Origin of the sequence: Pseudomonas grimontii (assembly GCF_007858185.1) — a bacterium.
Classification (GTDB): domain Bacteria; phylum Pseudomonadota; class Gammaproteobacteria; order Pseudomonadales; family Pseudomonadaceae; genus Aquipseudomonas; species Aquipseudomonas grimontii.
In genome coordinates this window covers 1-47,985 of sequence record NZ_VFES01000037.1, presented here as the reverse complement: position 1 = coordinate 47,985, position 47,985 = coordinate 1, and the positions used below count along the sequence as shown (strand labels likewise).

At 57.0% G+C, this 47,985-nt stretch carries 46 protein-coding genes, 1 tRNA gene and 1 pseudogene; 21 read left to right on the top strand and 27 right to left on the bottom strand.

What is annotated here, in order from left to right; translation table 11 throughout:
• Positions 1-317 precede the first annotated feature (317 nt).
• A complete protein-coding gene (locus FIV39_RS31675) occupies positions 318-1,316 on the bottom strand; it encodes an ABC transporter substrate-binding protein (protein ID WP_090401138.1) in 999 nt (332 codons plus the stop codon).
• Positions 1,317-1,604: 288 nt separating this feature from the next.
• Here FIV39_RS31675 and FIV39_RS31670 point away from each other — a divergent pair, with 288 nt between their 5' ends.
• The 3 genes from FIV39_RS31670 (at position 1,605) to FIV39_RS31660 (ending at position 4,459) form a co-directional block, all read left to right on the top strand.
• Entirely contained in the window at positions 1,605-3,197 is a 1,593-nt protein-coding gene (locus FIV39_RS31670; protein ID WP_090401139.1) for an ABC transporter permease, read from the top strand.
• Positions 3,194-4,009: an ABC transporter ATP-binding protein gene (locus FIV39_RS31665; RefSeq protein WP_090401140.1), complete on the top strand. Its 816-nt coding sequence runs from the start codon at positions 3,194-3,196 to the stop codon at positions 4,007-4,009. The genes FIV39_RS31670 and FIV39_RS31665 overlap by 4 nt, the downstream gene beginning before the upstream one ends.
• A 135-nt stretch (positions 4,010-4,144) precedes the next feature.
• Positions 4,145-4,459, top strand: a complete 315-nt coding sequence (locus tag FIV39_RS31660) for a hypothetical protein (protein WP_090401141.1) — start codon at positions 4,145-4,147, stop codon at positions 4,457-4,459.
• Positions 4,460-4,462: 3 nt separating this feature from the next.
• Here FIV39_RS31660 and FIV39_RS31655 read toward each other — a convergent pair whose 3' ends face one another.
• Positions 4,463-5,539 carry a fatty acid desaturase gene (locus FIV39_RS31655; protein WP_090401142.1) on the bottom strand — a complete coding sequence of 359 codons (1,077 nt, stop codon included), beginning with the start codon at positions 5,537-5,539 and terminating at the stop codon, positions 4,463-4,465.
• A gap of 101 nt (positions 5,540-5,640) precedes the next feature.
• Here FIV39_RS31655 and FIV39_RS31650 point away from each other — a divergent pair, with 101 nt between their 5' ends.
• Complete coding sequence (locus tag FIV39_RS31650) at positions 5,641-6,645, top strand: AraC family transcriptional regulator (protein WP_090401143.1); 1,005 nt, start codon at positions 5,641-5,643, stop codon at positions 6,643-6,645.
• Between the two features lie 127 nt (positions 6,646-6,772).
• On the opposite strand, the gene FIV39_RS31645 is transcribed toward FIV39_RS31650, so the two are convergent.
• Positions 6,773-7,138 carry a response regulator gene (locus tag FIV39_RS31645; RefSeq protein ID WP_090401144.1) on the bottom strand — a complete coding sequence of 122 codons (366 nt, stop codon included), beginning with the start codon at positions 7,136-7,138 and terminating at the stop codon, positions 6,773-6,775.
• A 38-nt stretch (positions 7,139-7,176) separates the two neighbouring features.
• On the bottom strand, positions 7,177-7,863 hold the full coding sequence (locus FIV39_RS31640) for a Crp/Fnr family transcriptional regulator (RefSeq protein ID WP_090401145.1): 687 nt from the start codon (positions 7,861-7,863) through the stop codon (positions 7,177-7,179).
• An 83-nt stretch (positions 7,864-7,946) separates the two neighbouring features.
• Here FIV39_RS31640 and FIV39_RS31635 point away from each other — a divergent pair, with 83 nt between their 5' ends.
• Positions 7,947-8,474: an Mpo1 family 2-hydroxy fatty acid dioxygenase gene (locus FIV39_RS31635; protein ID WP_090401146.1), complete on the top strand. Its 528-nt coding sequence runs from the start codon at positions 7,947-7,949 to the stop codon at positions 8,472-8,474.
• Positions 8,475-8,597: 123 nt separating this feature from the next.
• On the opposite strand, the gene FIV39_RS31630 is transcribed toward FIV39_RS31635, so the two are convergent.
• The 6 genes from FIV39_RS31630 to dibA all read right to left on the bottom strand — a co-directional run bounded on the left by FIV39_RS31630 (position 8,598) and on the right by dibA (position 15,091).
• Positions 8,598-9,578: a sulfate/molybdate ABC transporter ATP-binding protein gene (locus FIV39_RS31630; protein ID WP_090401147.1), complete on the bottom strand. Its 981-nt coding sequence runs from the start codon at positions 9,576-9,578 to the stop codon at positions 8,598-8,600.
• Positions 9,579-9,581: 3 nt separating this feature from the next.
• The gene (cysW, locus tag FIV39_RS31625) at positions 9,582-10,454 is read right to left on the bottom strand and encodes a sulfate ABC transporter permease subunit CysW (RefSeq protein WP_090401148.1); all 873 of its coding nucleotides are present in this window, start codon (positions 10,452-10,454) and stop codon (positions 9,582-9,584) included.
• A 13-nt stretch (positions 10,455-10,467) separates the two neighbouring features.
• Complete coding sequence (gene cysT / locus FIV39_RS31620; RefSeq protein ID WP_027607868.1) at positions 10,468-11,286, bottom strand: sulfate ABC transporter permease subunit CysT; 819 nt, start codon at positions 11,284-11,286, stop codon at positions 10,468-10,470.
• A 76-nt stretch (positions 11,287-11,362) separates the two neighbouring features.
• Positions 11,363-12,373, bottom strand: a complete 1,011-nt coding sequence (locus FIV39_RS31615) for a sulfate ABC transporter substrate-binding protein (RefSeq protein WP_090401149.1) — start codon at positions 12,371-12,373, stop codon at positions 11,363-11,365.
• Between the two features lie 65 nt (positions 12,374-12,438).
• A complete protein-coding gene (oscA, locus tag FIV39_RS31610) occupies positions 12,439-12,621 on the bottom strand; it encodes a sulfur starvation response protein OscA (RefSeq protein ID WP_003170956.1) in 183 nt (60 codons plus the stop codon).
• A 556-nt stretch (positions 12,622-13,177) separates the two neighbouring features.
• Complete coding sequence (gene dibA / locus FIV39_RS31605) at positions 13,178-15,091, bottom strand: phosphodiesterase DibA (protein WP_090401150.1); 1,914 nt, start codon at positions 15,089-15,091, stop codon at positions 13,178-13,180.
• A 166-nt stretch (positions 15,092-15,257) separates the two neighbouring features.
• Here dibA and desA point away from each other — a divergent pair, with 166 nt between their 5' ends.
• Positions 15,258-16,442 (top strand): delta-9 fatty acid desaturase DesA, encoded by a 1,185-nt coding sequence (desA, locus tag FIV39_RS31600; protein WP_090401151.1) that lies wholly within the window; start codon positions 15,258-15,260, stop codon positions 16,440-16,442.
• A gap of 188 nt (positions 16,443-16,630) precedes the next feature.
• Positions 16,631-17,632: a sensor domain-containing diguanylate cyclase gene (locus FIV39_RS31595; RefSeq protein ID WP_090401152.1), complete on the top strand. Its 1,002-nt coding sequence runs from the start codon at positions 16,631-16,633 to the stop codon at positions 17,630-17,632.
• A 107-nt stretch (positions 17,633-17,739) separates the two neighbouring features.
• Here FIV39_RS31595 and gabT read toward each other — a convergent pair whose 3' ends face one another.
• Positions 17,740-19,017 (bottom strand): 4-aminobutyrate--2-oxoglutarate transaminase, encoded by a 1,278-nt coding sequence (gene gabT / locus FIV39_RS31590; protein ID WP_090401153.1) that lies wholly within the window; start codon positions 19,015-19,017, stop codon positions 17,740-17,742.
• Here gabT and FIV39_RS33660 point away from each other — a divergent pair.
• Entirely contained in the window at positions 19,010-19,132 is a 123-nt protein-coding gene (locus tag FIV39_RS33660; protein WP_256097758.1) for a hypothetical protein, read from the top strand. The genes gabT and FIV39_RS33660 overlap by 8 nt on opposite strands.
• Positions 19,133-19,199: 67 nt before the next feature.
• Here the strand turns inward: FIV39_RS33660 and gabD are convergent, their stop codons facing one another.
• Positions 19,200-20,642 (bottom strand): NADP-dependent succinate-semialdehyde dehydrogenase, encoded by a 1,443-nt coding sequence (gabD, locus tag FIV39_RS31585; protein WP_065948543.1) that lies wholly within the window; start codon positions 20,640-20,642, stop codon positions 19,200-19,202.
• Between the two features lie 370 nt (positions 20,643-21,012).
• On the opposite strand from gabD, the gene FIV39_RS31580 reads away from it, so the two are divergent.
• The 10 genes from FIV39_RS31580 (at position 21,013) to FIV39_RS31535 (ending at position 29,066) form a co-directional block, all read left to right on the top strand.
• Positions 21,013-21,089, top strand: a tRNA-Arg gene (locus FIV39_RS31580).
• A gap of 167 nt (positions 21,090-21,256) precedes the next feature.
• Entirely contained in the window at positions 21,257-22,492 is a 1,236-nt protein-coding gene (locus FIV39_RS31575; protein WP_090401154.1) for a tyrosine-type recombinase/integrase, read from the top strand.
• Between the two features lie 490 nt (positions 22,493-22,982).
• The gene (locus tag FIV39_RS31570) at positions 22,983-23,231 is read left to right on the top strand and encodes a helix-turn-helix domain-containing protein (protein ID WP_090401155.1); all 249 of its coding nucleotides are present in this window, start codon (positions 22,983-22,985) and stop codon (positions 23,229-23,231) included.
• Positions 23,232-23,350: 119 nt separating this feature from the next.
• A complete protein-coding gene (locus FIV39_RS31565) occupies positions 23,351-23,584 on the top strand; it encodes a helix-turn-helix transcriptional regulator (RefSeq protein WP_047279826.1) in 234 nt (77 codons plus the stop codon).
• A complete protein-coding gene (locus FIV39_RS31560) occupies positions 23,581-23,886 on the top strand; it encodes a hypothetical protein (RefSeq protein ID WP_090401156.1) in 306 nt (101 codons plus the stop codon). Before FIV39_RS31565 ends, FIV39_RS31560 begins: the two co-directional genes overlap by 4 nt.
• 527 nt (positions 23,887-24,413) lie before the next feature.
• Positions 24,414-24,698, top strand: coding sequence for a hypothetical protein (locus FIV39_RS31555; protein ID WP_090401157.1), 285 nt, complete (start codon positions 24,414-24,416; stop codon positions 24,696-24,698).
• Positions 24,695-24,967, top strand: coding sequence for a DUF3077 domain-containing protein (locus FIV39_RS31550; protein WP_090401158.1), 273 nt, complete (start codon positions 24,695-24,697; stop codon positions 24,965-24,967). Before FIV39_RS31555 ends, FIV39_RS31550 begins: the two co-directional genes overlap by 4 nt.
• The gene (locus tag FIV39_RS31545; RefSeq protein ID WP_090401159.1) at positions 24,964-27,852 is read left to right on the top strand and encodes a DUF927 domain-containing protein; all 2,889 of its coding nucleotides are present in this window, start codon (positions 24,964-24,966) and stop codon (positions 27,850-27,852) included. The genes FIV39_RS31550 and FIV39_RS31545 overlap by 4 nt, the downstream gene beginning before the upstream one ends.
• 98 nt (positions 27,853-27,950) lie before the next feature.
• On the top strand, positions 27,951-28,793 hold the full coding sequence (locus tag FIV39_RS31540) for a coiled-coil domain-containing protein (RefSeq protein WP_090401160.1): 843 nt from the start codon (positions 27,951-27,953) through the stop codon (positions 28,791-28,793).
• Between the two features lie 63 nt (positions 28,794-28,856).
• Positions 28,857-29,066, top strand: coding sequence for a hypothetical protein (locus FIV39_RS31535; protein WP_090401161.1), 210 nt, complete (start codon positions 28,857-28,859; stop codon positions 29,064-29,066).
• Positions 29,067-29,454: 388 nt separating this feature from the next.
• On the opposite strand, the gene FIV39_RS31530 is transcribed toward FIV39_RS31535, so the two are convergent.
• The 7 genes from FIV39_RS31530 to FIV39_RS31495 form a co-directional block, all read right to left on the bottom strand.
• Positions 29,455-30,786 carry a hypothetical protein gene (locus tag FIV39_RS31530; protein WP_146371694.1) on the bottom strand — a complete coding sequence of 444 codons (1,332 nt, stop codon included), beginning with the start codon at positions 30,784-30,786 and terminating at the stop codon, positions 29,455-29,457.
• Positions 30,787-31,508: 722 nt separating this feature from the next.
• Positions 31,509-31,727 carry a hypothetical protein gene (locus FIV39_RS31520; protein ID WP_090401163.1) on the bottom strand — a complete coding sequence of 73 codons (219 nt, stop codon included), beginning with the start codon at positions 31,725-31,727 and terminating at the stop codon, positions 31,509-31,511.
• A gap of 163 nt (positions 31,728-31,890) precedes the next feature.
• Positions 31,891-32,625 carry a hypothetical protein gene (locus FIV39_RS31515; protein WP_143513835.1) on the bottom strand — a complete coding sequence of 245 codons (735 nt, stop codon included), beginning with the start codon at positions 32,623-32,625 and terminating at the stop codon, positions 31,891-31,893.
• Between the two features lie 5 nt (positions 32,626-32,630).
• On the bottom strand, positions 32,631-33,587 hold the full coding sequence (locus tag FIV39_RS31510; RefSeq protein WP_143513836.1) for a hypothetical protein: 957 nt from the start codon (positions 33,585-33,587) through the stop codon (positions 32,631-32,633).
• A 383-nt stretch (positions 33,588-33,970) separates the two neighbouring features.
• Complete coding sequence (locus FIV39_RS31505) at positions 33,971-34,924, bottom strand: retron St85 family RNA-directed DNA polymerase (RefSeq protein ID WP_090401165.1); 954 nt, start codon at positions 34,922-34,924, stop codon at positions 33,971-33,973.
• Positions 34,921-35,868 (bottom strand): retron St85 family effector protein, encoded by a 948-nt coding sequence (locus tag FIV39_RS31500; RefSeq protein ID WP_143513837.1) that lies wholly within the window; start codon positions 35,866-35,868, stop codon positions 34,921-34,923. Before FIV39_RS31500 ends, FIV39_RS31505 begins: the two co-directional genes overlap by 4 nt.
• A 482-nt stretch (positions 35,869-36,350) precedes the next feature.
• The gene (locus tag FIV39_RS31495; protein WP_090401167.1) at positions 36,351-36,665 is read right to left on the bottom strand and encodes a hypothetical protein; all 315 of its coding nucleotides are present in this window, start codon (positions 36,663-36,665) and stop codon (positions 36,351-36,353) included.
• A 691-nt stretch (positions 36,666-37,356) separates the two neighbouring features.
• Here FIV39_RS31495 and FIV39_RS31490 point away from each other — a divergent pair.
• A complete protein-coding gene (locus FIV39_RS31490; protein ID WP_143513838.1) occupies positions 37,357-38,061 on the top strand; it encodes a hypothetical protein in 705 nt (234 codons plus the stop codon).
• A 488-nt stretch (positions 38,062-38,549) separates the two neighbouring features.
• Here the strand turns inward: FIV39_RS31490 and FIV39_RS31485 are convergent, their stop codons facing one another.
• The 7 genes and pseudogenes from FIV39_RS31485 to FIV39_RS31455 all read right to left on the bottom strand — a co-directional run bounded on the left by FIV39_RS31485 (position 38,550) and on the right by FIV39_RS31455 (position 44,417).
• Positions 38,550-38,969, bottom strand: coding sequence for a hypothetical protein (locus FIV39_RS31485; protein ID WP_090401169.1), 420 nt, complete (start codon positions 38,967-38,969; stop codon positions 38,550-38,552).
• Positions 38,970-39,246: 277 nt separating this feature from the next.
• Positions 39,247-40,017: a hypothetical protein gene (locus FIV39_RS31480; RefSeq protein ID WP_090401170.1), complete on the bottom strand. Its 771-nt coding sequence runs from the start codon at positions 40,015-40,017 to the stop codon at positions 39,247-39,249.
• Between the two features lie 13 nt (positions 40,018-40,030).
• The gene (locus FIV39_RS31475) at positions 40,031-40,846 is read right to left on the bottom strand and encodes an acid phosphatase (RefSeq protein ID WP_090401171.1); all 816 of its coding nucleotides are present in this window, start codon (positions 40,844-40,846) and stop codon (positions 40,031-40,033) included.
• Between the two features lie 14 nt (positions 40,847-40,860).
• Positions 40,861-41,703: a MipA/OmpV family protein gene (locus FIV39_RS31470; protein ID WP_090401172.1), complete on the bottom strand. Its 843-nt coding sequence runs from the start codon at positions 41,701-41,703 to the stop codon at positions 40,861-40,863.
• A 72-nt stretch (positions 41,704-41,775) separates the two neighbouring features.
• Positions 41,776-42,810 (bottom strand): DUF1254 domain-containing protein, encoded by a 1,035-nt coding sequence (locus FIV39_RS31465; protein ID WP_090401173.1) that lies wholly within the window; start codon positions 42,808-42,810, stop codon positions 41,776-41,778.
• A 193-nt stretch (positions 42,811-43,003) separates the two neighbouring features.
• Positions 43,004-43,271: pseudogene (locus FIV39_RS33655) on the bottom strand (DUF1254 domain-containing protein); the annotation flags it as partial.
• Between the two features lie 162 nt (positions 43,272-43,433).
• Positions 43,434-44,417 (bottom strand): helix-turn-helix domain-containing protein, encoded by a 984-nt coding sequence (locus FIV39_RS31455; protein WP_090401174.1) that lies wholly within the window; start codon positions 44,415-44,417, stop codon positions 43,434-43,436.
• Between the two features lie 206 nt (positions 44,418-44,623).
• Between FIV39_RS31455 and FIV39_RS31450 the strand changes: the two genes are divergently transcribed.
• On the top strand, positions 44,624-45,400 hold the full coding sequence (locus FIV39_RS31450; RefSeq protein ID WP_090401175.1) for a helix-turn-helix domain-containing protein: 777 nt from the start codon (positions 44,624-44,626) through the stop codon (positions 45,398-45,400).
• 103 nt (positions 45,401-45,503) lie between these two features.
• On the top strand, positions 45,504-46,409 hold the full coding sequence (yddG, locus tag FIV39_RS31445) for an aromatic amino acid exporter YddG (RefSeq protein WP_090401176.1): 906 nt from the start codon (positions 45,504-45,506) through the stop codon (positions 46,407-46,409).
• Between the two features lie 106 nt (positions 46,410-46,515).
• Here the strand turns inward: yddG and FIV39_RS31440 are convergent, their stop codons facing one another.
• Positions 46,516-47,580, bottom strand: coding sequence for a 2,3-butanediol dehydrogenase (locus FIV39_RS31440; RefSeq protein ID WP_244176463.1), 1,065 nt, complete (start codon positions 47,578-47,580; stop codon positions 46,516-46,518).
• Between the last annotated feature and the right edge of the window lie 405 nt (positions 47,581-47,985).

Genomic DNA, 47,985 nt, shown 5'->3' with positions numbered 1-47,985 from the left:
GAGCCCGATCTACGTTACAGGCTAAAAGCCTAAGCAGCTGTGCGGCTTCCAAGTCCCTCCCTCGATGATCAGTCGAGAACTATTACTCCTGACGGAGCGATAGTCGAGATACAAGCAGCTGTCGAGCCCCGGCGAGGCTGCGTCGGCCGCGACTCGAGCTTGAATCGGCAGCGCGTCTGACGCAGCCTCGCTTGCGCTCGGCAGCTGCTACGGGGGGGCCTTGATGGGGGTTGGATAAGACGGTATCTACGCAGAAGGCTCGCTCAAGTTGTGTAGATACCCATGCCCCGATGGCGATAGCCCAGTCACCACCCGACTCAAAGCCCCGCCGCCAGATTCGGCGCCACCCAGTCACTCACCTGGAACGACTTGCGAATCAGCTTCTCCTTGGAAGCCAGGTCCACCGCGCCCTGCAATTTAGCCAGGAACACCGGGTCCAGGGTCGACGGAAAAATTTTGCTGAGGGTCTGGTCTTTCAAGTCATTGGTGAGGATCACCGGCGGGTAGCTGGCCAGCCCGGACACCAGCGCAATGTAGGCCTGCTTGTTGTTGTCATCGGTCAACCATTGCACCGCCTGCTGCTGGGCCTTGAGCAACTTGGCGACGGCGTCGGGGTGCTGGTCGACAAACTGTTTGCTGCCCACCAGCACCGCCTGGATGCTGCCGGCGCCGCCGAGGTCCTTGGTGGTCAGCGGAATTTCAGCCAGCCCCTTGGCTTGCAACGCCGTCAGGTTCGAACCGCCCCAGGTGGCGTCGATCTGCTTGGCAGCCAACGCGGCATTGGCGGCGTTGTAGTCCAGGCTGATGACTTTGAGGTCCTTCTCACTCAAGCCCTGGCTGGCCAAGGCACTGTCGAACGACAGCTGGCTTGCGGTACCACGGAACACCGCAACGCGCTTGCCCTTGAGGTCCTGCAAGGTCTTGATGCCTGAGCCCGGCACCACGCCGAGATACTGCTTGATGTCCCGCGCGGTGGCGCTGAGCAAGCGTGTCTCCAGGCCATTGGAGCGACCGATGATCGCCGCCAGGTCGCCCAGGTATGCCAGGTCCACCTGCCCGTTGGCGAAGGCTTCATTGATCACCGGGCCGGCGCCCTTGAAGTAATTCCACTGGATCTTGATGCCTTGGTCGGCAAAGGCTTTTTCGAAGATCTGCTGATCGCGCAGCACGTCCGTTATGCCGCCACCACTGTGCTGGCTGCCTGCGCTGAGGTCGGGCACGGCGATGCGGATTTCCTTGAGGTCGGCAGCCTGCACCAGGCCTGCCAGCGCGGTGCCTGCGACCAGGGTGATCAGACGTTTGAAGGGCAGTTTCATAAGCGCAGCTCCTTGTGGGCGAGGGTCGCCTGGGGAGCAGAAAGTAGGCACAGGCGGATAAAAACTTTAAATACTATAAATTCACAATTTAATAGCTTTTAGATCTATGCAAGTGAAAACGCCGGGCCCAGAGGACTATGCATAAACAGCATCGAAAATATTCTTCGAATGCATTGGATGCGTGCCGGGCAGAAGCTTTAAATGATTTTTCTTATCCCCCAATCATCTTGATTGCGTTTTTATAAGATCAAAAACACATAACGCCATCGGCGACAACGGAGGTCCTCCATGGCCCGAATTTCACTTTTGAGCCTCCCGCTCGCGGCCCCCGGCGCCGCGCCACGCTGGCCGCTGCGCAGTGAACGCCTGCTGCCATGGTTGCTGCCGGTGACGCTGTTTGCGCTGTGGTGGCTGGCCAGCCGCAATCACTGGATGAGCGAGCAGATCCTGCCGCCACCGTCCCTGGTGTGGAGCAGCGCGGTGGAGCTGGCCGGCGGTGAGTTGTGGAGCCACCTGGCAATCAGCCTGCAACGCCTGTTCTGGGGCCTGCTGGCGGGTATTGGCGCCGGAGCGCTGCTGGGCGCGTTGCTGGGTTTCAGTGCGCGCGCCGAGCGCCTGGTGTTTCCGACGTTCAGCGCTCTGTCGCAAGTACCGACGCTGGCCTGGATTCCACTGTTCATGGTGTTCTTCGGCATTGGTGAAACCCTGAAACTGGTGGTACTGGTGAAGGCGATCGTGGTGCCCGTGACCCTGCATACCCTGGTGGGCGTGCGCGACGCCCAACCCCATTTGCGTGAAGCCGCCCGCGTGTTGCGCCTGCCCACGCACCTGTTGATCCGTCGCCTGATCCTGCCCGCCGCGCTGCCGGCATTCATGGCCGGTGTGCGCCTGGCTCTGGCGGCCGGCTGGACCTCGCTGCTGGCGGTGGAGTTGCTGGCCTCCAGCGAAGGCATCGGCTACCTGATGGTGTGGGCGCGCCAGCTGTTCATGCTCGATATCGTCTTCGTGTGCATCGTGGTCATCGGCGTATTCGGCGTGGTGATGGACCGGGGCATTGGCTGGCTGGACCGCAAATGGGTGCACTGGCCCCATCCGGCCACGGCGCAGATTCGTCGCGGGCCGCGCTATCAAGGCTGGCAGCGCCTGCAACCGTGGTTGCTGCCGCTGTTGTTGCTGGCGTTGTGGCAGGTCGCGACACAACAAGGCTGGGTAAACCCGAACATTCTGGTCAGCCCGTGGGTGGTGCTGCACACCACCGTCGCCGGCGTCGTGGATGGCAACCTCAGCGGTGCACTGGGCACCAGCCTGGGGCGAAGCCTGGGCGGGTTGATACTCGGTGGCGGCCTTGGCTTTGCCATGGGACTGTGGCTGGGACTGTCACGGCGCAGTGAGCGGGTACTCGGACCGACCCTGGCCGCCTTGCGCCAGATCGCGATTTTCGCCTGGGTGCCGCTGCTCACCGCCTGGTTTGGCCTGGGTGAATTGGCCAAGTGGGTGTTTATCGCCCTCGCCGCCTTCTTCCCGTTGTTTATCGCCACCCAACGCAGCGTGCTGAATCTGTCGCCGCAGCTCAACGAAGCGGCGCAGGTGCTGCGTTTGAATCTGTTCCAACGGTTACGACGCCTGGTACTGCCAGGCGCCGCAGCCGGCATTTTCGCCGGCCTGCGCCTGAGCCTGATCTACGCCTGGCTGGGCACCATCGGTGCGGAATATTTCATGCCGTCCAACGGCGGTATCGGCAGCCTGATGATCGGCGCCCAACAACTGCTGCGCATGGACCTGATCATGAGCGGCATGCTCCTGGTCGGTCTCACCGGCGCGGCCCTCAACCTGATCGGCCAGCGCATCGAAATCCGCGCCACCCGCTGGAGACACGCATGAACGCACCTATCGTCAGCTTCAACCATGTGGGCAAGACCTTTGACGTCGACGGCTTCGAGCTGGAAGCCATCCGCGAATTCAACCTGGAGATTGCCGAAGGCGAATTCGTCGCGATTGTCGGTTCCAGCGGCTGCGGCAAATCCACCCTGCTGCGCCTGCTGGTGGGGCTGGATACGCAGTTTCGCGGCGAGATCCGCGTCGACGGCAAAGCGGTCAGCGGCATCGGCGGCGAACGCGGCATCGTGTTCCAGGAACACCGTTTGTTCCCCTGGCTGACTGTGGCGGAAAACATCGGCCTGGGCCTGGTCAACGAGCCGTTGAGCGACGCCGAGCGAACCCGGCGCATCGCTGACTTTATCGAACTGGTCGGCCTCACCGACTTCACCCGTGCCTATCCGCACCAGCTGTCCGGCGGCATGGCGCAACGGGTGGCGATTGCCCGTGGCCTGGTGGCCAGCCCGCGCATCCTGCTGCTGGACGAACCGTTTGGCGCCCTCGACGCCCTGACCCGCCAGCAGATGCAGGACGAACTCCTGGCGATCCGCGCCCGCGCCAAAATCACCACGGTATTGGTGACCCACGATGTGGAGGAAGCGATCTTCCTCGCCGACCGCGTGGTGGTGATGGAGCCCCGGCCGGGGCGGATCAAGCAGGTGGTCGAGATTGCCCTGCCCCACCCGCGCCAACGCAGCAGTTTCGAATTCCACCAGCTGCGTGAGGAACTGCTGCACGAACTGACCAGCGACGGCCATTACCAGCCGCCCGCGCGCGAACAGATCCGCGACCTGCCCCTGGCCTTTATTGCCTGCTAGAGAGAGATCGCCTTCGGACAGGGCGACATCACCTCTTACAACCCCAGCATTGCGACAAGTGAGCAAGGCGTCTTAGATGCGGGCTCGTTGTATCGACCCATGTCTTTTCAGCCCCATTACTCAGGAAGAGTACGCATGACTGTAGCGCCCCATTTCATAGCCTGCATGGCCCTGTCCTTGCTGCCAATCGCTGTACAGGCCGCGCCCAACGTGGCTCCGGTTGAACATCCACTCATTGAGGTGGTGAATAAAACCAAGACCCCCTTGGATATTATTCAAGGAAAATGGATAACCGTCGTCCTGCCGGGACAGAGCCAGCAGGTTGAAGACTCCAAAACCCAGCCTTTGACGATTGCCACTAAAACGCGCGATGCGGCAATCCGATTTGTAACGCTTTCGTACGCCAAAGGCTGTAAAGCACAAACCTGTCTGCTGATTTCCGGAGAATAACCGTTACACCGGCGCAGTCTGGCTTTGCGACTGCGCTTGCGCCTGCTCCCCGCGCTCAAGCCGATTGGCCCGCGCAAACGTACCGAAATCATTGAACCGCACGCCCATCTGGGCCATGACCTTATGCGCCACCTTGGCCGTCATCTGGCGGATGTAGAACGGCTCCTTCACCACAAAATGGTGAATCCCGTGGGTGCTGCCGAAGTTGAAGCAGAACGCCTGCAACGGCCACATCCACCACGGGTTCAACACTTGGGTTTGCTGGATCACATTGCCCAGCTCCACATCACCGTAGTAGTGCATGTTGGAGCTGACAAAGTGCAGGCAAAAGGTGCGCAGCACGTTGGGGCCGATGATCACCACGGCGGCGATGTCGATCACCTGCATCATCTGCAAGGTGCCGGTAGACCACTCGATCGGCGTGCCCAGCAGGCCGGCGATGCCGTTGGCGGCATGGAAACCGAGGAAGATGTACCACGCGCCCCAATGCAGCAGCGCCAGGGGTGCGTAGACCAGCAGCGAGCGCTTGAGGATCTTGAGTTTGTGGTCCCAGGTCTTGGCGCGCAGCATGCGGATAAACGCCGACATCACGTTATCGCCCACCATCAGCAACCGCGCCAAGCCCCAGGGCTCGCCGTTGGTGATCGCACGTTCTTCCATATCGGTCTCGGTGCCGGAGACCTTGTGGTGATTGAGGTGCAGATGCCGACGGATCCACGGGTTGATGGTGCTCGGCCGCGCCAGCCAGACCAGGCCCATCATCAGGTTGTGGGGCACGCGCTGCTTGCGAAAGTACATGCTGTGGATCAGGTCGTGTTCCAGCTCGTGGGTCAGTGAAGCCAGGAACGCATTGAGCAGCAGGCAGGCCCACCAAGCCATATGACCGGTGATATAGAGCGCCGCCGAGCCCATCATGCCCAGCAAGGCAAAGGCCAGGATGCCCGCGCCCAGGGCATCCTGATGCAGCAACCACGGGTGCTGCCGACGCAAGCGCACGCCTTCGGCGAGCACCACCTCACGGATATGCGCCGAACGCTGTTGCGCGTTCATCTGCTGGGGACTTGCAGAAGTACCGTCCATGCTCCCATCCTCTTATTCATTGATGGTTACATCCTGCACCAGGGCTTCCCGCAGGACGCTAGCCCCACACGCCAACCTGTTGACCGCAAGCGCCAATCGCCATGACCGAACCGACTTCCCTCGCCAGCTGGACCCGCGCCCTGCGCAAGCAGCTCGATGCCCTGGGCCTCGACAGCGCCGCGCTGTGCGCGCAGGCCGGGCTCGACCCGCAGCAGATGGACGACCCCAACGCGCGCTACCCGCTGTCGGCCACCACGCGCTTGTGGGAACTGGCGGTGCAGGCCAGCGGCGATCCGGCGATTGGGTTGCGGGTGTCGCGGTTTGTCAGCCCGACCACCTTTCATGCGCTGGGTTATGCGTTGGTGGCGAGCGGCAGCCTGCGCGAGGTATTCGAGCGCATCGTGCGTTATCACCAGGTGGTCAGCGATGCCCTGACACTGGAGCTTAGCGGCGATGGCGAGCACTACCGCTTTCGCCTGCTGCAACCGCCAGGCAGCCCGGCACCGGCGCTGGAAGCCATCGATGCGTTTGCCGCGATCTATGTGCGCACGTGCCGCAACCGCCTGGGCCGCGACTATGCGCCGTTGGCGGTCTACCTGCGGCGCCCGGAACCCGTCGACCCCAAGCCGTGGCACACGGTGTTCCGCGCACCGGTGTTTTTTGGCGCCGAGGAAGACCGCCTCGAATTCGCCGCCAGCGATTTCGACAGCCACCTGGACGACGCCAACCCGGAACTGGCCGAACACAACGAAACCGTGCTCAAACGCACCCTCGCCCAACTGCAACCGCTGACCTGGGAGCGCAAGGTGCGCGCGGCCATCGAGGCGCAACTGCCCGATGGCGAGCCGAGTGCCGAGCGGATTGCCCAGGCGCTGCACTTGAGTTTGCGCAGTTTGCAACGGCATCTGGCGGATGAGGGGTGTCGGTTTGATGCGTTGCTCAATGAATGCCGGGAGAATCTGGCGTTGTTGCACCTGCGGGATCCGCAGTGCTCATTGGCGGAGATCAGTCATCTGCTCGGGTTTGCTGATACCAGCAGCTTTAATCGTGCGTTCAAGCGCTGGACAGGGATGACGCCGGGGCAGTTTCGGGATGGGTTGCGGTAGGTGGATGCGTGGGGAGGCTGAAGGCCTCATCGGGTTCAAGCCCCCTCCCACAGGGGAGCGCATTGCAAATGTGGGAGGGGGCTTGCCCCCGATGGCAATCTTTCAGGCACTACAGTTACGGGATCAATCAGCGGCCCCGATCCCGCCGCAACAGTTTCTTCACCCGCATCACCAACACCTTGGCCTCAAACGGCTTGAGCAGGTAATCATCTTCATGCAGCTCCAAGCCACGCAGGCGATCTTCAATCCCGCCCGGCGTGGTCAGGAACAACACCGGCGTCTCACCCTTCTGCCGGATGGCCTGCTGCAGCTTCCAGGCATTCAGCCCCGGCAGCATCACGTCCAACACCACCAGGTCGTACTCGGCGCTTTCGACAAAGCGCTGCGCCGCCATGCCGTTGGCCGCGACTTCCACGGTGTAACCGGCCTCGCTCAAGCCCTGGGCCATCCGCTGCGCCTCTTCGGATTCATGTTCCACTAACAGCACGCGCATAACACACCTCGATTGATCAGGTTTGCAGGCTAACACCCTCAGGTGTGCGCCGCCTCTCGTAGCCGCTGTGCGTCGAGGATTTCGATCTCGCCGTAGCCGAGGCGCACGATGCCCTGGGCTTGCAGGTCCTTGAGCAAGGCATTGGTGGTCTGGCGCGACAGGCTCAACATCGCCGCCAGGTCTTCCTGGGGCAGTTGCAGCACGCGCTTTGACAGTTCCATGTCGCCGTAACCCTCAACGATCATCAACAGCCGGTGGGCCAGGCGAACCGAAGCGGGCATCAGGCTGAGCTGCTCGAGGCCGATAAAACTCAGGCGCAGCTTCTGGCTCATCAGCAACGCCAGGTCGCGCCAGTACCGAGGGGATTCCTCGAGGATCTTCAGCAGCGCCTGCTGCGGCACCTGCACCAGCGTGCACGGCCCCGTGGCGCAGGCGTCATGGGTGCGCGGCAAGCCGTCGAACAGGCAGATCTCGCCGAACCAATAGGGCGCCCCCACCAGGCTCAACAGCGCTTCCTTGCCGTGCTCATTCACCGCACTGACACGCAACGTACCGTCGAGTACCGCATACAAGCCACAGGGCGGATCGCCGCGCTTGAACAGGTATTGTCCCGCCGTCAGCTGCCGCAGCCGCGCATGGGCCAGCAGACTATGCTGGAACGGTACGGGCAGGTGACTGAACCAGTGACCGACGGCCAACCGGGAGTGCCATTGCGTCGCATCCATGAGAACTCCGAAGATTGTCGCCCAACTGACAGTTAGTCGCAGGCTGACAGGGCATGATCAAACATCCTACAGGAGGAACAACAATGAAAAGCCTCGTCGACCATCTCAGTCAATACGCCGCCTACCACCGCGACCCACGCAATATCGCCAGCCACTTCATCGGCATCCCGCTGATTGTGGTCGCCGTGGCCGTGCTGCTGTCACGCCCCGAATGGGCCGTGGGCGGGCTATGGATTTCACCCGCCGTGGTTGTCGCGCTGTTTTCGGCGTGGTTTTACCTGCGCCTGGAATTGGCCCTGGGCGCGCTGATGACGGTGTTGATGGGCTTGTCGGTATGGGCCGGGCATGAGCTGGCGGCGCAGAGCACGATGGTGTGGCTCAGCAGCGGCGTCGGCCTGTTTGTGGTGGGCTGGGTGATTCAGTTTGTCGGGCATTACTACGAAGGCAAGAAGCCCGCGTTTGTGGATGACGTGTCGGGGTTGATTGTGGGGCCGTTGTTTGTGGTGGCGGAGGTGGCGTTTTTGCTGGGGTTGCGGCAGGGCCTCAAGCAACAGATTGAGGAGCGCTCGGGACCGGTGGTTCGCCGCGATCTGAAGCCGAGACAGGTCTGAATGTGGGAGGGGGCTTGCTCCCGATGGCGGTGGGTCAGTGAAATATTTATCAACTGACCCACCGCCATCGGGAGCAAGCCCCCTCCCACATTGACCCCATTTCACAGTGGGTATTGCGGGTTTTCAGGCTTTTTGCCAGACCTTGGGCTTGAAGAACAAGGTCTCGCCCCGCGCCAAACCGGTCAAGCTGTCGTGGTCTTTCACCACTTCGGCTTCGATCAGGTCCGTCTGGCCTTCGACCTTCAAGGTCACCCGCGTGGTCGCGCCCAACGGGCGAATATCACGCACTTCAGCCGCGTGGTGGTCTTCGAGTTCATGACGCGACAGCGACACTTCGTGGGGGCGGAACAGCACGTGCTGGTCTTCACCCAGGTGCAGGCGGTTGGAGTCGCCGAGGAAGTGATAGACGAAATCGCTGGCCGGGTTTTCGTAGACGTCCCCCGGTGAGCCGATCTGCTCGATCACGCCCTTGTTCATCACCACGATGCGGTCGGCGACTTCCATGGCCTCTTCCTGGTCGTGGGTCACGAACACCGACGTCAGGTTGATGTCTTCGTGCAGGCGTGCCAGCCAGCGGCGCAGCTCTTTACGCACCTTGGCGTCGAGGGCACCGAAGGGTTCATCCAGCAGCAGCACTTTCGGCTCGACCGCCAGGGCGCGGGCCAGGGCGATACGCTGGCGCTGGCCACCGGAGAGTTGTTCCGGGTAACGGTCGGCCAGCCAATCCAGCTGCACCATGTTCAGCAGTTCGTGGACCTTGGCCGCAATCTGGCTTTCGTTCGGGCGCTGTTTTTTCGGCTTCATGCGCAGGCCGAAAGCGACGTTGTCGAACACGGTCATGTGGCGAAACAGCGCGTAGTGCTGGAACACAAAACCGACGTTGCGATCGCGCACGTCGTGGCCGGAGACGTCTTCACCGTGGAACACGATACTGCCGTCATCCGGGGTTTCCAGGCCTGCGATGATGCGCAGCAAGGTGGTCTTGCCGCAGCCGGAGGGCCCAAGCAACGCCACCAGCTCGCCACTCTGGATGTCCAGATTGATGCTGTTCAGGGCCTTGAAGGCGTTGAAGTTCTTGCTGACATTACGGACTTCGATCGACATGACTTATTCCTCAGCCGCAGCGGCGCGCAGGCGATTAATACGGTTCTCGCTCCACTGCTTGAGCAGCAGGATGAAGAGCGCCAGGATCAGCAGCAGACTCGCCACCGCAAAGGCGGCGACGTGGTTGTATTCGTTGTAGAGAATCTCGACGTGCAGCGGCAAGGTGTTGGTCACGCCGCGAATATGGCCGGACACCACCGACACCGCGCCGAACTCACCCATGGCCCGCGCGGTACACAGCACCACGCCGTAGATCAGGCCCCACTTGATGTTCGGCACGGTGACATGCCAGAACATCTGCCAGCCATTGGCGCCCAGCAGGCGCGCGGCTTCTTCTTCCTGGGTGCCCTGCTCCTGCATCAGCGGGATCAGTTCACGGGCGACGAACGGCACGGTGACGAAGATGGTCGCGAGCACGATGCCGGGCAAGGCGAACACGATCTGGATGTCATGCTCCTGCAACCACGGGCCAAACAGGCCCTGGGCACCGAACATCAGCACGTAGACCAAGCCTGCGATGACCGGGGAGACCGAGAACGGCAGGTCGATCAGCGTGACCAGGATGCTCTTGCCACGGAACGAGTACTTGCTCACGCACCAGGCGGCGCTGACGCCGAACACCAGGTTGAGCGGCACCGAGATCAGCACGGCGATCACCGTGAGTTTCAGCGCGGACAACGCGTCCGGTTCAAGGATCGCGGTGAAAAACGCACCGAGGCCGTTCTTCAAGCCCTGGGACACCACGATAAACAGCGGCAGCAACAGGAACAGGAAGAACACCAGCCAACCCAGGCTGATCAGGATGCGCCGGGAAACAGCGCTGCCACGGCGGGCGGCGTTGGCCGAGGATGCAGCGGAAATAGACGATTGGGACATGTTCCGCGCCTCCTTATGGACGTTCGATGCGCCGCTGCAACAAGTTGATCAGCAGCAGCAAAACAAAGGAAACCACCAACATCAGCACGCCAATGGAGGTGGCGCCGCGGTAGTCGTATTGGTCGAGCTTGACCATGATAAGCAGCGGCAGGATCTCGGTTTTCATCGGCATGTTGCCAGCGATGAAAATCACCGAGCCGTACTCACCGACGCCACGGGCAAACGCCAGGGCGAAACCGGTCAGCCAGGCGGGCAGCAGCGCGGGGACGAGGATGTAGCGGAACACCTGCAACGGCTTGGCGCCCAGGCAGGCAGCGGCTTCTTCGATTTCCCGGGGGATGTCGGCGAGTACCGGCTGCACCGTGCGCACCACGAACGGCAGGGTCACGAAGGTCAGCGCCAGGGTGATGCCCAACGGGCTGTAGGCGATCTTGAAGCCCAGGTCGGCGGCGAACTGGCCCACCAGGCCGGTCGGCGTGTACAGCGCAGTCAGGGCAATACCGGCCACGGCGGTGGGCAGCGCGAACGGCAGGTCGATCATCGCATCGATGATCTTGCGGCCGGGGAAGGTGTAGCGCACCAGCACCCAGGCCAGCAGCGTGCCGATCACGCCATTGATCAGGGCGGCGTACAGCGCGGTGCTGAAGCTCAGTTTCAACGCCGCCAGCACACGGGGTGCGGAGATGATGTTCCAGAACTGATCCCAGGTGAGTTGAGCGGCGTGTACAAACATCGCCGCGAGGGGGATGAGTACGATCAGGCTGAGGTACACCACGGTGTAGCCCAGCGTCAGCCCGAAGCCGGGTATGACGGGGGAAATACGACGCGACATAAGAGTCCTTGGTTAGCGGAACTGACACACAAAACCCGCAGGTGAATGCGGGCTCCGTGGGTGTGTATTTCTCGGCTTACTGCGCCGTGTAGATCTGGTCGAACACGCCGCCGTCGTTAAAGAATTTCGGTTGGGCAGTCTTCCAGCCGCCGAAGTCTTTGTCGATAGTCACCAGGTCCAGTTTCGGGAACTGCTGGGCGTATTTTTCGGCCACTTTTGCATCGCGTGGGCGGTAGAAATTCTTCGCCGCAATCTCCTGGCCAGCCGGGCTGTACAGGTGCTTGAGGTATTCAGTGGCGATCTCGGTGTTGCCCTTTTTCTCGGCGTTCTTGTCGACCACGGCCACTGGCGGCTCCGCAAGGATCGACAGGGACGGCACGACGATGTCGAACTTGTCGGCGCCGCCGTCTTCTTTCAGCGCCAGGAAGGCTTCGTTTTCCCAGGCCAGCAACACGTCGCCCTGACCGTTGTTGACGAAGGTGATGGTCGAACCGCGCGCGCCGGTGTCGAGGATCGGCACGTGCTTGAACAGCTCTTTCACGTATTCCTGGGCCTTGGCTTCGCTGCCACCGGATTTCAGGCCGTAGGCCCAGGCGGCAAGGAAGTTCCAGCGCGCACCGCCGGAGGTTTTCGGGTTAGGTGTGATCACCGACACGTCTTTCTTGATCAGGTCGCCCCAATCCTTGATGCCTTTAGGGTTGCCCTTGCGCACCAGGAACACGATGGTGGAGGTGTACGGGGTGCTGGCGTCCGGCAGGCGGGTCTGCCAGTTCTCCGGCAGGGTCTTGCCCAGCTTGGCGATTTCGTCGATGTCACCGGCCAGGGCCAGGGTCACCACGTCGGCACGCAGGCCGTCGATCACCGCCCGGCCTTGCTTGCCCGAACCACCGTGGGATTGCTGGATCTTGACGTTGTCGCCGGGGTGGGACTGTTTCCAGAAGTGGGTGAATTCAGCGTTGTAGTCCTGGTACAGCTCACGGGTAGGGTCGTACGAGACGTTGAGCAACTCGTAGTCCTTGGCAACGGCGGAACCGGCAAACACGGCGCTGGCCAGGGCGGCCAGGGCATAACGGCGAATCGACGACATAGAAGCTCCTGAAATTCTGGGGTGTTGGCTTTTTCTTATAGTTGCGGGTCTATCGCCGTTCTTGCTCAGCTCGGTTTGTTACCCGGGTTCTGCAGACGGAATTTTTCCTTGCGTTCGATCTGTACCACTTGAGCGTTGTGCACAGTGATTTCCACCGCGCCAAACCGCAGATCGCGCAAGGCGCTCTGGATCTCACGCAAAATGGCTGCTTCGTCCTGGCCGTCGACGCTACGTAGAGATGCGCTCATGGTCTCGCTCCTGAAATGAATAGTGCCTCGCAGTGGCGGCACTGCTTGCGGCGTAGGGCGATAGTAGATAAGCGCGGATATTCTTAAAAATACTATTTAAGAATGTTTATATAACCAAAAAGAATTTTCTGGCAGGACGCGGGGTTGCGAGGGAGTTTTGTGTTCGGGCGCTGAAATTAAGCCTTGCGAAGTTCCAACTGTGGGAGGGGGCTTACCCCGATGGCGGTCTGTCAGGTACCCATGTTCTGCCTGATACACCGCTATCGGGGCATAGGTATCTACACAACTTTTCAGACCCTGACAAATCTCCCTATGGCGAGCGGGCTTGTCGAATCGTCGCACCGCCCGCGTTGGGCTGCGAAGCAGCCCCAAAACCAGCCTCTACAGAGTGTCTGATACACCGCATTCTTCCTTACAGGGGCTGCTACGCGGCCCAACGCGGGACAAGCCCGCTCGCCACAGGTGCCCTATCTGCTGGGTGTTCAGCGTGGGGCCAACGTTGTGTAGATACCTATGGCTATCGGGGGCAAGCCCCCTCCCACATTTTGAATGCATTTCAAGGCTGGAGAGTGGGGGCGCGGTTCCAATCAATCTCGTCCGCCGGCATTGGCCGCCCAAACCAATACCCCTGCCCCATATCGCAGCCTTGCTCCAACAAAAACCGCGCCTGCTCCACTTGCTCGATCCCCTCGGCATGCACCTGCATGCTCATGCTCTTCGCCAGGGCGATTACCACGCGCACGATGGCGGCATCATCTTCGTCCCACGGCAGCCCGGCGACAAAGCCCTGGTCGATCTTGAGTTTCTGCACCGGCAGGCGCTTGAGGCGCAGCAGCGAGGAATAGCCGGTGCCGAAGTCATCGATGGCCAGGCGCAAGCCCAGTTCGCGCAGGCGGTGCAGCTGTTCCAGGGCCACTTCAGGGTCATCCATCACTGCGCTTTCGGTGACTTCCAGCTCCAGGAAGGCGGGGTCCAGGCCGGTATCGTGCAGCACCTGCGCGACTTGATCGTAGAGTTCGCGCCGGGCAAACAGGCGGCTGGATACATTGATTGCGATAAAGCTCAGCGGCACGCCGTCGGCCAGCCATTGGCACATCTGCCGGCAGGCCTGGTCCATCACCCACCCGTCGATATCGGCAATCAAGCCGGTGCGTTCGGCGATGGGGATGAAATCACCCGGCGGCACCAGGCCACGCTCGGGGTGTTGCCAGCGCACCAGCGCTTCGACGCCGATCAGGCGGCTGGTGTGCAAGTCATGCACCGGCTGGTAGTAGACGCGCAGTTCCTGCTGTTCGAGGGCGCGGCGTAGTTCGCTGGCGATTTCCACACGGTTCTGCGCGTGGGCGGTGAGTTCTTCGGTATACAGCGCGTAGCCTTCGCGGCCCACGCTTTTGGCCTTGAAGAGCGCGGAATCGGCGTTGCGCAGCAACTGCTCGGCGCTCAGGGCGTCATTGGGGAACAGGCTGATGCCGATGCTGGCGCTGATAAACAGTTGATGGCCGTCAAAGATGAACGGCTGCTTCATCACATCCAGCATGCGCTGCGCCAAAGCCGCCGCCTGCACCACCTGTGAGCAATTTTCCGCGAGCACCGCGAACTCATCCCCGCCCAGGCGCGCCAGGGTGACGCCGGGGCCGAACAACGCCTTGAGCCGCTCGCCCACCAGCTTGAGCAACTGGTCGCCAACGTTATGGCCAAGGCTGTCGTTGATGATCTTGAAGTGGTCCAGGTCCAGCAACAGCAGGCCGCAGCCGCGCTTGTGCAGTTGCGCCGAGGCCAGCGCCTGTTCGGCGCGGTCGGTGAACAGCAAGCGGTTAGGCAGGTCGGTGAGCGGGTCGTGGTGAGCCAGGTGCGCCAACTCGTGCTCGGAATCCTTGATGGCGCTGATGTCGGAAAACACTGCAACGTAATGGCTGATATGGCCCAGGTCATCGTGAATCACACGAATGGTTTGCCACTGTGGATAAATCTCACCGCTTTTGCGCCGGTTCCAGATTTCACCGCTCCATTCACCGCTGTGTTCCAGGGTCTGGAACATCTGTTGATAGAAATTCGACGAATGGCGACCGGACTTGAACAGGCTCGGCTGCCGGCCCAAGACGTCTTCGCGCTGGTAGCCGGTGATTTCCATGAAGGCCCGGTTCACATGCACGATCAGGCCCTTGGCGTCAGTCACCAACACCCCTTCGCGGGTGCAATCGAACACGGCAGCAGCCTGGCGCAGGCGCTCGCGGTTCTCTTTCAAGGGTTGCTGTTGCTGGTGGACCCGGGCAGAGCGGGCACAGATCAGGTAGATCAACAAGGCACTGACCGCAACCCACACATAGCCGCGCACCTGTAACCACTGGTGCAGGTCGGTCGGGTTATCGAGAAACTCGATCAATACCCGATGAGTGAGACCGATCCAGGCACTCGAAGCCAGCAGGTATACCAGCCCCGCATACAGGGCGCTTCGGCATGAAAAGAGCATATGTTCAGTAATCCTTACTTAAAATGCAGAATCGTCCTACAAAGACTGGGGATTATAGGATATGTAACATCTCGTAAGTCTTATCTGAAAGGGCCGCTGGTTTTCTCTGTAGGCTTAGTGATAATGCGTGAGCTGTTCTTTTCTTTATCTGAGGGCCATACAGCCTATGTGGTACAACGGTTTTCTTGACTTGTCGGCCTGGCAACTGGTGGCAGTCACCCTGTTGATGACCCACGTGACCATCGTTGCGGTCACGGTTTATCTGCACCGCTATTCAGCCCATCGCTCCCTGGAGCTCAATGCCGGCCTGAAACACTTCTTCCGCTTCTGGCTGTGGCTGACCACGGCACAGAACACCCGCGAGTGGACCGCCATCCACCGCAAGCACCACGCCAAGTGCGAAACCGTCGACGACCCGCACAGCCCGGTGATCAAGGGCCTGTCCACCGTATTGCGCAAAGGCGCCGAGCTGTACCGCGCCGAGGCCGAAAATCCCGAGACCCTGCGCATCTACGGCAAGAACTGCCCGGACGACTGGATCGAGCGCAAAATCTACACCCCTTACCCGCTGCTGGGTGTCGCGATCATGGGCGTGATCGACCTGCTGCTGTTCGGCACCATCGGCATCACCATCTGGGCGATCCAGATGATGTGGATCCCGTTCTGGGCCGCCGGCGTGATCAACGGCCTGGGCCATGCGGTGGGCTATCGCAATTTCGAATGCCGTGACGCGGCGACCAACCTGGTGCCGTGGGGCATCATCGTCGGCGGCGAAGAGCTGCACAACAACCACCACACCTACCCCAACTCGGCCAAGCTGTCGGTGAAGAAGTGGGAATTCGACCTGGGTTGGGCGTGGATCAAAGTGTTCAGTTACCTGCGCCTGGCCAAGGTCCAGCGTGTGGCACCGATTGCCCACCGCGTGGAAGGCAAGGGCCACCTGGACATGGACACCGCCATGGCGATCCTCAACAACCGTTTCCAGATCATGGCCCAGTACCGCAAGTTGGTGATCGGACCGCTGGTCAAGCAGGAGCTGGAAAAAGTCGATCACTCGGTGCGCCACCAGTTCCACCGCGCCAAACGCCTGCTGTCGCGGGAAACCAGCTTGCTGGATGACCGTCACCACCTGCGTATCCAGAGCATGCTGGAACACAGCCAGGCGTTGAAAGTGATCTACGAAAAACGCCTGGCGCTGCAGCAGATCTGGCTCAAGACCAGCTCGAATGGCCACGATATGCTCGCTGCCATCAAGGAGTGGGTACACGAGGCCGAGGCCAGCGGCATCCAGTCCCTGCGGGATTTTGCCCACCAATTGAAGACCTATTCGCTGCGTCCTGCATCCGTCTGACAACATGGCGGGAGGGCCTTCCCTCCCGCCCACCAGCTTTTTGGCGCCATTTCTCGGACACCGTCAATCGCTCCTATTGACGGAACTTCACTGCAATTCGCCTCTCTCAATGAACACTTCGCCATCATGGTGGCCCCTTGTAGTGACCGCTGCTCGACCTTGCGGCGCGCCCAGAGAGAGTTGTGCCGATGGTTCTCGAAAAGCCCTTCACCAGCGACATCCCCACCGCTGACCCTCCGCGTCCGGCTGCGGCAGCAACCCTGCTGGCGCTGGTCCATGCCCAGGGCGAAGTCGAACGGCTGAGCGAACGCGAACAATTACTGAGCTCGTTGCTGGTCAGTGTGAATGCCGTGCTCTGGGCCATCGATTGGCAGACCCGCCGCGTGCTTTACGTAAGCCCGGCATACGAGCGGATTTTTGGTCGCTCTGCCGGCCTGCTGCTGGCCGACCACCGCGAATGGCGCAACAGCATCCACCCCGAAGACCTCGACTACGCCGAACACAGCCTGGCGCGCGTGCTGGAGCAAGGTGCCGTGGAGGACCGCGAGTACCGCATCATCACCGCCGACGGGCAGATCCGCTGGCTGAGCGACAAATGCTACATCAACCAGCAGGTCGAACCCGGCGAGCCGGTGATCGTCGTCGGCATGGCCGAGGACATCACTGAAAAAAAACAGATGGAACTGGAGCTGCACCGTCTCGCCACCACCGACGTGCTGACCCAGAGCAGCAACCGCCGACACTTCTTCGAATGCGCCAACCAGGCCTTCGACAGCGCCTGCGCCCAAGGCGCGCCGCTGGCCTTCCTGCTGCTGGACATCGATGACTTCAAGGACGTCAACGACACCTACGGCCACCTGGAGGGCGACCAGGTGCTGCGGCGTATCGCCGAGAGCGGTCGCGGGGTACTGCGCCGAGGCGACCTGTTCGGGCGCATTGGCGGCGAAGAGTTCGCCGCCGTACTGCCGGGTTGCGCGCCTGAGATGGCGTTGCAGGTGGCCGAGCGCCTGGGCAAGGAGATCCAGGCGCTGAGTTTCAGCTTCGAAGGCCAGGCGTTCAGCGTCACCATCAGCCAGGGCCTGGCCAGCCTGACCGAGGAAGACTCAACCCTGGACAGCCTGTTCGCCCGCGCCGATGCCGCTATGTACGAGGCCAAGCGCCAGGGCAAGAACCGCGTCATCGCTGGCTGAATGCCGATCACTGTGGGAGGGGCGGTGCGACGAGGTCTGAAGGTGCTGCAAGGGCACAAAAAAACCCGCCGGAGCGGGTTTTTTCTGTCGATCATGTCAGCTTCCGCTTACAGCTCGGAGAAGCACTCTTCGATGATCGCCAAGCCTTTGTCCAACTGTTCGTCCGGTGCGGTCAGCGGGACCAGTACGCGCAATACGTTGCCGTAGGTGCCGCAGGACAGCAGGATCAGGCCCTTGTCACGCGCCTTGGCCACCACAGAGGCAACGGCCGCAGCGTTTGGCTTGTGGGTATCGCCATCGTCGAACAGCTCGACCGCGATCATCGCGCCCAGGGCACGCACGTCGCCGATCACCGGGTACTTGGCCTGGATCGCCTTGAGGCCGGTCACCAGGCGCTCGCCCACAGCCTTGCAGCGGTCCAACAGGTGCTCTTCTTCGAACACTTCCATCACCGCCAGCGCAGCGGCGCAAGCGATCGGGCTACCGGCGTAGGTGCCGCCCAGGCCACCGGGAGCAATGGCGTCCATGTATTCGGCCTTGCCGCACACACCGGCCAGCGGGAAACCGCCAGCGATGGATTTGGCGAAGGTGGTCAGGTCGGCGGCAACGCCCATCTGTTCCATGGCGAAGAAGGTACCGGTACGGCCGGCACCGGTTTGCACTTCGTCGGCGATCAGCAGGATGCCGTGCTTGTCGCACAGCTCACGCAGGCGCTTCATGAAAGACTTCGGCGCGACGTAGAAACCGCCCTCGCCTTGTACCGGCTCGATGATGATGGCGGCAATATCACGCGGCTCGGCATCGTTCTTGAAGATGCGTTCGATGCTGGCGATGGAGTCGTCGTCGCTGACACCGTGCAGTTCGTTCGGGTACAGCGCGCGGAACACGCCGCCTGGCATCAGGCCCATGCCGGCCGAGTAAGGCACGACTTTACCGGTGAGACCCAAGGTCATCATGGTACGGCCGTGGTAGGCGCCGGTGAAGGCGATCACGCCGGCACGGCCAGTCGCGGCACGGGCGATTTTCACAGCGTTTTCAACGGCTTCGGAACCGGTGGTGACCAACAGGGTTTTCTTGGCGAAATCGCCCGGAACCTTGGCGTTCACTTTTTCGCAGACTTCTACGTACGGCTCGTACGCCAGTACCTGGAAGCAGGTGTGGGTCAGCTTGTTCAGCTGCTCGGTCACGGCGGCGATGATTTTCGGGTGCACGTGGCCGGTGTTCAGCACCGCGATACCGCCGGCGAAATCGATGAACTCGCGACCTTCAACGTCGGTCACGCTGGCGTTCTTCGCGGATTCGGCGAAGATCGGGTGAATCTGGCCAACACCGCGCGGTACAGCGGCTTCGCGGCGTTTCATCAGGGAAGCGTTGGTCTTGCTCATAAAGTCCTCATTCGCCACTCATCGGGTGGCGTTGCTCAAGGAATACGTGGCGGGGAGGCAACTACGGCAGCATGCGATGATCGACTGCCACAGCTTTCCCGGCCACTACGAATAACGATGTGAAACACGCAAAGGGTCAGCGCTCTCGTGCCCTTTGCGTTTGCTGCAATCTCTTACGGGGCTTAGATGCCCAGGCAGAGGTATTTGATTTCCAGGTAGTCCTCGATCCCGTACTTGGAGCCTTCACGGCCCAGGCCCGAGGCCTTGATACCGCCGAACGGCGCCACTTCGTTGGAGATCAACCCGGTATTGACCCCGACCATGCCGTATTCCAGGGCTTCGGCCACACGGAACACACGGCCCAGGTCGCGGGCGTAGAAGTAGGAAGCCAGGCCGAACTCGGTGTCGTTGGACATCGCGATCACTTCGGCTTCGTCTTTGAAGCGGAACAGCGGCGCCAGCGGGCCGAAGGTTTCTTCCTTGGCGACGGCGGCGTTTTTCGGCACGTCGACCAGGATGGTCGGTTCAAAGAAGTTGCCTTCCATGACCTTGCCACCGGCCAGCAGCTTGGCGCCTTTGCTCAGGGCGTCGGCAATGTGTTCCTGAACCTTGGCCACGGCTTTTTCGTCGATCAGCGGGCCGGTGGTGGTGCCTTCTTCCAGACCGTTGCCGATCTTCAATTTGGCCACCGCGACTTTCAGTTTTTCGGCGAACGCGTCGTACACCGAATCCTGGATGTACAGGCGGTTGGCGCAGACGCAGGTCTGGCCGTTGTTGCGGTACTTGGAGATGATCGCGCCTTCGACGGCCTTATCCAGGTCCGCGTCGTCGAACACGATAAACGGCGCGTTGCCGCCCAGCTCCAAGGAGACTTTCTTGATGTCCTTGGCGCACTCGGCCATCAACTGGCGACCGATTTCGGTCGAACCGGTGAAGGACAATTTACGTACGATCGGGTTACTGGTCAGCTCGCCGCCGATGTCGCCAGCGCTGCCGGTGACCACGCTCAGCACGCCTTTGGGGATACCGGCACGGTGCGCCAGCTCAACCAGGGCCAGGGCCGAGAACGGGGTTTGCGAGGCCGGCTTGATCACCATGGTGCAACCGGCGGCCAGGGCCGGGCCGGCTTTACGGGTGATCATCGCGGCCGGGAAGTTCCACGGCGTGATCGCAGCGGTCACGCCGATAGGCTGCTTGATCACGATCAGGCGCTTGTCGGGCTGGTGACCGGGAATCACGTCGCCATAGATGCGCTTGGCTTCTTCGGCGAACCACTCGATAAAGGACGCAGCGTAGACGATTTCGCCCTTGGCTTCAGCCAGCGGCTTGCCTTGCTCGAGGGTCATCAGGCGACCGAGGTCATCCTGGTTTTCGATCAGCAGCTCGAACCAACGGCGCAGCTTGTTGGCGCGCTCCTTGGCGGTCAGTGCACGCCAGGCCGGCAGCGCCTTGTCGGCGGCTTCGATGGCGCGGCGGGTTTCCGCGGCGCCCATCTTTGGCACGGTGCCGATAATCTCGCCCGTGGCAGGGTTGTTGACCTTGATGGTCGATCCGTTGTCCGCATCCACCCAAGCGCCATCGATAAAGGCCTGCTGGCGGAACAACTGGGAATCTTTGAGCTGCATGTCGGGTTTCCTTAACAGCACCGCGCGCACGCGGAGCGAATTAGAGTTGTTGAAAGGCGCCTTGTGGGCTGCCGTCAGGGAAATCAGCCCCCGCGCGCGCGATCAATGAATAGCACACGAGAGACAGAGCGTTTGAAATCTCAAACGAATCCTAGGATCAATGGGGGTACAGGGCAATAGTCTGTTCGAAAAAAAGAACGAAAACCGCGCATTTGCCGGAACTTTCAGATCAGCGTGATTTGAGCGCGTTCCGCCGCATTGACCAACGGCGCCCGGCGCAGGGCCTTCCAGCGGCAAATTCCTACTCGGAAACGGCCAAAGACCGGCATGGACGCCCAAGGTCGACATGGGTATGATGTCGCCCGCACAAGCATCCGTAGCTCAGCTGGATAGAGTACTGCCCTCCGAAGGCAGGGGTCGTGGGTTCGAATCCCGCCGGGTGCACCATATAGCAGTCTCGGGCTGTCTCAGACAGTCTACGAAACACCCCAAGAAGCCCGCCCCGTGCGGGCTTTCTTGTTTCTGGCTATCCATCCCTGTCCACCCCTATAACTTCCCGCCGTGTATGCCCACGTGTATGCTTTGAGATTCCTATAACTGGAGGCATACAGGAAGTGAAGCGCTCTGAAATCAAACGCCGCCCCTTAGCAGACACCACGCTCGCAGGCCTGGAGCCCGAGCACGCTACGTATCGGGAGCAGGACGGGAATGGTCTGTACTTTCGGGTAAAACCTAACGGACAAAAATCGTGGGAGCTGCGATACAAAAAGCCAGACGGCAAATGGTCTTGGCTGGGCCTCGGCGGCTACCCGGAAATCAGTGGCTCATTAGCGAGACAGAAAGCAGCTCAACTTCGGGATGATGCATCGACTGGCAAAAATCCTTTGGTGAGCAAGCAAGCTCGCAAGGTTGCAGACCAGGTTGCTGCCAACAACACCTTTGAAGCGCTAGGCCGCGAGTGGTTTGAGGCCAGACGCACAAGCTGGGAATCAGGTACGTCTCGACGAGTACTTGGCGCACTTGAGCTTCACGTGTTCCCCGTCTTCGGTAAACGCGTGTACACAGAAATATTGCCCCTGGAATGGATGGAGTTTCTACGTGGCATGGAGCAGAAGGGGATCATTGAACAAATGGGCCGAGTTCGTGCCTTTTGCAAAGAGATCTATGACCTGGCCCGTGTAACAGGACGAGCCGCCCACAACCCCCTTGAAGGTCTCAGCAAATTCCTGCAATCACGTAGCGCTGAAAACTATGCACACGTTTCGATTGAAGAACTGCCTGCGCTACTTCGAGCGATCAACTCCTACCCTCACGCAAAGGACGTTCGTATAGGGCTTCGCTTGCTTTCCTTATTAGCATCGCGCCCGAGCGAGATCCGAGAAGCACGCTGGTCAGAAATCGATCTTTCCAAAAAGCTATGGACGATCCCAGCCGAGCGAATGAAACGTCGTCGCGAACATGTGGTGCCTCTCTCTCGACAGGCAGTCGAAGCACTCACTGAGCTGCGGACACTGACAGGTGCGTACCCTCTCCTATTTCCCGGCAGGAAGGACAGGACAATCCCCCGTAGCAACACAGTCTTTCTGATGGCGCTCCGCAGACTGGGATATGCCGGTCGGCAAACAGGCCACGGCTTTCGCCACATCGCCAGCACCATACTCAATGAGCAGGGTTTCGATGAGAATCACATTGAGGCCCAGCTCTCTCATGCAAAGGAAGGAATAGCAGGGGTGTACAACAAGGCGGTTTACCTGCCTCAGCGCAGAGTGATGATGCAGTGGTACGCAGATCATCTGGATGAGCTAGTAGATGGCAACATTATTCAGGGACAGTTTGGCAAGGCGGGTTGAATACGCCAACCGCACACCCATCAAAAATCGGTGTTACTGGTGTTACGCACGTTACGCATCCGACCAAATACTTGATTTTATTGAATATTTCTTGCGTAACACGTATTAAAAGAGATCCGTACACCATGTGTTACGCGTCAAAAGTGTGTTACGCCTAAGGCGCCCAAAACCTCTGGCGGCCATCTCTTATTGGTCGCCCCACACTAAGGAGGGACCGCTGTTATCGGACTACCAGAAGGGGCTCAGGGGACTACCGTTCGTCGGGACTTAACTGGATTTCATTTCTAACTTTCCGATTTATAACTGTATAGAAAACCAGTAGGGCAAGGTAGGACAGCCCCGGAAAAAACTGAAACTTTGCTGCGATCTTGCTCACTTAAATTGTCTTATCCATAAAACCTGCGTCGAAAACTATAAAAATAAAACTTTTAAAAAATAGAAAATCGTTTACATAGCTGGGGCCTGTACGAACTACGACAGGAAACGCGCTATGCAGCCTCACGACACCTCAGACCACTCCACTACCTCTCTCCCCCCTGCTTGTTTGCTCACTACCGACCAAGTTGCTAATGCACTAGGCCTGTCCAGCCGAACGCTTGCCGCCTGGCGAAGTTCTCGCAGCAACTCACTTCCCTATATCAAAACCGGATCTCGGGTTCGTTATCGCTCCCAAGACGTAGTCGCGTGGCTTGAAACCCAACTGCGCTCACCTGCAAAAATCGCTGGAGACAGGACCTGATGAGCGCCCCAAAGCAATCTGCAAAAGTTGTGGGGCTTGCCCCCTCCACTCCACGAGAAAGTCACCAAAAGGCCCCTAGCGGATCAGCATGCTTGCCGATCAGCGCGCCTCATACGGAAATGGGACAGTTCGATCCGGCCGCCACGCTGATACGCATCAATCAAGTCATAGCCCTGACAGGTATCGGCCGCGCAACGGTTTACAAACTTATGAGCCAGCCAGAGAGCGGCTTTCCGCAAGCGGTGAAGCTCACCGACAGCAATGCGCGTGGGGCTCCGGTCGCTTGGGTATTAGCCGAAATTTTGAATTGGACACGGGCGCGTATCGCGGCCCGCGACCGGGTGGCTGCATGACGAATCGTGTCGCTAACAAGGCCATTTTGCAGCCCTTCTCTGTACTCAGAAAAGTCGGTTTCTCGTCGCGATGGATGCAACGTTTTGAGCGTCACAGAACGCAACAAAAATGCCTTAATCGAGTAGTTCTAGTCATGCGATGGGCTGACGGCACCTGGTGCGCACTGTCAGTACCCAATGAAGCCCCGCGTGCAGTGATCGTAGATGAAAGGCAACAAATCGACGCTTACGAAGATGCACGATCTTGCCTCGACGGCGACTTCCTGCCACTGCTCTCCCTGCGCTGGGAAGCCAATGCCTGAAACGAAAACGCCTCCGGCGGCAACCGGAGGCGTTGAGGTAAATCTACATGCCTGATCAATTTATGCCGCATCAAAAAAATCCGCAAGAGATCTGCACAGTTGCACTTTCAAAAAACGGGCGTTACTGTGTGCCCGTCGCTGCAAATTCAGCGACCGGGTTTGGCGACCCGAGTTACTTGGCGCACAGGCGCCCCATCCGACAGCAGGCGCTTTTTTTGTGCCTGCCGTTTCGTGTTATGGCAGCTGTGCGTGGGAGACCTTCGGGTCTGCCGGGTTCCAAGTTCCCGGTTCGCCAACCTGCGCACAGCTGCCACCCTAATTCGTTTGGCGACGATCAGTGGCAGCTCCATCTTCAAACTTGGAGTGTCACCTATGCCTGCCCTCAATCCGTCCAAAATTCGCGCCGCTGCTCATCGAGCAATGGCTCTCGCCGCTTTACACGCCAACTCCAGCCTCGCTACACGCCTTTCCCGTTACAACGCCCATATGTCCAAGGCTCGCGCCCTGGAAGCCGCAGGGGGTGCCCAATGAGCATGCTCCCAGGTTTTGCACTACCCGAGGATCTGCTCTGCGTCAGCCAAGACGCCGAAGCCGGTCTGCCTATCGACGCCATCACCTGTGCGCTAGACCGTGCCGATTCAGTTCTCATGCTGCTGGAAGATCACTTAGACGGCGATAAACCCCTGCTGTCCAACCACGTGCTGTCGTCTGTTATTTGGGACGTGCGCGGCACCTTGGGCTTAATCAAAACACTCACCATGTACGGTGATGCCTCTTCTGTGCCGATGGGCCAGAAAGGCGGTGCGCTATGACCTACTCCAGCACGCGTGGACGCTCAGAGTTTTCTCCTGCCAACGGTAACGGCCAAAACCTGTTTCGGGTGAATGCCGGTATCCCGCTGGAAGACGCACTTGAAGCCGTCTCCCAAATTCTGCACCACGCCAATCAACTGATCCTCGACGCCGCCATCAGCGATGCGGGCGAGCGCTTTAGCTGGCCTGCGTTCTACCTCGGCGAGATGGCTAAGGCGCTGATCGACGACGTGAACGAGGCGTTGCTTGAGTCGAGGATCGCACCATGACTCAGCGCACCGGCAACACCTCAAAACGCCCCAGCTTTGCCGACGTAAAAAGCGCTGCCCTGAAGAGCATCGACCGCGTCCTTACTCATTGGCTGCCGAATGGCAAACGCGTCGACGGCGGAAAGGAATACACCGCACCGAACCCCACGCGCACGGACAAACGCGCAGGCTCACTCAAGGTCAATTTGAGCAAAGGCACCTGGGCGGATTTTGCCACCGGCGATAAGGGCGGTGACCTGATCGACCTGGTGCGTTACATCGATGGCGGCACCGACGTTGAGGCCTGCAAAAAGCTGGCGGATCTGCTCAGCGTTTCCGCAGGATCTGCAACCACCAAAAACTCACCGACAAAGGCCGCAGCGCCGGAGTGGATCGCGATTCAGCCGATCCCGGCCGAGGCCATGAACAAGTGCCCGGCCAAACATCGGCAACACGGCGCCCCGTCCAAGGTGTGGATCTATCGCGATGTGCAGGGCCAGCCAGTCATGGCGCTGTATCGCTTCGACCTGGGCCCCGATGAAGACGGCAAACCGAGGAAGGTCTTTGCGCCGTTGACCTGGTGCAAGCGCGCCGATGGACAAACCACACAATGGCGCTGGCAAGGATTGCCCGAGCTTCGGCCATTGCTGCGCCTGGATGAGCTGGCACAGCGCGCCGATGCGCCCGTGGTGTTGTGTGAGGGAGAGAAAGCATCTGATGCCGCTGCTGAGCTTATGCCGGACTACGTCGCCACCTGCTGGCCGAACGGCTCCAACTCTTGGCACAAGGCCGACCTGACGCCACTCAAAGGGCGCACGATGGTGCTATGGCCGGATAACGATGCCAGCGGCAAGACCTGCATGGACGCCATCGAGCTCAAGTTGATTGAGCTGGGCGTCGCTTCGGTACAACGAGTCTCGCTCGACGTGTTCAAGCTCAAGCCCAGCAGCAAAGGCGGAGAGCCCACGCTCATCAAGGGTGGAAAATGGGCAGACGGCGACGATGCAGCGGATGCGTTAGCCAAAGGCTGGACCGCTGCCCACGTCGCCGAGCTGGCGCGCAGCGGTGAGTTTTTCGGCAGTGCCGCTGAGCCAACTGAACCTCAAGAACAGAAGGCCAAGGCGCCCGCCAAACGCCCTGCGAAATCGAAAAATGACCTATTGCCGGGCGGCTTTCGCCTGACGTCTGAAGGGGTGTTTTATTCCGGCGATGATGGCGAGGCGCGTCCTGTGTGTTCGCCTCTCGAAATCATTGCCCGTACTCGCGACGACAAGGGCCACAACTGGGGGTTATTGGTCGAGTTCGACGACCCGGACGGCGCAAAAAAACGCTGGAACATTCCGGCACGAACCATGACCGGCGACTTCGGCAAGGATGTACTCGGGCCGCTGGTCGACATGGGCCTGCGCCTCGCGGGAAGCCGGTCTGGGCGTAACGCACGCAATGATCTGCAGAGTTACCTCGGTGGCTTCGACAGCGCCCAGCGCGCACGTTTGGTAACGCGCCTGGGTTGGCACGACAACGCATTCCTTCTACCAGAACAACAGATCGGCTCACACTCCGAGCACCTGCATTTTTATGAAGCCGGTGCCCAACTGCCACCGATCAGCGAGGCCGGCTCTCTGGAGCAATGGCAGCAACAAATCGGCGCGCTGTGCGTTGGCAACCACCGCTTGGCGTTTGTCGTCTCTGTGGCCTTTGCAGGCCCACTGTTGAACATGCTCGGACATGAGTCGGGCGGCTTCCACCTCTACGGCGACAGCTCCGGCGGCAAGACCACTCACTTGCAAGTCGCAGCCTCGGTTTATGGTGGGCCTCGCCTGGTGCGCTCGTGGCGCTCCACGGATAACGCCCTGGAGTCCATCGCCGCCGCACACTCAGACGGTCTCCTGGTACTGGATGAAATCGGCATGTGCGACCCGCGCATTATTGGCGAGACGGTGTACATGCTCGGCAACGGCACCGGCAAGGCCCGGGCGAATGATCGAGGACAAGCGGGCCGACAGGTGCAGGAGTGGCGCTTGCTGTTTCTCTCGACCGGCGAGAAGACGTTGGCGCAGCACATGGCGGATGCCAACAAGGAGCTGAAAGCCGGTATGGAGGTGCGCATGCTCGCCGTCCCAGCCGATGCGAGCAAAGGTCTCGGTATGTTCGATGTGCTGAACGGTTTTGAAGACGCCGCCGCCCTCTCCGATGCGCTCAAGGCCCGAGTAGCCAAATACTACGGCACGCCCCTCACCGCCTTCCTGCACGCACTGTGTGCACCTGGAGAAATGCTCAGGTGGACGGTGATCGTTCGTCGCACGGTTGAACAATTCATTACCCAAAACCTGCCCGCGTCGGCCAGTGGTCAAGCACAACGTGCCGCCCTTCGCTTCGGTCTCGCAGCAGCAGCCGGTGAGTTGGCCACCGCCTTCGGCGTCACCGGCTGGCCGGATGGCACAGCCACGACTGCCGCACGCGTGTGTCTGCATGCGTGGCTGGCCGAACGCGGCGGCGCCGGTAACTTCGAGGGTGATGCGATTTTGGCGCGGCTGAGGCAGGTCATCGAACGCTTTGGAGAAAGCCGCTTTACCCGCTGGGAATCTGCCGCCGCCAAGATCGATGAGCACGGACCACGCACGATTGATCGGTTGGGCTTTCGCAAGACATTGGAACACGGCATGGGCGATGCCCTGCACACCACCAACACCTACTACGTGCTACCTGAAGCCTGGAGGGCTGAGATTTTCAAGGGCATGAACATCAGTGCGGTGAACAAGGAGCTGCTGCAACGGGGCGTGCTCGAACCAGGAAGCGATGGAAAGGCGTACAGCTTAATCCGCCTACCTGGACTAGGCCCTCAGCGCTGCTATGTGGTGAAGACAGTCCCTGGAACGGATGAGCACGAGGCCAAGGCCGCTTGACGGCATGCCTGCTGATCGAGGTAGCGCCGGCTCAATCCCGGCCTCGCCAGCCATTCGACAACCATCCCTATCAACCACACCACCCAGAGACAATGCAGATGAACACTATCCAAGAATTGAAGGACCGCCGCGACCAACTGACCCTCGAAGTCGAGAGTATTCGGCTCGACTTGGCGCCCTTTGAAGCGGCACTGGAAAGTCCAGAGGTTATCCAACAGGGCCGTCAACGGGCCGTACAGGATGAAATCAACGATCACAAAAGACGCATCGACTCGCGAAATCTGGAGATCAGCGCACTGAACCAGAAGATTGATCGCCTTGAGACATTGTCAAACCGTGAGAGCTTGGCTGCAGGCTATCTCAGCGATATGGCGAACTGGAAAGCCGACGAGATGGAACTCAACGAGAAGCACACCAGCATCGAGACCCGGTTACAGCAGGTCCGCCAGAGCGCTCATGAAGACATGGCAAAGGCTCGACAAGCTGAAACGGATGCAGCCACCGCCTATGCGCAGGCTGTGGCCTGGGGCGATGTGGAAGGTGAGAAAGCTGCCAATGCGGAAGCTCAAAAAGCAGCAAAAAATCTCACCGCTGCGGTTGAGCATAACCGCCGCCAACAGTTACTGATTACCGCCCTGGAGCAGGAGCTGGTGACGATTGACATACACATCACGGAGGCACAGAAAGAACACGCAAAGATCGAGAATGAGGCGGCTCATCTGGCAAACACCGTGTTAGAAGAAAAATGGAACGAGGCCGCCAAAGCGCTGCTGGAAACCGGCGGTAAGTTGTGGGCAGCACGCAATCTGATTAACAGAGAGCCGGTTGCGTTGATGAAGCTTGATATCCCTGAACAAGGCGGGCACTTCGGAAGCTGGACCTGGCGAGAACTCGCGACTCGCTCACATCAACACAGCCTACTTGACCTATTGGCGGCCTAACCTGAACCCTCCCCGAAGCAACCGGCGAGGGTCGGCTGCTTCGGGCCAACCATCGGTCTAACCATGAATAAACCACCACAGAGCAGTGCTCAGGTGCCTGATTACCTAAAGGCCCGCAAGCTTCACTTGAGCGGGATAATTGCCGTCATAGCGGGCATGAAAAAGCTCAACGCAAGAGCAAACAAAGACACCAAAGTTGAGGCGCTCACGATTGGTGCAATCAAGGCAGAGCTTGATTTCATTGACCTCCAGCTCAAAAGAAAGAGCAGTTGATGAAGAAGCGGAAGCTTAAGCAGCGTCCGCTTCTCTAGATCGTCCCATTACGAAACAAGCCTCTAGATTTTTCGGCTTCTGATCTTTGGCGGCTGTGGGCTTAGGACCGCTTTCGGCCCAGAGTGTGTAAAAACGCTTCGCCAAAATTGAAGTGTGCGCATCTGCGTTAAATCTGAAATTTATCGGCACGTCAGCAGATGTAGATTTCCCGTAGAAGCGCGATTTTCAGTCCGGTTTTGAGTAGCGGTCGCGCTCAAAACTGTTTTTACACAGCCTCGGCCAGGAGCGGCCACTCAATCGGTGTAAAAACATTTGTGCTTTTGCCAGCCAGAAATGCCGCCATAGAGCCTTATCCGAGGCCTCCACGAGCTTGCAGAGCGTCAGCGTATTACCATTGAACCTTCCATAGCCCCCCCCCAGTGCATTCGTTGCAATGTTGGATAGTCTTGTAATCTTTGCTGCCCTCCAGCTTCAGAACCCCCTTTTCAGCTTGAATAGCTTTATGCAATGTTTTCCAGGAATTATGGTTGCAGACGCTAGTGACAACCAGATTGTCAGCACGCCCACTTTTTTTGGTCTTCTTGTAGTACCTTGCCTCTCCGGGCACAAATGGAACATGGGTATCAGAGAGCTTTTTCTCTTCTTCACTCTCAACGCCCTCATCTTCCTCAACGCCAGCCTGAGCCATTACAGAGTATAGAGAGGTCAATTTACCTTTTAACCTGGAAATTTCCGCCCTCGCCTCATCCAAACTATCGGCCAGGGTGCTGTTTTCATCAATTATAGAGTTTAACTCTTCCTCTCGCTGCTGAGCATTCGAACGACCAATACGGTCTCGCAATTCACGCTTCGAGATTTCGCGCAAACTTTTGGGCACCGAAAGAGACAAGGAAGACGTTTCCATGACCATCTCGCGTACAATGGATAAAAACTTATTCGCCCCAGCAACATCCGTCCCACATCTGTCCTCAAGCTGCTCCGCAGTCCAGACGGTAGAGCGGAGAGCATCCTGCACTCCTAATGGCCAGTAAAGCCGGACTGCGCCGAGATAACAAGAGTTCTGCTTACCTAACTCGTCAGTAAGAGCCCACGATGCATGTTCATCAACAGTTGCAACATGGGCGACCCCTACCAAATCTCTGGCCAGCCTGTCGGCTAAGTCACTCCAAACTACTTCATCAGTTGACACTATCATAATAGGGAAGTGCCTGCTTTCATCAAGCAACCTCTCACACAACACCCCCCCCTTATCCTCTCCGAAATACTCAACCGGCATGGGGAGCGGAACCGATTCGCCCCCTAGCCCCCAATCATCATATGAATTTATTATATCTCTTATTATCGAGGGGCAGCGAGGATAAAACTTAAGCGGGGAAATAACATGGGAGAGTTTCTTTGCAGACAGCGAGCAATATACAGAAACTTCATCTTCAACCCGACCAAACTTTATACTTGTTATAAACGCATATTCATTCGGAACCATATCTATCATTAAAATATCAGACAACTGGCCCAGCGCGTTATCCACAATAGTTCTCGTATAACTTCCCACTGCCTGTTCATTGTTGCTTCGGAATCTTCCTTTTTCTTGCGTAAAATCTGTCACACCCTTTTTCCGCATCCATCCAACAAACAGCTCGTCTAAAGTATGGAAACGTTTTTCAGCGCTCTCAATACCTGACAACTTCGCAACAAATGAATAAGAAGCTAATTCCTGCATTATCAATCTCCCTAAAAGCCTTAATATGACTCGTCACTGCAGTCTGGCCTTTTGACATTACCCAAAAAGCCTATTACGGTCAATCGGCGGGTAATTACGTGAAGGACGAGCTACGAACAGATTCGGAGAAGCTATAGAATTTCAGATTGGTTTAATGAAGGGTAATGTTACTCCGCACATAGGTTTGACAGGTCTTGAGGACGCTCAGTCCTAGATCGTCGAGTCGATGATGCTGATGGTGCCGGTGGCCTCTCGCAACCCACCGTTACTAGCTGGGGCGTCAACGGCTGCGGCGTCAAACAGGACTTACAACCGCCCATCAGTTTTACCCAATCGGTGATCCTTATCGATGACGCATGCCGTGTTGGAGTTTGGAGTCGAATTTCGCGTAGCGAGTTCTGTGCATAAGGTGAGGCCTTGGCTGGCTCAGAAATTGCCTCATTTTAATCAGGTCTATGGAAGGCTCTTCGTGATCTTCGCTGTGTTCATGCCTGCGCATTAGCAATGATGGCGTGACCGCTTTGGGTCGATTCTGTTGAAAAAGTCGGCTTCTAATTCCACGGCAGAAAAGTACGCGCCTGAGATTGAAATCTGAGTTTTGCACAAAAGGTTCAGGAGTCTGATTTCACGTAGCAGCGTGCAAACGAGATGTTTTCATCCATCAATATTCGAGCGTTTTGAGCAAGCCGACTTTTTCAACAGAATCGGTCGATAGCTGCCACTCAGTGAAGGTGGAAAAGCCTCAAGATCAAGCGTGAGGCTTTATCACCGTCGGCCTCATACAGACCGTGTAATCCGGCCTGATCGGTGAGTTTGTGTAGATTGAAGTGGTTGTAAAACGCTTGGCCCAATCGCTGATGCTCGAAGATTCCTTGACTCCAAAGCCGAACGAACTCCTCATAAGCGGCGCGTTCGATCTGCAACGAGGAATCATGTCCCATGTCAGGTTCCTATCATTAGAGGGACTCAAGCGTACTAGCTGCCCATCAGCCCTTTCAGTTCGGCCTTTCCGATCAGAAAGTCAGTTATCGGCCAAGAGCAGCCGCCGATGCGTGATTATTCATGCCTAGGCCAACAGTACTATACACTGGAGAAATTACTGCTTTACTGACCGATAACAATCACGTATGCCGAAGCGAACCATATGGAGTCTTTTCCATTGATCTTATTTCCTCCCGATATATTAATATTCGAACTAAAGCTGCATTGTTGAACATCGGCTCCTTGCGCGGCATCTTTTGAAGACAGAGCTGAAAAAGTCACATAGTAAACTCCAGCATCCTTAACCGCTGCGAAGAAGTTTAGATTTCGCTCGGATGCAATTGGAATTCGCAAATCGAAAAGTGGGCTATTTTTTACCTGTGGACTATCAGATATTTTTTCATAAAGCAGCGGAAAAATCGTTTTATCAGCCCGCGCTTGCCCCTCAAAGTTGTATGATATTTTGCTTACAGACAAAGAATCCGGGCAAAGCTTGAAGTAGATAGCTTCATTACTACTATTTTTAATGGTTACTGTCGGGGTTAGATAATAACCATCGCTAGCTTTAACTACTGAAACCTTGACTGATAAAAATGTAGATTCTGTATCTTTAATTCGCTTTTGAATATCCGCCAGCTCTGCCAAAGCCCGATCTTTCTGCTGTAGGGCGTCAAAGGTATATGCTCCCCACAGTAATGTTGCAAGCGCACAGGAGGCTATAACAAAATTATTATACGCCTGATGATGTCGTAAAAATTCGTACACGCGTGCGTGTAGAATGACTCTGAAATTGAGCACGGCAAACGCTAGGGCGATTAAAGCCCCCAAACAGATAATCCATACCCACATGGTCGACATAATCCCTACCTGCTTGAGTATCGCGGAGTACCATCTTGAGGGAACAATTCCGGAGAAGGCTCTTGATCTACGAAGGATCGATTCTGACCAGCAGGTTTCACCCAAAGCGCCTGCTTAACGGCCTCCAGATCCACATTGTCTTTAACAGCTGGAAGGTTTTGCGTAATCACCGGAGTTACCTCTTCCTTGATTCTCTCCAGCTCTGCATCTGCGAAAGCAATGGTTTGATTAAAAAGCAACGCCAGCCCAACAAGAAAAGCAACACCTGAACGCAGTGAGCTTGACTTAAAGCCGTACCATATATCTCCAGGCGACATCATTACCTGTTGCGAAGTAAGGACTAGCAAACTTTCTCGATCAAAGCGTTTCATAACGTCTAGAAGAGTTTCTAGAGTCACTAGATCGCTCGAAAAATCAAACCCCTCGTTATCCCCAATCATTAGAGATAAAACCTGAAGCCGATCCATAACTTCTGACAAGTTTTTTAATGAGTGATGACTAAGGTCGCCAGCCTGATTGACGCGGAGACTACTATAATATGTTCCTTCACTTACAAAAAAAGCACTCAACCAATGATGAATTTCTTTTGAGTTGTCCCCCAAAGAAAAAACTGCTTGATAAGCGTGAAAACTTTTAGCCAAAGTTACGGGGATCTTACTACGCTCAATTGGATCGCCCCAAGTTACAGATCTTCTAACAATGAATCGTTCAGAGTCAGAAAACGCCTGAGTGGCAACGTAAGGGTCACCGCTAATTACTCCAGGGTAAATATTGGATCCCGACAAAGTAAATACAACGTCGCCAACAGCCATCTCCTTTAGAAAAGATAGAACTTGCCCCCGTACATTGATCGTTAGATTTGGCTCTATTGCGTCACAGATTGTGAAAACATCTTCACCCTTAGCATCACGAAGAACCTCAAAGATATCTTCATCAGGACTAGAGTCATCAAGATGCGCCATTGCAATGCAACCCATCTCGAGGAAGTTATTTATAAATCTATACCTAGATCCAGGTCTCACCACCCAGCACTTAGACTTCAGATTTGCGTGCCTAACAACAATATCGGAATTTTGCAGGGCGTCCATGGCGTAATTTAACTCGTCTATTTTTTGTGCACGAATTTGCAATTATAGCAAAACTATAACACCCACAAGATAATGTCAATACGCCACGTCTAAAAAGCCACGCCGCGCGAACCATACAACTCCAATAATGTTGCCGCTCACTGTCGAACCACTCAACATAGAATTCGTGAAATCAGACTAACGATTTAAAAGGCTACCAAGCATACTGGTTTTTCTACGGTTGTGATATGTAGGCCGCCAAACGTAGAAAAATCATATTACTTGATTTTTTTTCCTCTTTGCCTGAGCAAGTCCGAAATTATTTCCCCTGTATACTTACCTCTCATTTTTGCAACAAATAGCGGTTCGATATCTTGAGCGAATCCCATCAACCCTTGAAGGTGGAGTATTGACTCCTCATCTAATTTATTTAGCATATAATGATGAATCATCGAGCTAATCAAGCGCTTCTTATCGCGACCCAAAGAAACATTATTATCATTGGTTATAATTAATCCAGTGATTCGGCGCTGCCTTTTCTTAGAGGCATACACTGTTTTCGCTGGATTTATTTGAAGTCTTGGATAGGGGATTTTGTCAAGGACCTCCAAAATGAAAGCCTCAATATCGAACATTGCGCCTTTATCATTCGTTGAGAACGTCAAATCATCCGCATAGCGGGAGTAAACTATATTTCGATCCTTGCACCAGGCTTCCACTGCCAGATCAAAATAATACATTATTGAATTCGACAAAATTGGCGAGCTTGGAGCTCCAATACTAAGAGCAAGTCGAGAAGTAGATCGCTCTCTAACACAACTGACTCGTGCTATATCCTTGATGCTTTGCGCTGTTAATTTCCCACAAAGCACATACGACAAATGCTTTATTAGATCCAATTCAGTTATGGAACCGAAAAAATTTGTAAAATCAAACTTGGCGATATAACTGTTTTGCTTATGCCGCTCTGCGTTACCCTTGATACTTGAGCCCTGCTGATATGCTGCAGCGCATTCGTGAACCGGAAGATGAGTGAACCAATTTTCAACAAGAATACCTTGTATTACTTTAGTTTCTTTTGCGGGCTGTGCAATAGGCCTCATACCACCAGATTTTTTTGGTATAAAGTAACGCTTGTATGCATAAGGTGCTCTCACTATCAATCGAGCCACATCATGCTCTGATAGGGATAAAATTTCTGACATATGTTTGCGGAAGTCATACAGGATCATTTATGGCCTCCCAATTTCGCACGATCAATCGCTCTGTTCCGGTTCCTTTCAGTCCCTGTTACTTTATAATAATCAACACATTCAACACGCAAACGTAAAGGGTCAACAGCTATGCCTGATTTTAGGACGAAGCGAAGGCTATGAAAAGTATCATCATCACATGCATAGAACGTTGAATCGCTATACTCAATCTTCCTTACAAGCCTGAATTCCTGAAGAAGAAAAAGCTTTCGTCTTAGGTCGTCCCTATGCACCTCCCGACCTAAACTTCTTATTGAATCAATCAGCTCTTTTTCCTTAAGGGCAACAAACAATTTGAGCAACTCATAAATCAACACAATAAGATGAATATTATTATTAACGTTGAAGGCCTGAGTTTTTTGAAGCTCTAATATTTCCGAAGCAATATCCTCAAGAACGTCGTTTACCACATCATCAGATATGTCATTTGGATATTTCGGACTCCAAGGATAAACCTTCACCCCTGTCCCATGCTTCTCTTTAATATGGCGAAGTATTCCAAGATTAATAAATGAGTTAGCACCCGCATACTCTTCAGGAACAAAAACAATCAATTTTTTATTGAAATCTGGCAACTGAGAAAATGCTCCCAGTTCAGCAATCGCACCTTCGCTTTCAACTGCGATAGCCACCAATGAGCAAACACTACCGAGATCGGCTTCGAAATCCATAAGGTTTCTAAAGACACCATCTTCGTGCCACGACTTTATCTCTTCCGGGCGGAATATATGCGGTGACGCGGCCATCTGAAGCGCTTTGCGCTTCACAGCATCGCGAAGAGAACGGACTGGAGGGTCGTCAGCGTCCGCATGTTCCTTTTCTGGAACGTGTCCCCCGCAAAGCAAAACGATTGGATTTTTTGAGAAATGAACCTTGCTCTGATCAAGATCAACGTCTGCAAGAGTTCTTTGTCGCGGATCCATGCGATGGGGGCTCTTTACCAAGAATCAGCCGCAGACAAGATCTGTGGACCGGAGTGAGCGAAGCGAGCGTAGGGCCGCAGATCTTGTCTGCGGAATAAAACAACGCAATGTAATTGAGTCTGGCGAAGCGCCTGACTAAGCAATGACGGAAACCATCAAGCTATGAACGCGTAAAGAGATGTCGAATCTAGATCAGAGCGCCATCACTGTCAACGATTCAGTATTCTCCCCACTCTTCAGAAGCTATGAATGCCTTAAGACTGGATAAAGCCCTGCGGACGGCAATGAGAGCGATGACCAAACGAAGTGATGGGATTGCTTGGGAACCCTACTTATGACGGCCTAACAAATGATTGGCTTTGCCCATAGCTGCTCATATTGGGAGTCAGCTTCTGGCCGGAAGCAGTCAGCTGGATGTATCTATAGATACCTGGGGCAACTCGCCCTAACGAGTTTTAATACCGTGCGATGCCTTTATGGCTTCATTGCGCCGACTCACAGGCCTTCAACGGCTCCTTAGGGTGCAATGCACAGATGTCGAAACCGTCACGCCGGGTATAGCCCGCACGCTTCATACATACAAATCGCTGGGCCATCTCTTGGAAGCTGGCCTTGGGATCAACGCCGGAGCCATTCTTCTCACCACACGCCAACATGGACGCAACCACATCCTGATGACTGCCGCCGGGCTTCTCCCACAAGTCGGCATCGGCCGTGGGGGGCTGGAATGGCTTGCTAAAGCAGGCGGTGACGTGAGGGCAAATCAACAGCGCAAATACTACATTTTTGAGCCACATGATCAATCTCCTTATTCCCTGGTGCCGACGGGCAGCGCCGATAGCGGCCCTCTAAGCGAAAGCCCCTAATTTGATAAGAACCGCCTTAATCATCACAAACCGCTCCTCCCAGAGCGTTCATTGATGTAACACCTATTTGCCATGTAACACGCATATCGGCAAACCGGCCCCTGCTGTGTAACGCCATGTAAATCATTTAAAATCATAGACTTACCTACTTAAGTAACACGCGTAACACCCGTAACACGGTTTTATCAGGGTAATCCCCTAGCCCCATTTGGTATTGCTCCTCCAGCGAAGCGAGGCGGGTCATGCTCTTGGCTTTGGTTCGATAGTGGGGACCCTGGAGCATTCTTAAAGGTACGGGGCATAGAACCCGCAGGATCGTGTTAGCGGAAAGTCACCCAGCTTAGTGAACAGGTGAACTCCAGTTCACCTGTGCATTTGCCCTAACGTTTGAGCCGTCTGCGAGCACCATTACCAATACGGTAACGATGCCCTTTTTTCTTCAAGATCCTTTCAATTTCAACATTGAAATTTCAGTAAGCTGGCACGGCTGCCGCTAACGCAGTCCCGCGGGTTTCATGCCCCGTGCTATAGAAAATTGTCCAGGGTCCCCGGCAGTTATCTGTCGTGGCTAGAGTCAATAGAATAAATTGACATCATATTCACCTCGCAAGGATCAGCAAAAATGCCGGTATGGGACCTGAAACAACTTAGATCATCAGTTGAACGTCTTTACGGACGAGACCAGAAGTCAGCAATCGCTCCCTCACTGGATTCCATTCATCAACGCCGAGAATTTGCCAGATATCACTACCACGAAGCCCGACGTTTAATTGGAGACGTAGCCACTTCAGAAGACAGTGAAATGCAGATAATGCAACTCATAATGGGAGCGGATGAAGAAGCTAGCGCCGCATTCCAGAAAGCGAGCTTTCAAGCCGCTGCCCACATCACCGCATGTCTACAGAGCATGCACACAGTCGCAGACCTGCTAAGCCATACCCTGTATTACGCCTTTGGCATGAACCTAGACCCGAGCAAAACCATAGAAGCGTACAAGATAGGAATACGGTCGGTGTCCCGTAATCTCCCTGAAGGCGAACTAAAGCGGCATTTGAAAACACTGGTTGAACACGATGATTTCATCTATTTGTCAGCGATCACAAACCACTCAAAGCATCGGAGCGTCGTCAAAACCAACTATTCGCTAGACTGCACCGGTGACAGCGAGATGCCACACGGGCTGAAATTTTCGCGCTTTGAGTATGGGGGGGAAATCTATCCGGAGCGCTGGGTTACACCCACGCTGGAGTCGGAATACAAGCGCCAAGCTGAAATCGTCGTAAGCGTTGGGATAGCTCTTAACGCTGCATTAGACGCAAATATCTGATGATCAAATCCTTGCGACATCCTATGCAGCAAGGTGTTTCGTGTATGCCTACGTGTATGCCTAACCGAATCCAACTCAACGATACCCAGCAAATACAGCTCCTTCCCTGCTCAGTTCAAACGACGCCGGGGCACCATATAGCAGTCTCGGGCTGTCTCAGACAGCCCACGAAACACCCCAAGAAGCCCGCCCTGTGCGGGCTTTCTTGTTTCTGGCTATCCGTCCCTGTCTACCCCCATATCTTCACACCGTGTATCCCTTGCGTATCCTCGGAAAAATTCAAACTCCGGGGATACAGACTTGCGCAGTGATGCAGCCGACGACAAGTATCCCGACCCAGTTTCGGGACGTGCTTGAGGTGGGAAAACAATATTTTGAGGCAGTCAGAACTCAATTATTGTCTGGCTGAACCACTCTCTGCGCGAAAGCAGGGCTGCCTGGTATGAGCGCGAGGCTTCCTACTGGCACCCGTGGAGTGTCGAGTACGACTATAAAGCGGAATCCCGGTAGTGCTGCTGGTATTCACCCCTTGACCCAAGATGATCCGTCCACTGCCGAACAGGTCCGGCCTCTTGCTCGGTCAGTTTCATCTGCTGCAATTCATCATGAAGGAGGAACACAAAATCCTCTTCGTCCTGTATTCGCCGCACGTCCTGTAAAGTCCAGTGATGCTCGCTAATCAAATGGAGCCGAAGTTCGTCCATGGCTTCCCGTCTGGCCCAGATTGCCGTGCTGCCTTTGAGCATGCGCTCGGCGAAACATTTGAGTTTGTAAAGCCCAAGTGCCATGCGGGTGTGCTGATCGCCCGGCAGCCCTTCCCAGCGGCGGTCGGGTTTTTCAATCAGGAGTTTCTCGTACTTATCAAGCGCTGCTACCCATTCACGGTGGTAATTGAATTCTTGAACCATATGCCGGGTCTCCACGACAGTCCTTTCGAGTGAAATCAAAACGATATTATGTTTAGCCCGATACCTATTTGCGGCCAGGGCAAATTCCAGGCAACAAAAAGGCCTGCATTCGAGGATGTGTGAGACGCACTCTGCGGAGGTTTAAAGCAAATGTCCGACTAGCCGGGCATTCGCTTTTCGAAGTGGTCAAGGGGCCTCCTGAATAGCGGACATCCATCCTGTTTACAGTTGGGGGGGGGGGCAGCTCTTGGGCTGTGGGGACTTTGCTATGAAAGCCTCAGAATCGCCCACTGATACCTAGCAATGGCCCCTTCTGGACAATGTCGTAAACAAAGCCATCATGGCGATAATTAACCCCCATCGCCCGGTAACCGGCCACCGCTGAAAACCCAGGCAAAAACTCCCAGCCTGCCAGCGCTGCCAGGTCCCAGTCTTCCCGAGACTGCCCGGCGCCCGCCATCCCCCAGGATGACAACCAGAATCGATCGTTCACGGCATAGTGCCCACGCAGGCCTGCCATGGCGTCTGCCCATGTCGCATTGTCAGAGCCCGATAAGCCACCAAGAGGCCCACCATGGAAGGTGAGGGTCGTGCCGCTGTACCAGACGCGCACGCCACCGGCGACATCCAGTCGACGGCTTTCATCACCCAGCACGGTGTAGCCGCCCCCCAGGAACCCGGAGGCTGTCTTGCTTTCTACCTCAAGTTTGGCGCCTCCTGGCAGGCGGTTGCGGGTGTCGGTGTCGATGTACATCAGGTCGGCGAGCACGCTGTAGGGGCCCCGACGCGCCTCCCCCATCAGCATCACCGACATATCGACCGTCTTGGCAATATCGGAGAAATCGGATTTTATGAACTGGGTTCCAGTACTGCTATGACCCACGTGCCCACGAATGCCTGCGCCCCATACGTAGGGTCCGCCGTTGAACGTCCAGTCATCATTATCTGCCGCCATGGCGGGCCCGACGCAGATACAGATGCCTGCCAGGAGTGCCAGACGTGCGTGCTTGCGCAGCAAAGCCGAGCAAGGGTTGTCACTATGCATGATGGTGTTTCCCTGATCAGTGCTGAGTCAGCGAGAGCGCCACGCCCTCGGCCGCACAGTCCTCTGTAGGCTTCAAACCGGCTTTTTGCGCAGCCTTGACCTCTTCCTTCGCGGCCGCCAGATCGGCAAGGAACGTCGGGTCGCTATGCAAGCTTGCTACCGTCGCAGCCCCCATGATGCGACCTGCATCGACGTCACTCTGCCAATGTGCGTCGCAGATGACCCGGCTCTGGCCGAATGACAGCCCGCGGGTCATCAACTCGGTTGCACGTGCAGGCTGAATCTCGGCCAGCAACAGCCCCCAGGCCCAACCGGCAGCGGAGTGGCCCGACGGCCAGGAACCATCTGTACGCAACAGCGGCTCCATGTCTTTGCGGCAGGTGCCTTCGTTGTGGGCTACGAAGGGGCGGGTGCGGTTGTAGGCGTTCTTGCCGGCATAAGTGGAACCGCCTGCATCAGTCAGGGTGCGCTGCATCAAGGTATACAGATGTGGGGTGGTTTTCTCGGTGATCGGCGTGCCCATCGCGCAGGAGAATGCACTGGCCGGGCCGGGGAATGACAGCTCTGCGTCCGCTGCGGCGAGTTTTTCCCGGGCCGTCCCGCGTAGCGACAGTGCTGCTCGTCGCGCTTCCTCATCCCGTGCAAGCGCCGCAGAGTCAGGCTTTGGTGGGGCACCCAGCAACGCCAGGCGCAGGGGCAGGTCTGCCGAGTTTAGATAGCCCGGAGCCAGTTTGAAGTGAGGGTCCGTAACCTTCGTGGCAGTGTCGTCGGCAAGCACCAGCCCCGACCAGAGCAGGCTGGCCAGCCCCCACTGTTTATGTACTGTTTTCATCGAGTGCTCCCTTATCAAAACCGGTAAAGGGCGTTGAGATAGGCGCCTGCGCCCACGCTTTCACCCGTCAGCGGGCTGTTGCGGGCATCGGAGACCAGCGCGTAGGTCTTGATGCCGCCTTCCAGTGCCAGTTGTGGTTGCCATTGCCAGGTGAGGCCCAGCTTCAGGGTCACGTCGCGCATCCCGCCTCCCGGGTGATACTCCTCGAAGCCGGTACGCGCTGCTTGTTGGGCGGTGACGCCGAAGCGCGCCATCATGTCTTTGTCATTGCTCCAGGTGCCGTACACGGTCGAGTCCAGGGTTAAAGTCGAAGACAGCGCGTAGGCGGTGGCATAGCCGGCTTCCAGGTAGGCGGTACGCCCCAGGCTCTCGCCACCATAATCGCGGCTCTGGCTGGCTTGCAGGCCGCGAACAAACAGGCGACCGGCTGGCAGGGTCCAATACGCTTCCGCCCCGACGAGGGCAGTGCTGTCCAGATTACCCATGCCCTTCAAGTAGTCATCACGACCGCCCAGGGTGTGGATTCTTTCCTTGCGACCCGGGTCGTAACCCAGCAACAGGGCGATCCCGAAAGGAGACAGTCCCGGCAGGTCCCAACGCAGCCCTTCCGGAAAGGACGCAGTAAACTTGCCCCAGTTTTCAGTCGGCAGGACCGCTTTGAGTTTCATTGACGGGAACGCGGCGTAGTGTGAAGAGCCTTCGTACAGCGGACCAACGGCGAGTCCACCACCGACGGTCACGGAGGGCTCACTTGAATCGTCTGCGTGTGCAGGCAACGCCATCGCAAAGACGAGGGTCGCACTTGCCAGGAGCGTCGCTTTATATTTGAAAAAGTTTGAACCACCGATGGTTGTCATTGCTTCTTTCCTTTGGTGCATAACCAAACTTATTGGCGTGCATGCCAAGTTATAAATGTCGGAAGTTATTAATTAGAGTGCAACGGGCTGCGGCTTAGGGAAACGCCATTTGCCATTCAGTATTTGTTCGCTCGGCTGATAAAGCCTGACCGTGTAGTTCCAACCAGGTGGGGTAGGCAAGCAATTAGCAATCTTCCCGTCGCAACCACCGAACTGGATAACAATCGAGCCATCTTCACTTTTCTTGGCGGTGAGGTTGTTCAACGAATAGGCGTCATAGGGGTTCTTCTGGAAGTAACCCTCGGTGTTATACACACTGACAGACCAAAAACTATTGACCGGGACATCTCCAACTTTTAGGCGGTAAATGGTTTTCCCATCGTTCTCCGACATCACGCCACCGAGATAGATAGCGTCCTTGGCTGGGTTCCCCCCCCACCCCGTCGCAGTGCCGATCAGGTGATGGATTGGATTGACCGCGCCCTTGGGGCCAAAGGACTGATTGTAATCAGGGATCGTCGACCCCAGGACCTCCAGAGCCTCACGCACCTTTGTCTGGCTCGCTTGGTCCCACTTAGGTACTACAAACTCCCCGACTTTGGCCTGACTGACCGTGATTGCATCCTGCAGTGCATGTACCTTTTCAAGGTCTTTACGATCATCGGGATCAAAGAACGTGCGCACAGCGACAAATACATAGCGTGTGCCGATTGCCTCTTTCGTCAGTGTCCGGCGGCCGGCACCGTAAGTGACGACGGGGACGTAGTGATCTTCATTGATCACTGCCATCGACATAAAGCGCCCATCGGCCTCAGGCAAAACGATCGTGACAGGGCCTGCATCTAGATCGAACACCGCTGACGAATAGAGCGTGTCCCGATTCATCCGGACCACATTCTGGGCGTCGATGGGCACCGCTTCGCGGCTATGAACAAACCGGCCCAAGCTGCCACTTGCCACCATTTTTCCTATGTAGAGGTCGGACTCGGCACGGACAAAGTTATCCACACCAACCGGTATTGCCACCTCCGAAGATGACTGGGCCTTCGCACTTCCAAAAGCTGTCAGCACGATGGCCAGGATGCAAGCCGTAGATGAATGGGACATCTAAACCTCTTAGTTTTATAAGTTGGCGTTAATTTTTTGACTGTATAAGAATCCCTTGGCGCAAACTTGCCATTTGGTGCCAAAAGCAATGCAAGCACGTACGTGAAGACCGTCCCGGCAAGGGGCCAAATGTTTTGAATGAGGGGTTAGGCAAGGATGTCAGCGGTCTTGTTTCAAGGCGGCAAAATAGTGCGACGGCGGGGACGTAGTCATCTTCATTGATCCCCGCCATCAACATGAACGGTCTCAGGCAAAGTGATCGTGACGGGGTCTGCATCGAGATCGAACACGGCTGACAAATAGAGCGCGTCCCGATTCCTCCGGACCACATTCTGGGCGTCGATGGGCACCGCTTCGCGGCCAGGAACAAACCTGCCCAGAGTGCCACTTGCCACCGTCTTCCCCATGTAAAAAGCTACCAGCGCCGTGGTGAGGATGCAGGTCGTGAATGAAAGAGACATTTCAACCTCTTGCTTTTATAAGTTGGCGTTAATTTTTTGACTGTATAAGAACGCCTTGGCGCAAACTTGCCATTTGGCGCCAAACGCAATGCAAACACGCGCGCACACGAAGGTCGCCCCAGAAAGGGCCAAATATTTTGGGGGAGAGATTAGACGAGGATGTTAACGGCCTTGTTTCAAGAGGGCACGATAGAGCGACGGCGCGCTCCCCGTCCAACGCTTGAAGGCTCGGGTAAAGTGCGCTGGATCGCTGTAGCCGACCATATATGCAATTTCGGTCGCGCTGTATCTACCGCTGGCAATCAGTTGAAGGGCTTCACTGCGACGAGTCTCGTCACGTAAAGCGTCGAAGTCGATACCGCAATGTTCGAGACGCCGCTGCAGTGTTCGAACAGACAGTCCAATCTTTCTTGAAATAGTGACCAGTTTGGACAGTTCCTGATCCGCGATCTGCTGCGCGAGCACGTCAGCTACGTCAGCAGTCGACCTCAAGGCTTGGGTGGTTTTCCAGGCAATATCTCGAACAGGCTGCAGGGGAATCTCGAGCAACTCACGATCAAATTCGATCATGTTGTACTCAGCGTTCATTACGAGGTTTGGGCCCAGGTACTCTTCAAGCGCCTCGTCGCCTCGCTCTCTCGAGTTTTTTAGATGTACCCGTATAGCGCCAGGCGCGCCGGACATGAGCGGCACTTTTCTAAGCACCGCAAGCGTGCCGAAAATGACCTGTTTCGGATCAGCCCCGTGGTGCCCGGTAAAGTGTTGGATCAGTTTAGCCGTACGGCCCTCGGTGACAATTTTGACTTCGCTTCCCTGATGCACCAAATCCGTATGGACTGCCGCCACTGCACACGCCTCAGCGAGGTTGGTCGAGCCCAATATCAACTCGCCCCACATGCCGGTTGAGCGCACATCGGTCAGGTGCCCGATCATCGCCCCGCCGAAGGGGTCCTGTGCGATAGCAGCCATTTCATTGGCGATATGAAAGCAGGCCGCTCGCGATACCCAAGCTTCAGGGTTTTGAAAAACATGTGGGGAAATGCCAAAACGCCGAAAGAACTCCAGTGGTGCCACCCCCCGCATACTCAAATAGGGGGCAATTTGCCTAAGTGTGCTGAGTTTGATGGCTGGCGTAGCATTCGTCATGGGTATCAGAACCTGTTTTAAAGGTAATGCACTTGAAAACCGTCTTGGCACGATGGTGAACACCAGCAAACTTCTTGCCAAAGTCGCGCTATTAACAGCACAGTAACCACGATAGTCAATTCAGCGACAAGATCACCACTTTTCGACATTCGCACCGCAAACTTCATAACTCTCATATAAGTCTACGCCCCCCCGGAGACTCACGGATGAGCACCACCGCACCCCAATCCTTCTCTCTCTCGTTGCGCTCATACTCAGGTCAGGTTGAGCTTCACCAGCATGACTTTCATCAAATCGTGCTTCCCCAATCCGGCTCGATGGAGATTGAGGTCGACGGACGAGGTGGCAAGGTCGATGCGAGCCAGGGGGTAGTGATTTCTGCAGGTTCCCGGCATACGTTCCTGGCCAACGCCCATAACAGTTTCCTGGTGCTGGACGTCTCGACCGACTTTGGCGAAGCGCAGCAGGGCACGGTTGCGTCATTTGGCCCTCTCAATGACAAGCGCTTTTTTGCGGTCAGGCCCGATATACGGCATTTGCTCGATTACGCCAGCAGCAACGGGCCACGGTTGGTCGGCTCGCTCGCGATGGCCGAGTCCTGGAGTCGGTTGCTGTTGTGTTCGTTATTGCAGCCCGAGGTTGCGCGCAGCGACCCCGGCCAGTTCATTCTTGCTCGTGCGCTGGCCTACATCGAGCAGCACCTGGGCAGCGCCCTGACGGCACATGATATTGCGCGTTATGCGGGCACGAGTGAGCGGCGTTTGTATGGGCTATTTGGGCAGCACCTGAATACAACGCCGTTCTCGCATATCGCGAACTTGCGCCTGAATCTGGCCATTGACCTGTTGCGCGAAACGTCTTTGTCGATCATTGATATTGCGCATCGCGCCGGATACGCCGACCAGAGTGCGTTAACCCATGCCCTGAAGAAAGCCCGCCAGCTGACGCCGGCCGTTGTGCGTAAACAAGGGCGAGACCACTGAAAAAACAGCAGTCCCGAACAATTCTTGGGCGGGCCTGATCAATACTCGCGCTCTCGACCGTTCTAGTGTTCCCGCTTGAGGATTATCTGCAGACGGGGCTTGCATGAGCACTTCCAATCCCTCCATCACCCTTGCCAAGGGCGCCGCCAGTGCGACGCTGATCGGCGTGATTGCCGTGTTTTTGTGGGCGTGCCTGGCGCTTCTGACCACCTTGACCGCCGGGATCCCGGCCTTTCAGTTGCTGGCTTCGAGCTTCGCGGTCGCGTTCGTGGCCAGCCTGTGCGTGCTGGGGCTGCGCGGCGCTGCAGGGTTCAGCAGCTGGCGCCAGCCCTGGTCTGTGTGGGCAACGGGTTTTGCCGGGATCTTCGTCTATCACGCGTTGTATTTCTTTGCCCTGAAGGCCGCGCCTGCGGCTGAAGCCAGCCTGATTGCCTACCTGTGGCCGCTGCTGATCGTGCTGCTGTCGAGCGTTGCCACCGGCGAGTCGCTGCGCAAGCGCCAGTTGCTGGGCGCGTTGCTCGGCCTGGCGGGGACGGCCTTCATCATGCAGCTGCGGGCCCGGAGTGACAGTGCGTCGATGCCGGTTATCGGTTACGCCGCAGCCTTTGCCTGCGCCTGGGTCTGGGCGATTTATTCGGTGTTCAACCGGCGGTTCAGCCATGTTCCGAGCAGCATCATCGGGGGTATCTGCGGGTTGGTGGCAGTGGCCGGGGGACTCTGCCACCTGGCTTTCGAAACCACGGTGCGGCCTGAGCCAGGCCAGTGGGCGGCGATCATTGCCCTGGGGCTGGGCCCGGTAGGCCTGGCTTTTTTTGCCTGGGACCACGCGACCAAGCACGGAAATCTATCGATGCTGGGCGCCCTGTCTTACCTGGCGCCGCTGTTCTCCACGCTGCTGTTGATTGCCGTGGGGCAAAGCGATGCCAAGCCGATCCTGATGATCCCCGCCGTGTTGATCATTACGGGGGCGGTCATCGCCACTTCAGGCTCACGCACGACCTCACGGTGATCTCGACGGGCCGAGTTTTCGCTCGTGCCCACTCCTGACTCCCCTTCCTCTGGCTTGCGTGGGGAATCAGGCGTGGGGCAAGGAGTGCCGCAGTCAGCCGGGCGCGTCAGACGCGAGCAGGCGACACAATGATCTTCACATTGTGTTCCTTGTTTTTAACCAGTTCCTCAAAGCCCTGCCCCACGATCTCCTCCAGCTGAATGCGCCCCGTCACCAGTGGCGAGATGTCCAGCCGCCCATCCGCGATAAAAGCGATCACGTCGGCGAATTCCCCGTTATAGGCCAGTGCGCCGAGTACCTGTTTTTCCGTGGCCACCAACTCGAAAAAGTTGAACTCGCTGGGTTCTTCGAAGATGCCCACCAGTACGCACTTGCCGGCCTTGCGGATCAGGTCGATGGCGAGTTTGGCCGTGTGTTTGTTGCCGATGCATTCGAAACTGACATCCGCGCCGAGCCCGCCGGTGAGGCGGCGTACTTCGGCCAGGGCGTCGCACTCATTCGGATCGAGCACATGGGTCGCCCCTACTTCCCGGGCCTTGGCCTTGCGTGCGCCGGACATTTCCAGCGCGATCACCTGCGCCGCGCCCGCCGCCTTGGCGCACATGATGGTGCAGAGGCCGATGGTGCCGGCACCGACCACCACCACGTTTTTCCCGAGCAGGCTTCCGGCTTTTTTCACCGCGTGCATGCCGACGGCCAGAGGCTCGATCAGTGCGCCGGCTTCAGCAGGGAAGTTCGCCGGCAATTTGTACAGCAGGTTGGCGGGCACGTTGACCAGTTCGGCGAAGGCGCCGTTGTTCATCAGGCCGGTGAAGGCCAGGTTCTCGCAAATGTTGTACAGCCCGTGGGTGCAGTAGTAGCACGTGCCGCAGTGTTGGCAGGCGTCGGCCGCCACTGGCTCGCCGACGCTGAAACCCTGCACACCGGCACCGAGTTCGACGATCTCACCACAAAACTCATGACCGAGAATGCACTGGCCCTTTATCCCGGTCAGCGGGTGCGGGGCGTCAACCGGTATGAACACCGGGCCGGCCACGTACTCATGCAGATCGGACCCGCAAATGCCGCACCATTGCACGCGGATCTGCACCCAACCGGCAGGTGGTGAAACGGGCAGCGGCACATCTTCGACGCGGATGTCGTTACGACCATGCCAGACAGCGGCACGCATGCTGCGTTGCGAGTTGCTCGAAAGGCTCATAGCGAAGTCTCCTTGAAACGGTGGGCACTGACGCGCCGGGTAGGTTGCCAGGGGCCAGAGCAAGGCCGGTGCCAGCTGTGCAAAAACGCCTGGACATGCCTTTCTTAGAGCCGCCGGATGGAACCGCAAGGATGGGCGGTATCGAGGTCAAACGAGACGCGCCATGCCAGAACGTGCGCAGTGCGATGAGACCGTGAGACGTTGCGTCTCAGCGCAAGCCCTAATGCCAGTCAGTCAAGAAATAGAAAGGGTAAAAAGTAACCTGTGGCGAGCGGGCTTGCCCCGCGTTGGGGTGCGAAGCGCCCCTGATGACGACGAATGCGGTGTATCAGGCACTCCTCTGCGCCTGGTCTTGGGGCTGCGGCGCAACCCAAC

What these genes read in the sequence shown, in the direction of transcription:
- FIV39_RS31475 (WP_090401171.1), bottom strand. Translation starts at nt 40,846, where the DNA reads ATGAAAACAGTACATAAACAGTGGGGGCTGGCCAGCCTGCTCTGGTCG.
- cysT (WP_027607868.1), bottom strand. Translation starts at nt 11,286, where the DNA reads ATGTCGCGTCGTATTTCCCCCGTCATACCCGGCTTCGGGCTGACGCTG.
- FIV39_RS31660 (WP_090401141.1), top strand. Translation starts at nt 4,145, where the DNA reads ATGACTGTAGCGCCCCATTTCATAGCCTGCATGGCCCTGTCCTTGCTG.
- FIV39_RS31645 (WP_090401144.1), bottom strand. Translation starts at nt 7,138, where the DNA reads ATGCGCGTGCTGTTAGTGGAACATGAATCCGAAGAGGCGCAGCGGATG.
- FIV39_RS31465 (WP_090401173.1), bottom strand. Translation starts at nt 42,810, where the DNA reads ATGTCCCATTCATCTACGGCTTGCATCCTGGCCATCGTGCTGACAGCT.
- dibA (WP_090401150.1), bottom strand. Translation starts at nt 15,091, where the DNA reads ATGCTCTTTTCATGCCGAAGCGCCCTGTATGCGGGGCTGGTATACCTG.
- FIV39_RS31520 (WP_090401163.1), bottom strand. Translation starts at nt 31,727, where the DNA reads ATGGGACATGATTCCTCGTTGCAGATCGAACGCGCCGCTTATGAGGAG.
- FIV39_RS31515 (WP_143513835.1), bottom strand. Translation starts at nt 32,625, where the DNA reads ATGTCGACCATGTGGGTATGGATTATCTGTTTGGGGGCTTTAATCGCC.
- FIV39_RS31455 (WP_090401174.1), bottom strand. Translation starts at nt 44,417, where the DNA reads ATGACGAATGCTACGCCAGCCATCAAACTCAGCACACTTAGGCAAATT.
- FIV39_RS31560 (WP_090401156.1), top strand. Translation starts at nt 23,581, where the DNA reads ATGACGAATCGTGTCGCTAACAAGGCCATTTTGCAGCCCTTCTCTGTA.
- FIV39_RS31570 (WP_090401155.1), top strand. Translation starts at nt 22,983, where the DNA reads ATGCAGCCTCACGACACCTCAGACCACTCCACTACCTCTCTCCCCCCT.
- FIV39_RS31595 (WP_090401152.1), top strand. Translation starts at nt 16,631, where the DNA reads ATGGTTCTCGAAAAGCCCTTCACCAGCGACATCCCCACCGCTGACCCT.
- FIV39_RS31490 (WP_143513838.1), top strand. Translation starts at nt 37,357, where the DNA reads ATGCCGGTATGGGACCTGAAACAACTTAGATCATCAGTTGAACGTCTT.
- gabD (WP_065948543.1), bottom strand. Translation starts at nt 20,642, where the DNA reads ATGCAGCTCAAAGATTCCCAGTTGTTCCGCCAGCAGGCCTTTATCGAT.
- FIV39_RS31550 (WP_090401158.1), top strand. Translation starts at nt 24,695, where the DNA reads ATGACCTACTCCAGCACGCGTGGACGCTCAGAGTTTTCTCCTGCCAAC.
- FIV39_RS31675 (WP_090401138.1), bottom strand. Translation starts at nt 1,316, where the DNA reads ATGAAACTGCCCTTCAAACGTCTGATCACCCTGGTCGCAGGCACCGCG.
- FIV39_RS31500 (WP_143513837.1), bottom strand. Translation starts at nt 35,868, where the DNA reads ATGGATCCGCGACAAAGAACTCTTGCAGACGTTGATCTTGATCAGAGC.
- FIV39_RS31510 (WP_143513836.1), bottom strand. Translation starts at nt 33,587, where the DNA reads ATGGCGCATCTTGATGACTCTAGTCCTGATGAAGATATCTTTGAGGTT.
- FIV39_RS31495 (WP_090401167.1), bottom strand. Translation starts at nt 36,665, where the DNA reads ATGTGGCTCAAAAATGTAGTATTTGCGCTGTTGATTTGCCCTCACGTC.
- FIV39_RS31665 (WP_090401140.1), top strand. Translation starts at nt 3,194, where the DNA reads ATGAACGCACCTATCGTCAGCTTCAACCATGTGGGCAAGACCTTTGAC.
- FIV39_RS31485 (WP_090401169.1), bottom strand. Translation starts at nt 38,969, where the DNA reads ATGGTTCAAGAATTCAATTACCACCGTGAATGGGTAGCAGCGCTTGAT.
- FIV39_RS31630 (WP_090401147.1), bottom strand. Translation starts at nt 9,578, where the DNA reads ATGTCGATCGAAGTCCGTAATGTCAGCAAGAACTTCAACGCCTTCAAG.
- FIV39_RS31540 (WP_090401160.1), top strand. Translation starts at nt 27,951, where the DNA reads ATGAACACTATCCAAGAATTGAAGGACCGCCGCGACCAACTGACCCTC.
- cysW (WP_090401148.1), bottom strand. Translation starts at nt 10,454, where the DNA reads ATGTCCCAATCGTCTATTTCCGCTGCATCCTCGGCCAACGCCGCCCGC.
- oscA (WP_003170956.1), bottom strand. Translation starts at nt 12,621, where the DNA reads ATGAGCGCATCTCTACGTAGCGTCGACGGCCAGGACGAAGCAGCCATT.
- FIV39_RS31565 (WP_047279826.1), top strand. Translation starts at nt 23,351, where the DNA reads ATGGGACAGTTCGATCCGGCCGCCACGCTGATACGCATCAATCAAGTC.
- FIV39_RS31505 (WP_090401165.1), bottom strand. Translation starts at nt 34,924, where the DNA reads ATGATCCTGTATGACTTCCGCAAACATATGTCAGAAATTTTATCCCTA.
- FIV39_RS31655 (WP_090401142.1), bottom strand. Translation starts at nt 5,539, where the DNA reads ATGGACGGTACTTCTGCAAGTCCCCAGCAGATGAACGCGCAACAGCGT.
- FIV39_RS31530 (WP_146371694.1), bottom strand. Translation starts at nt 30,786, where the DNA reads ATGCAGGAATTAGCTTCTTATTCATTTGTTGCGAAGTTGTCAGGTATT.
- FIV39_RS31615 (WP_090401149.1), bottom strand. Translation starts at nt 12,373, where the DNA reads ATGTCGTCGATTCGCCGTTATGCCCTGGCCGCCCTGGCCAGCGCCGTG.
- FIV39_RS31635 (WP_090401146.1), top strand. Translation starts at nt 7,947, where the DNA reads ATGAAAAGCCTCGTCGACCATCTCAGTCAATACGCCGCCTACCACCGC.
- FIV39_RS31555 (WP_090401157.1), top strand. Translation starts at nt 24,414, where the DNA reads ATGAGCATGCTCCCAGGTTTTGCACTACCCGAGGATCTGCTCTGCGTC.
- desA (WP_090401151.1), top strand. Translation starts at nt 15,258, where the DNA reads ATGTGGTACAACGGTTTTCTTGACTTGTCGGCCTGGCAACTGGTGGCA.
- FIV39_RS31470 (WP_090401172.1), bottom strand. Translation starts at nt 41,703, where the DNA reads ATGACAACCATCGGTGGTTCAAACTTTTTCAAATATAAAGCGACGCTC.
- FIV39_RS31450 (WP_090401175.1), top strand. Translation starts at nt 44,624, where the DNA reads ATGAGCACCACCGCACCCCAATCCTTCTCTCTCTCGTTGCGCTCATAC.
- FIV39_RS31650 (WP_090401143.1), top strand. Translation starts at nt 5,641, where the DNA reads ATGACCGAACCGACTTCCCTCGCCAGCTGGACCCGCGCCCTGCGCAAG.
- FIV39_RS31640 (WP_090401145.1), bottom strand. Translation starts at nt 7,863, where the DNA reads ATGGATGCGACGCAATGGCACTCCCGGTTGGCCGTCGGTCACTGGTTC.
- FIV39_RS31670 (WP_090401139.1), top strand. Translation starts at nt 1,605, where the DNA reads ATGGCCCGAATTTCACTTTTGAGCCTCCCGCTCGCGGCCCCCGGCGCC.
- FIV39_RS31545 (WP_090401159.1), top strand. Translation starts at nt 24,964, where the DNA reads ATGACTCAGCGCACCGGCAACACCTCAAAACGCCCCAGCTTTGCCGAC.
- FIV39_RS31440 (WP_244176463.1), bottom strand. Translation starts at nt 47,580, where the DNA reads ATGCGTGCCGCTGTCTGGCATGGTCGTAACGACATCCGCGTCGAAGAT.
- FIV39_RS31535 (WP_090401161.1), top strand. Translation starts at nt 28,857, where the DNA reads ATGAATAAACCACCACAGAGCAGTGCTCAGGTGCCTGATTACCTAAAG.
- gabT (WP_090401153.1), bottom strand. Translation starts at nt 19,017, where the DNA reads ATGAGCAAGACCAACGCTTCCCTGATGAAACGCCGCGAAGCCGCTGTA.
- yddG (WP_090401176.1), top strand. Translation starts at nt 45,504, where the DNA reads ATGAGCACTTCCAATCCCTCCATCACCCTTGCCAAGGGCGCCGCCAGT.